Here is a 57,671-nt window from a genome sequence, read left to right on the forward strand (position 1 = left end):
GTAAGGTGATTGACGAACCAGTTATTGGTACGGACTTTTATCCTACATTTTTAGATTTGGCTGGTATAAAGAAAGACAAGCAACTTACCCTCGATGGAGAAAGTCTTTTACCCCTTTTGGAAGCCGGCAAAAGCCTTGAAAGAGAAGCTTTATACTGGCACTTCCCGGCCTACCTAGAGCCCTACGGTGGAATGAAGGAAAAGTGGAGACAAGTTCCGGCTTCGGCCATTCGTATGGGTGATTGGAAGTTGATTGAAAATTTCGAAACGGGAGCACTTGCCTTATACAACCTTAAAACAGACATGAGTGAGTCAATCAATCTGGCCGAAAGAGAACCAGAGAAAAGGGAAGAGCTTTTTAAGGCATTGACCAAATGGAGATTGGAAGTGAATGCGCCAATACCAGTTGAACTGAACCCGGAATACAAAGAATCTAACAAATGAGTCGAAACAATCTAAAAGGTATATTTTTTATCACCTCATTGTTTGTGCTCTTTGGATGTGGTGAACCTAAAGTTGAAAAAGCTGAGAAACCCAACATTGTCATCATATTTTGCGATGATTTGGGCTATGGAGATTTAACCAGCTACGGGCACCCAACTATTAAGACACCCAACTTAGATAGAATGGCCTCTGAGGGAATGAAATTCACTAATTTCTATTCAGGGTCACCAGCCTGTACCGCAAGCAGGTATGCCCTGTTGACAGGGCGTTATCCTGTTCGTTCAGGCTTCGGTTGGGTACTGTCACCTAGATCGCCCAGAGGAATGCATCCTGAAGAGATCACCTTGGCTGAAGGGATGAAAAATGCAAGCTACAGTACCGCGATGTTTGGGAAGTGGCATTTGGGTGTTACGAAGACAGAGTATTTACCCCTCCAAAATGGGTTCGATGAATTTCTTGGATTGCCCTATAGCAATGATATGATTCCACCAAAGTGGAAAGACATTCCGTTGATTGATGGGAATGACACATTAGAGCATAACCCGGATCAAACGAAACTCACTAAAATGTATACAGAAAGGGCTGTAGACTTTATAGAAAGAAAGAGCGATGAGCCCTTCTTTCTCTATGTGCCTTATGCCATGCCCCATGTGCCATTAATGCCGGGGGCTGAATTTAATGATTCAGAAAGAGGAGCCTATGGAGATGTAGTAGAAGAAATTGATTGGGGAGTGGGAGAAATTATGAAGTCACTAAAGGCCCAAGGGATTGCTGAGAACACTTTGGTCTTTTTTACCAGTGATAATGGGCCATGGATTATAAAAGATGAAAAAGGAGGTTCTTCAGGCCTGCTCAGAGATGGAAAAGGGAGTACTTGGGAAGGAGGCATGCGCGTACCAGGAATTGCTTGGTGGCCAGGTACCGTAGAGGCAGGGACCATACAAACCCAGCGAGCCAGTACCCTAGATTTATACCATACGGCTTTCAGTCTTACAGGTCAAGAGGTTCCGAAAGATAGGCCCGTGGATGGGCGAAATATTTCAGATCTACTCCAAAATGCATCAATGCAAAAAGATGAGGCTTATTTCTACTATGGTTTAAACAATAGGCTGATGGCAGTGAGAAAAGGACCTTGGAAACTGCACTCTGTCACTTATAGCCAAACAGGTAAAGACTATTTTGAAGGGAAGCTACCACTGCTTTTCAATTTGAGCATAGATCCTTCTGAGAAGTATGAAGTTTCTGATGATAACCCACAAGTAGTTGCCGAATTGCAACAGCTGATAACGGCTCATCAAAAACAGCTAGAAAGCGAACCAACATTCTTTGATCAGCAATAGCCAGTCACTCTTGACAGCGTAATTTTCTCACAATTAAGACACGTTATTTGCATTCATTCTCTTCCAAATTCAATTAACTGCAATTATAGTGTTGGACTAGGTGAACGAACTGATAGAAATAAGAGTGAATCTGCGATACCTTAGAGGAAGATTAAACCTTAAATAAATGCGTTTGAAAAGGTCGACAGCCTACTTCCTAGTAGTGATGCTTTTGGGCACCCTAATGTCCTGTAGCGTTCAAGATCAAATAGAAAGCACCGTTCAGAGTGAGGACGCTCGAATGGAATGGTGGCGCGAAGCCAGATTTGGGATGTTTATTCATTGGGGCCTATATGCCATTCCTGCCGGAGAGTGGAATGGACAAACAAACCACGCAGAATGGATAAGAACGACTGCTGAAATCCCTCTAGATACTTATGATGAGTTCTTACCAGAATTTAACCCAGTAAAATTTGATGCTGATGCCTGGGTAAGCATGGCTAAGGAGGCCGGCATGAAGTACATCACCATTACCAGTAAACATCATGATGGCTTTGCGCTCTATGACTCCAAAGTGTCGGACTATGACGTCATGTCAACCCCATTTCAACGAGATATTCTGAAAGAGTTGGCAGAAGCCTGCAGAAAAGCGGATATCAAACTGTGCTTTTATCATTCTATAATGGACTGGCATCATCCAGATTATTTACCAAGAAGAAATTGGGAAAAAGAGAGATCTGCGGAAGGTGCGGAATTCCCTCGTTTTGTAGACTATATGAAAAGCCAACTGAAGGAACTTTTAACTGAATATGGAGACATAGGGGTCCTTTGGTTCGATGGAGAATGGGAAGACACTTGGACACATGAAGATGGTGTAGAGTTATACGATTATGTAAGAAGCTTTCAGTCAGATATTATCATAAATAATAGGGTTGATAAAGGACGTCAGGGCATGCAAGGGCTAACGGCTGAAGGAGATTTTAAAGGAGATTTTGGTACACCAGAACAAGAAATTCCAGACATGGGACTACCAGGAATCGATTGGGAAAGCTGTATGACCATGAACGATCATTGGGGGTATAACAAGAATGATGATAATTGGAAGTCTGCGAAAGATCTAATTCAAAAACTATCAGATATAGCCTCTAAAGGAGGTAACTTTTTACTCAACATTGGACCAAAAGCCGATGGTACATTCCCGCAAGAAAGCATAGATCGGCTCAAGGCCATAGGCAGCTGGATGAAAGTAAATAGTGGGTCAATTTATGGTACAAGTGCAAGTCCATTTGAACATCTGTCATGGGGTAGAGTAACGCAGAAAGCATTGCCAAGTGGCACTCGGCTTTATTTGCATGTGTTTGATTGGCCAACGGATGGTAAACTTAGACTAAGCGGCATTAGAAATAATGGCCTCAGGGCTGGACTTCTATCGAGCCCTTCAACCATGCTTGAGATCGAAAGAGATAATGATGCCTTGGTAATTACTGTTCCAGAAACATCTCCCGACCCAATTAATGCAGTAGTTTTTGTAGACATTGAGGGAACACCAGAAGTAGTATTACCACCTCAGATTATATTTGAAGAAGAGCATTTTGTGGATGAAATATCAGTTGAACTTAGACATGACAAGGACTTGACCATCAGATATACACTTGATGGAAGCCTTCCGACCTTGGAATCACCAGCCTATTCAGAAAAGCTTTCAATAGACAGGAGTGTCACTATAAATGCAAGGCTTTTTGAAAATAGCTTAGCACTCAGTGGTGTCTCAGGTCAGCAACTCACTAAAGTTGAAATGCAAAAGAGTAGTAGTCCAAGGAACCTTAAACAAGGCCTTGCTTACAGGTACTATGAAGGTGATTGGAATCAATTACCCAATTTTAAAACCCTAAAGACTAAGAAACAGGGAACCTTACCAGACTTTGATTTCAGTCCAAGAATTGAAGACGAGCATTTTGGTTTTGAATATAATGGATATATAAATATTCCTGAGAATGGGGCATACCGCTTTTATACCTCTTCGGATGACGGAAGCCAACTTTTTATAAACGATCAGTTGGTGGTTGATAATGACGGTTTACACGGAATGGTGGAAGAAAATGGATTAACGGCACTGTCCAAAGGTTATCATAAGATCCGTGTAACTTTCTTTGAAAAAAGCGGAGGAGATGGTTTAATTGTTAGCTGGAAAGGCCCAAATATCCCGAAGAATGAAGTTCCTTCTGAAGTACTTTTTAAACAATAGAATGGCAATGAAGAGAGGGTTGTTTACGACACTTGTAAGCATTGTTTTAGCAATGTTGTTTAGCTTTTCGCTAAGCGCTCAGAAGCAATATGCAGCAGATTGGGACGACTTAAAATCAAGACCCTATCCACAATGGTTCAAGGACGCCAAGCTCGGTGTTTTTATTCATTGGGGTGTTTATTCAGTGCCCGCATATAGCAACAAAGAAGACTATGGTGAATGGTACTTGAGAGGACTTATGCTCGGTGATTCTCTCAGAACATCTTATATGCGTACCCACTACGGAGAAGAATTCACCTACAGAGATTTTGCCCCTTTATTTAAAGCTCGGCTCTTTTACCCTGATGAGTGGGCCGACCTGTTCAAACGCGCAGGCGCGAAATATGTGGTAATGGTATCAAAGCATCACGATGGATATGCACTCTGGTCGAGTAAGTACGCTCCAAAATGGAACAGCATGGAGGTGGGACCCAAGCGCGATTTGGTAGGAGAATTAACAACATCAGTAAAAAAAGCTGGCTTGCATATGGGGCTCTACTATTCATTGCCTGAATGGAATAACCCACTGCACAGGTGGGATACCGACCCAGATAGAAATATTGGTCCGTATGTGGAAAAACACATGATTCCGCAATTCAAAGAACTGATTTCAACTTACAAACCAGACTTGATTTTTGCCGATGGTGAGTGGAATAACACGGCCAAAGAATGGCATTCGGCCGAACTGATATCATGGTATTTCAATCTCATGGGTGACAATGCTGTGGTCAACGATCGCTGGGGTGCTGGTAGCCAAGGAATGGGATTTCTGACACCGGAATACAGTGCAGGAATAAAAGCAACAGATAGACCTTGGGCCGAGGTAAGGGGACTTGGGCGCTCCTTTGGACTCAATCGGTTTGAGAAGCTCGATGCATACATGACGAGCGAAGAATTGATCCACTTCTTTATAAAAGCCGTGGCCAATGGCGGTGGTGTAACTATTAATGTAGGACCTACAGCTGACGGCCAAATACCATTGCTTCAACAAGATAGACTTGTACAACTGGGAAATTGGATCCAGATAAATGATGAAGCCATATATGGCTCTACAGTTTGGAAGAAAACTGGTGAAGAGAAGCGCGTAAACTTATCGCGAGTAGACCCAAACATCGATTTTAACTGGGTTCGTAATGGCCCTGGAAATCCCATCAAAGAAGACGATTTCACGGCAATATGGACAGGGTTCATTGCCCCGGAATTCTCAGAAACTTATCAATTTGAAGTTCAGGCTGACGATGGCATTCGCGTTTGGATTAATGACCAACTAATCATTAATAGTTGGAAGAATGCACCCGAAGGTGCTAATGGTTTTGTCATGGGAAGCAATACGACCTCTTCAGTCACCAACTCCATAGAATTAAAAGCAGGCGAGCGATATCAGATCAGGGTGGAGTATTTCGAGGGAAAACAAAACGCCAGTGCCCGATTATTTTGGTCGAGTGCCAGTCTGGAAAAGCAAATCGTCCGCTCTTCTAGACTTTACACCACTGCCGAAGGAGAGGTTCATGGCTTAAATGCTATTTACAGTTCTATGCAACAGCATATTGCCTATACCCTGAATAATGAAAATGTGTATGCTATCACCATGGAGTGGCCTGATGATGAGCTTGTCTTGAATATTGACCAACCCAATAGAGCGGCAAAAGTGAACCTTTTAGGCTATGAAGGGGAACTGGATTGGAGCTATGCGAATGGAAAAATGAAAATCAATACTGATGACATCAAATTCAGTCAATTGAAGAGTAAGGATGCTTGGGTATTTAAAATCACTAATTTTTAATAGCTGTTTAAAAGAGAAATGCTTCGTGTCGGCAATTATTTAAGGACACTTTTTCATACAATCAATCGATGGGAATAGCCCCTGAACAGGTCAGGGGCCTCCCTTTTCTCTAATGTCATCATGCTTGAAATAACTGACCACCTGAGGAGCGAGGAAGGTCGAGAATATTCTTAAAGAATAGCCCGAAATCATCTAAGAATGAGCAATAGTTAATATCACAAAGCTCAACAATTGTTAACTTGCCCATATGGAATACGAGAAGATCTTGGAGAGTATTGAATTATGGTTTAGTACCCATGTATTGAGTATGCTTATTTCTTTGGGCATTGTTATTCTTTATTTGATAAGTAGAAAGGTAATTAAGAGCCTTGTCAAAAAGCATGGTACAAAACATGACTTTGATAAATCCAGAATGCTTTACATCTCGAAGATTACCGGCTTAGGCAACAGTATCGTCTTTGGTGCGCTACTAGGATTTACTTGGGAGATTTCCCTTTCGGGACTATCGTTCTATTTCGCCAGTATTTTCACTGTGGTTGGTGTGGCTCTATTTGCACATTGGTCAATATTGAGCAATCTAACAGCTTCAGTCATCTTGTTCTTTTTTTTTCCGTACAGAATAGGCTCTCATATCAAAATTCAAGACGGAGATAACTCGATTGAGGGATTAATACTCGATATCAAAATGTTCTATATCGAAATTGAATTAGAAGATGGCCGAATTGCCTCTTACCCAAACAACTTAGCTATCCAAAAGGCCTCCATTCAGAAGAAATAGGTCCTGTTCAGGCAGATTTTATCAATTTTTTTTCATTTACTCAACAAAAGTGAAAATAATTATTACTTTTACTTTCGTTAAGTAAATAAATCACTTATGTCTGATCACTCACTGGGGGAATTTGAAGAGCTCATCTTGCTTATGGTAGCAGCTCATAATCGGCAAGCTTATGGTGTTCTGATCCTGGAGAACCTTGAGGAAAAGCTCAATAAAAAAGTAAACATCAGCGCTGTACATATGGCTTTGAAACGAATCGAGGCCAAAGGCTTTGTCGAATCGAGTTATGGAGGAATCACCAACGAAAGGGGAGGGCGAAGAAAGAAATACTATGCCATAACAGCGCTTGGCAAGAAGGTATTGGATCGGCAATACGAATTGCGAACAAGTATTTATAAGCAGATACCCAACATTTCATTTGGTCAATGAAAATTCAGCCACCAAAGCGCTCACTTAAGTTTCTGCGATGGTTTTGCAGAGAGGATTTCATAGAGGAGATAGAAGGCGATTTAGTCGAGCTCTTTGAAAAAAGGTATGAATGGTCTCCTGCAAAGGCAAAAAGGTCATTTACCTGGAGTGTTCTCAAATATTTCAGGCCAGCGTTTATCAAATCATTTCAAAAAATCAACAACTCAAATACAACAGCCATGTTCAAAAACTATCTCAAGGTTTCTTGGAGAAACCTCAAAAGACAACCCTTTTTTACTGCACTAAATACCTTCGGCCTTGCCATCGGTATGACGGGTGCATTACTCATTTCACTCTTTCTCTATGACGAGCTCACTTATGACAAAATGTTCGCTGATGCTGATCGGATTTACAGGGTTAACATTGATAATAAGATTGCGGGTGAGGCTAATAAATATGCTGCCGTCTCTGGTCCCTTAGCTGAGATAATGAGAAGGGATTATCCTCATTTGGAAAATTTAACCCGTTTTAAGCATACTGGAAGTAGACTTATCAGGCAGTTGGAAGCAGATCAAAATGTGAAAGAAGACAATGTGGTTGGAGCAGACCCGGCCTTCTTCAGCATGTTTGGTTTTGACTTGATCTTAGGAGACAAGAATTCAGCCTTAAGTGAAGCAAAATCACTGGTAATGACCCGATCTGCAGCAGAGAAACACTTTGGTCTGAACGATGCTCTCGGACAGCAAATGTTGCTCGACAATGACGAAGTATTTCTGGTAACGGGCATAATTGAAGATCTGCCTGACAATTCTTTTCTTAAAGATTATAGCCTCTTTCTTTCGATAACGAGTTTTGCAGATCATGATAGTCCGGCATGGAATAACTGGAATTTCCCAACTTTCATCAAGCTGAAAGACGGGGCTAGTGTACCAGACCTTCAAGATTATCTCGCCTCTGTCAAAGACAGGTACCTGTTGCCTTGGGCTATGAAGTCATTTCCAGGGCTTACCATGGAAAGTGTTAAAGAACAGGAGGCTTCAGGAAATTACATGGTATTTGATGCTATTCCACTGACAGATATTCACTTGTATTCGCCAAACCTTTCAGGAGACTTCAATCTCAATGGTGACATACAGGATGTATATATATTGTCGTTCATAGGAATTTTTCTGGTGCTCTTAGCGAGTGTAAATTTCATGAACCTTTCTACTGCCAGGTCTTTAAAAAGGTCTAAGGAAGTGGGTATAAGAAAAACACTGGGTTCAGTACGGTCTGCTATAATTGGGCAATTCTTGACAGAAGGAATTCTGGTCACTTTTCTCTCTTTGGTTTTAGCTATTGGTTTGGCGTCACTAGCAATGCCTTACTTCAATGTGCTCGCAGGAAAGTCAATGACTTTACCATTTGATCGGCCCTCGTTTTGGTTGATTGTATTGGGTGCTTCATTGCTTCTAGGTCTTTTTTCTGGAAGTTACCCGGCTTTTTTGATGTCCAAGTTTTCTCCTTTGAAAGGGCTAAGAGGTGGCGAACAAACCGTAGGTGGAGCAAAAACACGTAGTCTATTGGTCATCATTCAGTTTGCAGTATCGGTTTTTCTCATTGCCAGTACTTTGGTGGTGTTTAGACAGCTGAACTTTATCCAAGGAAAGGACCTTGGGTTCCAGAAAGATCAGATCCTAGTGCTCAATGACGTTAGTGCTGTTGGCGAACAGATTGAGACCTTTAAGCAAGAGATCGATCGGCTGGCCAAAGTGGAGCACACTTCATTAAGTAGTTATCTGCCTACGCCTTCGGACCGTAGTGGGGTTACCTATTTCCCAGAGGGGGAAGTTTTCCAAGCTAGTTCTGCTATTATTATCGATCAGTGGCATGTTGATTTTGATTATGTACCAACACTCAATATTAACCTTGTATCTGGTCGGAATTTCGATAGGGATTTAACAACTGACTCCTTAGGAGTAATACTCAATGAGTCGGCAATCAAAATGCTTGGGAAGACTCCCGAAGAGGTTTTAGGAATGAGGATCACAGATGATTTCAGAAATCCAGACGAGGCTAAAATGAAGTTTTATACCGTGATCGGAGTGGTGAAGAACTTTCATTTTGAAACAATGAGAAATAATATTGATGCCCTGAGTTTGATCATCGGCAGGAGAGAAGCTAATCTCATGATGATCAAATTAAATGCCTCCGATTTCTCTGAGACCATAGATCAAATCGATGCCCTATGGGGTGAATTAGCACCTGGACAACCTTTTGATTACTACTTCATGGACGATTCTTTCAATGAGGTCTATAAAGCCGAACAACGATTGGGCAGTATCTTTATCACATTTACCACGCTCTCCATTTTTATAGCTTGCCTCGGACTCTTTGGTTTAGCTGCCTTCAATGCTGAGAGACGAGCAAAGGAAATAGGTATTCGAAAAGTATTAGGGGCAACGGTTACTCAAATTACCCTAAGGCTTTCTTCGGACTTTCTAAAGTTGGTGGTCATCGGGATCATCATTTCGCTGCCACTCGCATGGTTTGCCATGGACAGATGGTTGCAAGATTTTTCATATAGAATAGAGATAGGTTGGCTGGTCTTCGCGATGGCAGCAGCCGTAGCAGTACTGATATCGATTCTTACAGTGAGCCATCAGAGTATGAAGGCAGCCCTGAGTAACCCAATCAAATCTTTAAGGTCTGAGTAAATTGGATAGTAGGAGCTTCTGATCAAGAAGCTCCCGCTTTCTACTGACAACCTGTTGTTCCTGGAAAGGTATCCAGACTTATGTTTTCATATATCACGCGTAAATCTGCCAGACTTCCTGACTCAGCGGTATATATATTAAAACCTACTTGCAATGTCGGAGGAAGATCAGGTCGGTCATAAGTGGCAGCAAGGTTCCATGCATTAGCACCTATAGCTCTTTGATAGAGTCGGAAGGTAGATCCATCACGACAGATTCTAAGCTCATGGTCTGTAATGCCATCTGAGATGGGTTCGAAAGGAGAAGAGCTATTATTGGTGTTTTTTGTCTCGTATCCCAATCCCTGTGGCGTATTGCCTGAAACAATATGGACATAGTCTTCTCCCGACCTATTGTCAGCACTTCGGGCCATAAGGCCTCCCAAACAAATATTGCAATCAACAGCGGCATTGGCGTCACTGGTCTTTCGAACGGAGACGGTAGCGGTGAAAGTGAAATTGCCTGTCACATTTTGATAAGCGAGTCCTCCCCGATTGCCCTCAAACCACAGAGCATTTTGTGCCATGGTGAGGTTGAGTCTTGTATCAGAGTTTTCTGAAATAGCTATGGATGTAGGGTTGAATAAATCCCAACTGTTGGAAAATGCAGTTGTGGTTTGTGTAGCCGTGCCCGCAAAATCAATGTTATTCTGTGCTGAGCCATTGACATTCACCGTACTACCTACCGGGTTAAAAGAGAAGCCATTCTTAGAAGGGATCACTGTATAGGAACCGTTGTCAACTTCTAAAGTATAGCTACCACTTTGAGAAGTATTGATGGTAGTAGAACCAATATCCACCGTTGCAACGCTTTGGATTCCAGACAAGGTACCTGAAATGACTATTGGGTCTGGATCAGGAGTTGTAGAATCATCGCCACCGCTAGAACAGGCAACAAATAGGACAGCTAGAAATAAATAGGCGCTCTTTTTCATGTCAGATGAAGTTTAAAAGTCAAATGATACATTAAAGTTGGTAAAAATTTCCAACTCCCTTGGATTGCGAAAACACCGGTGACGATTCTGTGAGTTAGAGTGCCTGAAAACGGCACTTAGGCTTTTCCCCATAAGTACAGCATCGTTCGAACTTCAAATCCGTTAAGTCTTCTAATAGCATTTGTGCCAAGAAACAAATTTCAGGATGAGTTTTGGTCGCTTCAGACAGGGGACAACTATACCCCTGAATGAAATATTTATTGTCTTCTTCAGAGATTTCCGCTAATCCTCCCAATTCATTTAACACATCAACACCAGTCTGTATTTGATTGACTTTGTTACCGGTGGCCTTTGGCCAATTTCTTGCTAACCTAAGGGCTGTGGAAGTCAGAAGCTTATGAAAGTCTGAATCGTCTAGAGAAGACCTTATTTCCGTGAGCATGTGAGAAAGCAATACACCATACGCTTTTGGAAAGAAGAGTTCGGCTTCTCCGGTCAATTCAAAAATGTGTGCTGGTTGGCCTCCACTGAGCTTGACACCAACTTGACGCACCAAATTATCTCTTTCCAATGATGCTAGGTGGGGTCTAATACCATTTGGAGTCATTCCCAACTCTGAGGAGAGTTCCTTGACACCCATGGATTTTTTTCTTAGGAGAGAAATAATGTGCCAGCGAGATTGGCCAAATAAATTCTTGTTACGATCAACACTCATTAATCTAGTGGATTTCAAGGTTTTTGAGACGAAATAAAAGTAAGAAGAAAAATTGATTGTTTATTAAACAAAGTAAATACTTGGTTTAATGTTTTTAAATTCTTTACATTTGAAAAAACAGTTTTAAAAGACTCACCATTAAGTAAAAAAAATGAAAACCGTAAAAAATCAAATGAAGAGAGGGGTATTGACCCTAGTTGGGATTGTGTTAGGTGCCAACATAGCAATGACTCAGACTAAGCTATCAGATGCTGAAGTAGCAATGGTGGCAGTAGTAGCGAATCAGATTGACATTAGTTATGCAGAAATCGCTAAGAAAAAGGCGAGAAATCAAGAAGTGAAGAAGTTTGCCGAGACCATGCTTAGCGATCATAATTCTGTGCTGGGTTTGGCTGGCGATCTAGCGAAAAAACTGGGAGTAACTCCTAAGGAAAACTCAGTTAGTAAATCACTACTTGAACAGGCCGAAAAAATCGAGAAGAGTCTGAACTCTAAGAGAGGTAAGGATTTTGATAGTTTCTATATAGATAATGAGGTGGCTTATCATGAGGCAGTTATAGCGGCTGTAGAGGACTTGCTTATACCCGAAACGGAGAACAAGGAATTGAGGGATTTGTTAAAAACTGCAGTGCCAATTTTTAAAACGCACTTAGCTCATGCCAAATCTGTGCAAGCAAAAGTATCCAAGTGATTAGCACAAAAGTGAAACTAAGGTCAGTTTTCCTGGGCTCATTTATTGTATTATTCGGCATACTAGGAACTAATGCTTGCGGGTCTTCGCATAGCCCTGAAACTCATGTCATTGTAATTAAGGGCTTGAAATTTCTTCCGAATGAATTAACTGTTCGTAAAGGAGATACGGTAAAATGGATTAATAAAGACCTTTTAGATCATGATGTTACCGAAGAAGTGGGTAGGGAATGGTCATCAGGAGTTATGAAAAATGAAGCAATTTATAAAATGGCTATTGAAGAGAATACGGATTATTTCTGTAGCCTCCATGTTGTTATGAAAGGAAAGGTTTTTGTGAAGTAGGCTTTTTGAAAAGCCCTAGGACGGAAACCCCCCATAAGTCTAAATTTAAGTGTCCGTTTCAAATTGATGGCATAGTCTGAGTCTAGGCTATGCCATTTTGATACATCTTAAGTTTTTGTACCTTAAAAACACTCGTACCATGAGAGTGATTAATGACAGAGACAAGTAGTGATATTATCAGAAACAGATTAACTGCGCAAAATGCGTTTTTCAAAAAGGGAACTACCAGATCTGTTGATGGCAGAAGAAGTTCTTTAAAGAAGTTACGAGCTACAATTTTAGCGAATCAAGAGAAGATTACGTCAGCTCTCCATACGGATTTGGGCAAGTCACCCGAAGAGGCCTTCATCACTGAAATCGGTCTTGTCATCAAAGAAATCGACCTGCATATAAAAAATGTTGGTCGGTGGTCGAAGACTAAAAGAGTACATACGCCCATTTATCTGTTGCCATCATCTAGTCATTTGAAGTACGAACCTAGGGGTACGGTTCTGATAGTAGCGCCATGGAATTACCCTTTTCAACTGATAATGACACCACTTATTGGTGCTATATCAGCTGGAAACTGTGCCATGCTCAAACCATCTGAATTCTCGCCTCACATAAATGCCGTGATGGATGAGATCATTCAGGATGTCTTTGAACCTGATCATGTAAGTATGGTTCATGGAGGTAAACCAACCAATCAAGCCCTATTCGCGGAAAAATTCGACATGATATTTTTTACGGGGAGTACTATGCTTGGAAAAGTTGTCGCTAAGGCCGCTGCTGAGAGACTGACTCCGACTGTTCTGGAGTTAGGAGGTAAAAGTCCTTGTATTATAGATGAAAGTGCCGATTTGGAAACAACAGCGAGAAAAATCGCTTGGGGAAAAACTGTCAATCTTGGGCAAACTTGCATTGCTCCTGATTACTTACTTGTTCACACAAATATAAAAGAAGAACTACAAGCCAAAATCATAGGTTATTGGAAAACTTTTTACGGAGATGATCCTCAAAAGAGTGAATTTTTACCCCGAATGGTTACTGAGCAAGCATTTGATCGCGTAACGAATTATCTAAGTCAGGGCAGGGTAGTCCATGGAGGACAAATCAATAGAGAGGACAAGTACATTGCTCCGACACTAATGGATGATGTAGACCTAGGTGGATCAATTATGGATGAGGAAATCTTCGGACCGATCTTACCTCTGATCACCTATGAGAACATTGAAGAGGCCATCAAGTTTGTCAACGGTAAAGAGAAACCACTGGCTTATTATTACTTCGGTAAAAGCACCAAAGCCAAAAGACTTCTGGAAGAAAACACTTCAGGAGGTGTCTGTATTAATGATACCCTAATTCATATTTCTAACCATGCCCTTCCTTTTGGTGGAGTTGGGTCCAGTGGAATGGGCAGGTATCATGGCAAGCATAGTTTTGAAGCCTTTTCCAATGCTCGGGCTATCATGAAGTCTCCCACATGGATTGATGTTCCTTTCCGTTATCCTCCATTTAAGTATTTCTCAATTGTGAAAAAGATTCTGTCATAGTAATCCAAACTCACGTATTGAATATTGAATTTTCCCTTTTGTTCTAAGGCTTATCTTTTCAACTCAAGTATATTTGAGCCCCAACACAAAATGACATGAGAAAAAAGATAATCGCAGGTAACTGGAAAATGAATAAGTCTTTGGAAGATGGCTTGGCGCTAGCTTCTGAGGTCACCAATATGGCTTCCGATGAAGTTTCTTCTGAAGTGACCATGATTATGTGCACGCCAGACATTCATCTATCAGCCGTCTCAGGCATAGCTAAGGATGCTACGAATGTCACTGTAGGAGCTCAGAATATGAGTGAGCATGAATCAGGCGCATATACTGGCGATTTATCAGCTGAGATGATAATATCGGCAGGTGCTTCATTTGTGATTATTGGGCATAGTGAGCGGAGAGAGTATCATTTTGAAACTAATCAGCAACTTGCTGATCGTGTAAAACTGGCGATAGCGAAAGGCCTTACACCAATCTTCTGCTGTGGTGAATCTTTGGAAACGCGCGAGGCGAACGAACATGTGGGTTTCGTGAATAACCAGCTGAAGGAAAGTCTTTTTGATCTTTCCGCAGAAGATATGAAGAAAGTTGTGATCGCTTATGAGCCTATTTGGGCGATTGGTACAGGTGTAACCGCAAGTTCTGATCAGGCACAAGAAATGCACTTAAGCATTAGAAACTCCTTGGCAGGGCAGTTTGGTCAGGAAGTGGCCGATGAGATCTCAATTCTTTATGGCGGTAGCATGAAGCCAGCGAATGCTCAAGAATTGTTAGCCCAACCGGATGTAGACGGTGGTCTAATCGGAGGCGCTTCTCTAAAAGCCCGAGACTTTATAGATATCGCAAAATCCTACTAATGGATTTTATTGAGATCAATGTTCATTGCGATCCTCCGTTCAGAGATATTCTAATGGCCGAAATGGGCTATCTGGAATTTGATTCCTTTGTTGAAACCGAGGTGGGCTTTGAGGCCTACATTTCTGAAGAAAAGTTTAGCCATCCTGCTTTACAAACGCTTTTCAATGATTATCGAAAGCAGACCAGGATATGGTATGAGCTCAAGAAGATCCCAAAAGTGAATTGGAATGAGGAATGGGAGAAGAACTATGATCCCATTTTGGTCGATGAAAAAATCTATGTGAGGGCGACTTTTCACGAGGCCAAACCTGAGTACCCATATGAGATTGTCATTGTGCCGAAAATGTCTTTCGGAACGGGCCATCATGAAACTACTCATCAACTATTGGCATTGCAGTCGGAAGTTGATCATAAAGACAAGAAAGTCTTAGATGTTGGCTCAGGCACAGGAATTTTAGCCATCATGGCGTCTAAGTTGGGAGCAGCTTCAGTTGCGGCTACAGATATTGATGACTGGTGTATTGAAAACTCTCTTGAAAACTTTGAATTGAATGCGGTGACACCTGACTTTGTTAAAAAGGGGGTGATCAGAGATTTGGACATCAAGGATGAATATGACATTGTATTGGCCAATATCAACACCAATGTCCTATTGGAAGAAATACCAACCTATGAAACCTTGCTCGTGGCTGGCGGGTATCTATTCTTAAGCGGATTCTACGAAAAGGATTTAGATCAGATATTGGCGGTAACTGCAGGTCATAACCTGAAAGAGGTAAAGCATACTACCCGAAAAAACTGGGTGGGAATGGTCCTTCAGAAAGTATCATAAGTTTTCACTATTCTGACGATTTCTTCGTTCTTTTAATAGGTCAAGACAGACAACAATACTTTATGATCAAGGGTCAAAGAGTAATCATATCAATCCTTTCACTGGTTTTTTTGTGCACAATTTTACGTGCACAGGATAATCCTCTTGATTCTATTCCTGTCTCCCCAGATGTAAAACAAATTGTAGAAACAGACGATCCGTCAAGTTTCCCTCCTCAATACGGTTTCTTTATTCAGAACTATCAAGGCAATGGCTTTTCACTAGAGATGAAGAGAGATTTGCTGATGAGTCTCACGAACCTCGATGGACTCAATATTCGTCTGCGCTATGATTTACGAGAGTATCTGGAGATACTTCAGCTAGCGAAAGAGAAGCACAGTTTCGATGATGACAAGATGAAAAAGCTGACTTATGCCATGCGTAAGGCTACAGAAAATTATGACCGGATAAATCTACAGGCTTATATAAAGACCCTACACACTTTCATGCTAGAAAACGCGATTTATAAAGATCGCTATCAGTCCATAACAATGACCAATGGGTCCTTCGAAATCTTATTTAATGGAGAGGATATTGAAAGGGAAGAGATGATAGTCTACACCCCTGCAAAGTCTATTTCTGTAGAGGAACTTAAGGCTAGAGCCCGTGGTGATTACAAAGAACCTGAACCAGAGCCTACAGATAAGATGGAGGAAGAAATACCGTCAATGTACCCTGAAATGGGTGCCGTGATTCATCTTCAGAAGGGAGACCTGGTTTTTGCCAGTAGCCAAGATACTTTCAAGATTAGCCAGACGGAAGGCTATTTGCTCTTCGATCAGAAACTGTTCAGAGGGCAAGATGGTATCGTGGATTGGTCCAGTCTCGGAATACCTGCTGATCAAATGAAATCGAGATTGAGTAACTACGAGTTTGGCGTTAATCAGCGTGAGTTCAAATTTGAAAATGTACTTTTTAGTCAACCGGAAAAAATTGATCAGCCAGTATCAGGAGAGTTGAAGTTGAATATCCGTCCTTCGCGAACCGAACGAGGAACTTACCCACGGTTTACCTCATACAATGCGGATACCCCGATTAAAGGGCTAGGTTCCGAGAAGTTGACTTTTACTGGAGGGATCACCTATGAGGGAACGAACTTCTATTCTCGATCGGCTTACGAGGAAACCTCTACGGTGACTGGGACGCTTGATGGCAAGATGCGATTTAGGTCTAGAAGTAAAGACTTCGTGTTTGATATAGAAGATTCTATTTTGACCTCCGAAGATGCCGAACTGACAATCTACCACCAAGGGGACTCAATCTTTCACCCAGCTATAGAATTTACATATGATTACAAAGTTGATCAGATGGAAGTTGAGACCAGTGTGCCAGGCTATAAAACCACCCCGTTCCGGTCGTCATTTTACAACGTGGATATTTCAGGAGATATGCTCACCTGGGACTTGAATGCGGACTCTTTAGACCTTACCATTAATTCTGCTCGAGCCGATGTTCCGCTGATGATAGAATCCAAGGATTTCTACAGCAATCAGAAATTTCAGGATATGGCCCAGATATTCAGTTTTCACCCACTTATCATGGCGGTGAATATGGCCAAAACCTATGGCGGCTCATTCTATACCAGTCAAATGGCCAGAGATAAAAACCTAGATGAAGGTCTGGTGAAGAAGACTATGGAACTGTTGATGGCACGGGGTATGGTCAAATATGACAGAACGAGTGGTCTGGTCGAGATTTTAGAAAAAGGGTATCACTATGAAGAGTCTGGAAGCAAAAATCCATACTATGACGATATTCTTATCCCATCCATTATTGGTAATGCTCCCAACGCTACATTAAATTTTGAAGATTCAGTACTGACAGTGCGAGGAGTTCAAAGGTTCCTAGTTAGCGATTCGCTCGATGTGGTGATTGCTCCAAGTGATGGGCAAATAAAGATTTTGAAGAATAGGGATATAGAGTTCAATGGTGCTTTAGATGCGGGTAACTTCCAATTCAATGGTTCAGGCTTCAAATTCAAGTACGATAGCTTCTATGTTGACATGGAAAAAATCGACTTCATCAGATTACAGATTGAAGTGGCTAATGGTAAGCGAGAAGCATTGAGTAACCAACTGGTAAGTACATCAGGAAAAATTCAAATCAATGAGCCGGATAATAAAACGGGACTGAGGTCATTACCGGAGTATCCGATTTTCACCTCATTCGAAAGTGCCAATGTATATTTTGGTGGGGATGATGTATTGAAAGGAGCTTATGACAGTACAGTGTATTTTGATATCCCACCTTTCGAAATCGACAGTGTAGCTGATGAAGACCCTTCGAAATATGAGTTTAAAGGAATATTTGCAACCGGGAACATACTTCCTGATTTTGAAGAGGGCCTAAGACTTATGCCAGACAAGAGTTTTGGTTTTGTTCATGCCATACCCGATAGCGGCTACAACCTTTATAAGACTGGAGGTCGACTCTTTGGAGAGGTGAAACTAGATAAGCAAGGGATTACCTCACCCGGTCAAATGGATTACTTAACGGGTAGTTTTGATGTCGAATTGTCAACCCTTTTTCTTGATTCTTTGGTGGCACCCAAAGGGATAAAGGCGGTGCTGCAAGAGGGTTTTGTAGATACTGTTTCTTATCCATCGATGGAAGTCGAGGCTTATAGTATGAACTGGCTGGCCAAAAGAGATAGCATGGTTTTAACAAACCTGGATATCAACAAACCATTCCAGATTTTCAATAAAAAAGCCCAGTTAAAGGGTGAGATGACTTTGCGGAAGGCTGGCCTTTATGGTGCGGGTGAAATGGATATTGATGGTGCCGTACTAATCAGTGATTCAATGGCTTTCCAGAATCAATCATTTATAGCTTCGCATTCAAGCTTAACACTGAAAGCACCTAACTCTAGAAAACCTATCCTTACGACTACTGATGCTCGGGTAGACTTTGATGTAGCCAACGAACTTGCCAACATTGGTCCTGAGATAGAAGGAGCTGCAGCCCTAGAATTCCCGTTTGCTCAATTCAAGACGTCCATACCTTCGGCTGTTTGGGATGTAAAAGGAAATATGGTCACCATGAGCAAGCCAGAGAATGTACCTATAGAGCAGTCATTCTTTTACTCCACTAACAAGCGTTTAGACTCATTGGCATTTAGTGGAACCGATGGCTTTTATGACATCGCCAAAAAGGAACTCAATGTGAAAGGAATACCCTTCATCAAGGTGGCGGATGCCAAGATTACTCCTGAGGGCAGTGAATTGACCATTTTGGAAAACTCAAGGATTGAGACGCTGAAAAATGCTGTGATCCTCATCGATACTGCCAATGCTTATCATAGACTCTTTAATGCGGAGATAGAGATTCTTTCTAGAACCAGTTTTCGAGGCCGAGGCACTTACGAGTTAGTTACCGTGAAAGACACTTTTGCTATTGAATTTGATCAGTTCCGCTTTGTAGAAAAAGATGAAGTCAATGGCCCTCATACTATGTCAAGCGGTGTTGTGAGCCCGGCTAGTAACATCCGGATTTCTCCGGGATTTATCTACCAGGGCGAGGTTACCATGTATGCTTATAAAAAAGCACTTGAACTTAAGGGAGCAGTTAAGCTGGAATTAGAAAAGATCAAGGAACGTAATATCTGGATCGAGTACGCTTCCAATGATGATATAGAAGAAGTAATCATTCCCTTCGATCAGGCACTGACTAGCGATGGATTACCGCTCAATGCGGGGATTCATTTTGATGCTAAGCAAGAGCCTTACATGTCTTTTATCACAGAGAAGCGCGATCCGGGAGATGATGATTTCTTTGTGCCCCGAGGAGGTAACTTGTTTTATGATGCTGATGAGGAGGCTTATCGAATTGAAAACTCTCAAAAATCTCTTAGTCCTGACGTCTATTTGGCGGGCAGTATGTTCTCTTACAATGAATACACTCAAGATGTCAGTTTTGAAGGCAAACTGAATTTTCTTTCAGGAGAACGCAATAGTAATATTCAGGCTGCTGGTAAGGGTAGGGGAAATCTTGATTCTGCCAACTATGAGCTTGACGCCACTATGACATTCTCATTTGGTTTGCCAGTAGAAGGGCTCGCAGCCATGGGCCAAAACCTGAAAGAAATGGGCGAGCAATTGGGTGTGGCTAGAGCACATCAAGATCGGTCAGATATGATCTATCGTGTGGCTGAGTTTATCGGTAATGATGCGACCATTGCTTGGGATAGAAGCTACGAGACCGTCCCGATTCCTTTGGCTGCAGCCACTGAAACTGGGGAATTGATCAAGGACCTGGTGATTTCCAATGTCCATTTGAAATGGTCGAAGCAGAGCAAAGCTTTCTATAGCGTTGGAAAGATCGGTGTATCCAATGTATCAAACATTGATCTCAATATGGAGTTGGATGGCTTTATAGAAATCCGAAAAACCCCTGAAGGCGATATCATTACGGTGCTTTTAGAGATGACAGATGGTACTTGGTATCACTTCAACTATGATGGTTTTAGCTTCGGTTCATTCTCTTCAAATGAGTTGTATAATGCAACGGTGCTGAATAGCAACAACGGCAAAACCAAAATTGGGTCATTTAAAACTTACATGACCACAATAGAAGAGATTACCAGATGGGCTATAGACTTCAAGAAACTCTATTATGGAGTCGATGAGCCTTACCGTCTAGTTATGGCCTCTGATTCTAACCAATCCCTCAAAAAGAAGACCACCATCGAAGGAGATGGTTTCTAGTCAAGTACCCATGAACAGATTCATTCTTACACTACTAATATTCTGTACTACGCTGTTGGCAAATGCTCAGGAGTATGACTTTTTGGATAAGGATCTCAAACGTGTACCAGCAGCGGCTTTTGGTGGCTCAATTAGATTAACGGCTCCTGCCTTTCTTTATGATGGTACATCCATCAAGCCTAGGGAACTCCAAGAATATATGTTCAATCCTGAATTGAAGATAAGTTTCTTTGGTGTGAATGAAGGCAAGTGGAAGTTGAAAGCGATCGTCTTTGAGAAAGAGTCGCCAGAATTGGTTGAAGAGAAAAGAAAGCGATATAACCGCAGAAATGGAGAAGACCCACTGCTAAATAAAGTGGCTCCCGATTTTCAAGCAACAGACCTTGCCGGAAATAAAGTTGAGCTAAGTGCCTTCCGAGGAAAACTGGTGGTTTTGAACTTCTGGTTTATTGGCTGCAAGCCATGTATTATGGAAATGCCTGACTTGAATGAGTTGGTCAAGGAGTACGAAAAGGAAGATATCGTCTTTCTGGCGATTGGTTTGGATAGACTTTCATCGATCGACACATTTCTGGCGAATGAAAAGTTTGATTATCGCATTATCCCAGAGGGCAGAACGATTGCCCACGACTACGATGTCTATGCCTACCCAACCCATTTTGTCCTTGATAAAGATGGTGTCGTGGTCTTTTCACAAACGGGTTATTCAAGTAATTTGAAGCGCACCCTCAAAAAACAGCTCAAGGAATTACTGAAGTAAGGATACTTTCTGATGAGCAGCCCTTCATTTTGCGCTATTTGAATTAAATTGCTGCAAATAGAAATGAATGAGCCTCATTAACGACTACATCACTAATAATAAAGATCGATTTCTAAATGAACTTCTTGACTTGTTGAGGATTCCCTCAGTAAGTGCTGATAGTAAGTTCAAAGATGACGTTCGCAAGGCTGCGAGTTTTATTAAAGATAAACTTGTCTCGGCTGGTGCTGAGCAAGTTGAAATTTGTGAAACTGGCGGTCATCCTATCGTTTATGGCGAAAAGATGGTAAACCCATCGGCACCCACTGTCTTGGTTTATGGTCACTACGATGTCCAGCCTGCCGACCCTTATGAACTATGGGATTCCCCGCCATTCGAACCAGTTATTAAAGAAACGGAGCTACACCCTGATGGCGCCATTTTCGCCCGAGGGGCTTGTGACGACAAAGGTCAGATGTATATGCACATTAAAGCTTTTGAAGCCATGATGGAAACAAATACGCTAGAATGTAATGTCAAATTCATTATTGAAGGAGAAGAAGAAGTTGGTTCTGACAACCTCGAAGATTTCTTGAGAGACAATAAAGAAAAACTAGAGGCAGACATCGTTCTGGTTTCTGATACAGGAATTATTGCGAATGATGTGCCTTCTATTACAGTTGGTCTTAGAGGACTGAGCTATGTAGAAGTAGAGGTAACGGGTCCAAATAGAGATTTGCACTCAGGCCTTTATGGTGGTGCGGTACCTAACCCGATCAACATCCTTTCAGAAATGATAGCCTCTTTAAAAGACGAAAATCAACGGATCCAGATACTGGGATTCTACAATGACGTAGTTGAATTAACCGCAGTAGAAAGAGCTGCACTGGCTCGTGCACCTTTTAACTTAGAAGAGTTCAAGAGTTCTATAGGGCTAAGTGATATTGAAGGAGAGACAGGGTACAATTCCATGGAGCGCACCGCCATTCGACCGACATTGGATGTTAACGGTATCTGGGGAGGCTACACGGGTGAAGGTGCCAAAACGGTGATTCCATCAAAGGCCTATGCGAAAATATCGATGCGATTGGTACCCAATCAGGATCCAGATAAAATAACCAAGCTGTTTGAAGAGCACTTTAAAAGTATCGCTCCGAAATCAGTAAGTATTAAGGTGACCCCTCACCATGGAGGTCAGCCTGCAGTGACGCCTACAGACTCACCAGCTTACTTGGCAGCTGCCAAGGCCATGGAGACCACTTTCGGTAAAGAGCCAGTTCCATATAGAGGAGGTGGTAGTATACCGATCGTTGCACTTTTTGAGCAAATTTTAGATTCGAAAACAGTACTTATGGGCTTCGGTCTGGATTCAGATGCAATTCATTCGCCAAACGAGCACTATGGCCTTTTCAATTATTACAAAGGGATTGAGACAATTCCGTTATTCTTTCAGAATTATGCAGAAATGAAGTAGGGTGAAATTCGATGAGATGTATTGAATCAAAACATCATTGAATTCGTTCTGTAAAAAGCTTATGAAAAAGTCATTCATCCTATTAGCCATTCTCTTTGTCAGCTTCAATGCTGCAGCACAATTGAGGAAAACCACCGAGTGGACTTTTGATGCTTCTAAAAAAGAGGTGAGAGTTGGTGATGAAATTGATTTAATCTTCAAAGCCAGAATCATTGATGACTGGTACCTCTACTCGAGTGACATTGGAGAAGACGTGGGGCCAATGCCTACTGAAATTGTATTTGAAGATAGTCTTTCGTTTGAGTTAATAGGTGATTTGGTTCCAGTCGATGCGAAGAAGAAGTACGACAAAATTTGGGAAGCTGACGTCACATATTTCGAAGGAATCGGTGAGTTCAGACAACGGATTAGGGTCTTGAAAAAGGACCTTAATTTACAGGGAGAACTATCCTTTCAAACATGTACAGATTTAACAGGCCTTTGTATTCCAGGTTTCCAGGATGTTGATTTCAACTTTATCAAGGTTGTTGAAGGGGGAGGCAATCAAAGGCCGAGACCCGGTAATTCTGGAATTCAGAATCATGCGAAATGGACTTTTGAGACATCTCAAAATGAGGTAAATACTGGCGATGAGATAGAGCTAATTTTGAAAGCCAAAATCGATGCTGACTGGTACCTGTACTCCAGCGACAATGAAGAAGGAGGCCCTATTCCTGCAGAGGTGTTCTTTGAACCCAGCCCTACCTTCGAAGTAGTTGGAAGTTTAATACCCATTAACCCTAAGAAGAAATATGACGAGACCTTTGAAATGGACGTTACCTATTTCAAGGGCTATGCAGAGTTTAGACAGAAGATAAAAGTTCTTCAGTCGAACCTGGATATCAGGGGTGAAGTATCCTATCAGACCTGTTCAGATATTACCTTATTGTGTGTATTAGGCACAGCGGATTTACAATTTAACCTGGCCAAGGTCAGTGGAGAGGATGTAGCATCTTCTGGTGACTACAGCAAACTTCTCGAGGCAGAAGGTGGAGCTTCTTTGTGGGGTTTCTTTATCGCTGCATTCCTTTTTGGATTAGCAGCACTGTTGACGCCCTGTGTGTTTCCGATGATACCTATGACGGTGGCTTTCTTTACAAATAACTCTCAATCAAGATCACAGGCGAAAATTAAAGCCCTCAGCTATGGCATTTCCATCATCGCGATTTACATATTGATCGGGCTTATCTTCACTAGCTTTTTTGGTGTTGGCTTGGCCAACGATTTGGCGACAGGAGCTGTAGCAAACATCATATTCTTTCTCGTATTCGTGATTTTTGCGATATCATTTTTCGGATACTTCGAGATCAATTTGCCTACTGGCTTTATCAATAAAATGGATAAGAAGGCTGAAAAAGGCGGGTTTTTGGGCGTGTTCTTTATGGCCTTTACCCTTGTCTTGGTTTCTTTCTCCTGCACGGGTCCAATTGTCGGTACTGTTCTGATTCAGTCATTTCAGGGGGAGGTGATTAAACCGGTTGTTGGCATGTTGGGATTCTCATCAGCCTTTGCTATTCCATTTACTGTTTTCGCTTTCTTTCCGGGCATGTTGAAGGACTTGCCGAAGTCTGGAGGGTGGTTAAACTCGGTAAAAGTCGTGCTCGGGTTTATTGAAATTGCACTAGGTTTTAAATTCCTAAGTGTAGCCGACCAAGCTTATCACTGGGGACTGTTAGACAGGGAAGTTTACATTGCCATCTGGTTCATTCTAGCCATTCTGTTGGCCCTCTACTTATTTGGAGTTATCAGATTTCCGCATGATAGTAAAGGACAAAGAATCAAACCGATCGCACTTGTGGTGGCGATCAGTAGTATTGCTTTTGCAGTCTACCTTTTCCAAGGATTTGGCAATGCCCCCCTCACTGCTTTGGCGGGCTATTTGCCGCCAGAGAAGACAACAGACTTTTCTTTTCAGCAAGCATTGGGCCTAGTGGAACCAGAAGAAAAACACGATGTTACCCCAGAAGGATTTGATGGTGAAGTGAGGCATGCCGATTTCCTTGAGCTTCCACATGGACTGAAAGGCTTTTTCGACTATGATCAGGCACTTGCTTTCGCCCAAAAGGTAAATAAGCCTTTGTTTATTGATTTTACTGGCCATGGCTGTGTGAATTGTCGCAAAATGGAACAATACGTCTGGTCTGATCCTGGTGTCTTGAAAAGACTGAATGAAGACTTTGTGGTGGTAGCCATTTATGTGGATGATAAAACTGAGCTGCCAGAGTCGGAGTGGTATACATCGACCTTCGATGGTAAAGTGAAGAAGACAATCGGAAAGCAGAATTTTGACTTCCAGATTGTGAAGTTTAATGGCAATGCACAGCCTTATTACGTATTGTTAGACAACAACGAGCAACCTTTAGTAACCCCGAAAGCTTATGACCCTAGCGTGGAAGGTTTCGTCCAGTTTTTAGATGAAGCTAAGGAGGAATTCAATAGACGATGACATTTAGATGAGTGAACAGCGGCAGACATATACATTGCCCGTTAAGGGAATGACTTGTGCTGCTTGTGCCACTAGCATTGAAAAAACCCTGAACAAGCAGTCGGGTGTGGCTTCGGCCGAGGTCAATTACGCCACTAATACGGTTCTAATTTCGCTTTCCGATCAGGTCAAACTGTCTCAATTAAAAAAGGCGGTAAAAAAATCTGGTTATGACCTTCTTTTAGAAGGAAATGATGATCAAAGCAAGGGAACTGAGCTAAAACAGCTGAGGAACCAACTCACCTTAGCGCTGCCAGTAACGGCCATCATTGTGGTCCTTTCTATGTTCATAGGCCCTTTTGCCTATAAGAACTTAGTGCTTTTAATACTTACCCTTCCGGTTCTTTTTTGGTCAGGTTTTCGGTTTTACAGAAGCGCTTTCCATCAACTGGGAAGGTTGAGTGTAAATATGGACACACTCATCGCCACGGGTACTGGATCGGCATTTGTATTCAGTTTAATCGTAACTTTTTTTCCTCATTGGCTTACGGATCAAGGTCAAGCAGCGCATGTCTACTATGAATCAGCAGCGGTTATTATCAGCTTTATTCTTCTGGGTAAGTACTTGGAAGAACGAGCGAAAAGCAAGACATCTTCTGCCATTGAAAAACTCTACAGCCTGAATGTAAAAACGGTCATTAAGCTTGTTGGAGACTCTCAAACGACCATTAGAATTGAGGAGGTTGAGTATGGAGATTTACTCTTGATTAAAGCCGGAGAAAGAATCCCCGTGGATGGTTTGGTGATCGAAGGGAATTCCACGATCGATGAAAGTATGCTTACTGGCGAGTCGGTTCCTGTTGATAAAACTGAGGGTGAATTCGTAAAGGCAGGCACACTCAACCAAACAGGTATACTTACCGTGAAGGCCGAAAAGTTGGGAGCTGAAACTGTTCTTGGTCAGATTATTAAAATGGTGAGTGAAGCCATGGGCTCAAAGGCACCCGCTCAAAAGCTTGCTGACAAAATTGCTAGTGTCTTTGTGCCGATCGTTTTGCTTTTGGCTGTAATCACATTTTGTGTGTGGTACTTTGTTATGCCTGATTCATCACTAACTCTTGCCTTTGTTAACACTTTTAATGTTCTCATTATAGCATGTCCCTGTGCGTTAGGCTTAGCGACTCCGACCGCATTGATGGTGGGTATTGGCAAGGCAGCATCGAAGGGTATTCTGATCAAGAATGCCATTGCTCTCGAAATGGCCAAGCAGATCAAAAAGCTTTTTTTGGATAAGACAGGAACGATTTCGAAGGGTAAACTGGAAGTGGTATCATCCGAACGTTTCTTTCCGGAAGATGAAACACTTGAGTTGATGAGCATTCTGAACGGAATGGAATCTAGCTCTAACCATCCGATTGCGCAGGCCATTGTTGATGACCTAAATCAGAATTACCGATTATTTCCATTTCAGATAGCAAAGGTGGATACTTTACCGGGTGTGGGACTAAGTACAGAGATAGACGGACATCATTTTGAAGTAACTGGCCTCGATAAATCGAGAAGACAGTTGTTATCAGACAACCAATCACAACTGATCAAATCATATCAAGAAGCAGGGCATTCCATTGTTTTGTTTTGGAAGGATGGCCAGTTGAAAGCTGTTTTTGGACTTAAGGACACCCTAAAAGGTGATTCGAGAGTAGTCATATCAAGCCTTCAGAAAAAAGGACTAGAGGTTGAAATTCTCTCTGGCGATCACGAGTCGGCCGTTGCCAGCATTGCCTATGCGGTTGGCATTGATGCATACCAAGCGGGTCTGATGCCTGCCGATAAAGCTTCTATAGTAGAGGCATCACAAAAAGGCAATGTGGTAGGTTTTGCTGGTGATGGAATCAATGATGCTCCGGCTTTGGCCAAAGCTGACTTGAGTATTGCCATGAGTACAGGAACTGACATTGCTATAGAGAGTGCCGATGTTACTTTGATGTCCGGAGATCTGGCCAAAATCGCTGATTTAATTCGAATTTCTGTGCAGACCGTACGCACCATGAATCAAAACCTCTTTTGGGCATTTATTTACAATATAGTGGCTATTCCCGTAGCCGCTGGAGTCTTAATTCCGGTTAATGGGTTCATGCTGAACCCTATGATTGCAGGTGCGGCAATGGCTTTTTCATCACTAAGTGTGGTGTTGAATAGCTTGAGGCTAAAAGCCATGAAATAGGCGCCAGCAAATTTTTTCAACCAATTACACCTAAAATGTGTTATTTTAGCGTTTAAAGGCAAAAATTAGTTCATGAACAAACGCTTATCCGCTCTTGTCGCGGCATGTCTGGTAGCAATCATTGTTACTATCTATTTCATATCTAGGCCTTCGCTTGTCATTGATGAAGGTGAGGTTTTCCCAGAAGAACTGGCCGATGAAGTTTATATGGAAGAACCACTTTTCAAGTTTGGTATTCCGGTTGAGCTGTTTGACATCCAAGAGGGCAGAATAAAGCGTAATCAGACATTTGCAGATATTTTGCTTCCCTACAATGTTAGCCGACAAGACATCTTCACTATGGATAAAATTTCCAAGCAGGTGTTTAGTGTAAGGGGCTTTGTGCCTAAAAGAAAGTATAGCATTTTCTATAATACTGACTCATTGGATAGGAAGAAGGCGGCCTATTTCATCTATGAGCCAAATGATATAGAGTATATCGTTTATCAGTTAACAGACTCTTTGGGAGTTTTCCGCGAAGAACGCAAAGTGGAAATTATTGAACGTACCATGGCTGGTGTAATAACCGAAACCCTCGATCATTCGATTAGATCAGAGGGAGGTTCGGCAGCGTTGGTAAGTGCGATGGCAGATGTCTATGGATGGCAAATCGAAATGAAAATGCTACGCAAAGGAGATTGGTTCAAACTGATTTATGAGGACAGAATGGTTAACGGGCAGTCTGTTGGAATAGGTAATATCATTGGTGCTGAGTTTAACCATTTGAAAAACTCCTACATGACTTATGGTTATGATGAAGGTAATGGAATAGAGTTTTTCGATGAGAATGGAGAAAGCGTTCAGAAGGCATTTTTAAGGTGGCCGGTAGAGTTCTCTAGAATCTCATCTAGGTACAACCCAAGCAGGTACCTTAAGATGTATGGCCGTAGACAGGCACACTTGGGTACCGATTTTGCGGCAGGAATAGGGACGCCTATTAAGGCAGCTAGTGATGGTGTTATTGTAGCAAGAGGCTTCACTAAGCCAAACGGAAACTATGTTAAGATTAAGCATAACGGTACCTATACCACTGGCTATCTCCACATGAGTAAGTTTGGTAAATTCAAGAATGGTCAGCGGGTAAGAAAAGGAGACATCATTGGTTATGTTGGTAATACAGGATATACAACGGGACCTCACCTCTGCTTCAGGTTTTGGAAGAATGGAAGACAAGTTGACTTCCTAAAAGAAAAGTTGCCTGCCGAAAAGCCTTTGAGCGCAGACCAATTGCTTCAATTTGAAGTTGCCATGGAATTGACCAACAAAAGGTTAGATGATATTCCAAATACTTGGGCTGATAAAACCATTTCGGCAAGCAACGAGTAACCTTAAAGAAAACATATTTTGAAGCAGGGTATTCGTCCTGCTTTTTTTTCGTTTATTCAACCGGATGAGATTTCTAACTATCTTTTTCCTAGTCACCTTTAGCCTAAGCTCCTTCGGACAGCGCGTGGGTTTGGTTTTGAGTGGAGGAGGGGCCAAAGGGATAGCACATATCGGTGTACTTAAGGCCCTGGAGGAGAATGACATACCGATTGACTATATAGTTGGGACCTCTATGGGAGCGGTTGTTGGTGCTTTTTATGCTGCAGGCTATAGCCCCGAAGAGATTGAATTACTTGTGCGGAACCCTTCCTTCCAAGATTGGATCAATGGAACATCCACTGAAAAGTATCAATACAATTATACCAAGGCGGAGGACAACGCTTCTTGGCTGTCGCTGGACCTTCTTCTAAATGCCAACAAGGGACCAACAATCAACACACCTCTGGCCAATGATATCATTCTGAACTTTGTACTCAACGAATATTTGACACAAGCTGCTCAAAGTGCCGGTTTTGATTTTGACAAGTTGTTGATTCCATATCGCTCAGTGGCCGCAGACGTATTTACACAAAAAACGATCGCCATAGACTCTGGTTCTATCATGCAGGCAGTGCGATCGTCAATGGCGGTTCCGTTATTCTATCGGCCTGTAAAGTATCAAAACCAGTACCTCTTCGATGGAGGTATTTACGACAATTTTCCGGTGGATATAATGAGAGATGATTTTTCGCCTGACCTTATCATCGGTTCCAATGTGGCCACCAAAAAAAGTCCTTCTTACCCCTTCGAAAAAGATGAAGAACTAATTAGTGACGTCTTACTGTATATGTTTCTCGACAAAACGGACTCAACGACATTAGGCGAAGGTGATATTTATATTGAACCAGAAGTGTTTCAGTTTAATGCAACTGATTTTGATAAGGCTGACATATTTATTGATGCAGGATATAAGGCAGCACAAGAGCAGATTTCAAATCTAAAAACAAGGCTTTCAACAAATACGGGCTCATCTCTTACGGATAAAAGAGCTGCCTTTCGAGAACGTTTTCAAGGCTATACTTTCGGTGCGCTTGACCTGTTTGGTTTTGATTCGCAACAGCAAGGTTTTATGAGGAAGCTGATCGACTTTAATGAGGGGACGAAGTCTTTGGAGGAGATCAAGGGGGCTTATTTTCAACTAGTTTCCGAGCCATATTTTAAAAACATATACCCCAACTTTAACTATGATAAAGAGGCAGGATATTATGTTTTAGAGCTTTACCTAAAGCCGACTGCAAAGAATGCACTTTCCGTGGATTTTGGAGGAAACCTCTCCACAAGGAGAGTTAGTACCTTGCAGTTGGGGATGACGCTCAATTCATTTCGGAAAAAGCTCAACACCTATAAAGCGAGGCTTTCGACAGGTCGTTTTTACGAAGGAGTCAATCTGGCAACCAGATTCAATATCAATCCAAAGAATCGATTTTTTATTGAGCCTGCGTTCACCTTCAACCATTGGGATTATCTCAGTACTGATGACGTGTTCGATCGGTCTGCGGAGCCTGTGATCATTAACCGGATCGACCGAAAGATTGGAGTGACAGCGGGACTTGGCCTAGGTCAGAGAAGTGTTGTGACAGTGAGTGTCAATGGAATTAGAAACTCTGATGAGTTTGCAAATCAGGTAGAGTTGTCTTCGACTGACTTTTTAGATGAGCTAGAGCTAACTGCTTTTAAGGCTGAATTGGCCTACGAAAGGAATAGCTTGAACAAAAAGCAGTTTCCGACTATAGGTACTCGCTTCTACTCTTCTTTCAAATACTTTAGCGGCTCATCAGATTACAAACCCGGGACGACTTCAGTACTTTTTAACCCTATCAACGCACAACTGTTATCAAGCAATAGAAATTGGTTTTCATTCAGACTTGGGTTTGATGAGTATTCACAAGTGTCAGAACGCTACACTTTTGGGTGGATGTTTCAGGGTGAGTATTCGAACATTGATCCATTGGACAATTATAGGAGCACTTTACTTTATCTCCCGTCATTTGGGCCTCTTTTTGATGCGCAAACGTACTTTTTGGAAGACTTTATCGCTCCGGGCTATCTGTCGGTAGGCATGAAGCACATTCTGAATATTAGAAAGAATCTGGATTTCAGATTTGAGCTTTACGCTTATAGCCCCTTTAAGCGTATTAGGACTAACCTGAACCAAGAGGCGATTGTTGAAAATGGGTTTAAATCGCCCACTTTTCAGGGAATGGCGGCTTTGATATATAAGACTCCTCTGGGACCTTTGACCTTCAGATTGAATTATATTGAGAATAACAATGTGCAGTTTGGACTGATGTTGTCATTTGGTTATCTTATATTTAACCCTAAATCGTACGATTAACCCGATTTTGCCTCAATCGTTACTTAGAGATACCTGAAATGCGGATTTTTAATTATTATTGAATTGCGTTTAGCTGAACGCTTCATCTATGAGGCAATATTTTACACTAATTTTCTTATTCTTTTTAACCTTAGGAGCATCAGCGCAGACTACTGTGCAGTGGGCTACAAGGGTTGCAGAGGTCTCTTCTGAGTTTACGGAACTCGGTCATTCCGCCAGACAAGCCTTAGATAAACCTAATATACTACCAAGCGGGGGAGATAATCCGAATGCTTGGAGACCTTACAAACCCAACACAACTGAGTACATAAAAGTAGAATTCGATTTGCCGATGCCAATCGAGCAAATAGCCATTGGGGAAACTTACAATCCAGGGTCCATTTCCAAAGTATATGTTTACGACCCAGACGGGAAAGAGTACTTAGTTTTTGAGCAGCAACCCGGCCCTGTAAGAGAACAGTTTAGGCTATTCAGAATTTTCTTTGAAAAGACCACTTACAATGTCAAATCAGTTAAGCTGGTTATGGAGGGCTCTGCTATCGATGGTTTCTCTGATATTGACTGTATTGGTGTTTCAAATGATAAAGAACCGATAGAAGCTAGAATTAATTTAATGCCTGACATTAACACGAAGCTTCAGGTATACCGACTGAATGACTTAATCAATAGCGATAAACGTGAAATCAAACCACTGTTGACTAAGGATGGGAAGACCCTTTACTACAGCCGAAGAGGGCACCAAGATAATGTAGGTGGACTCGATGACTTGGAAGACATTTGGTACTCAGATTTCGACAATATTACCCAAGATTGGAGTCTTGGGCTGAATATTGGAGAGCCTCTTAATAACCTCGATCCAAACTTCATTAGTGGCTTTCTTCAGGAGGATGAAGAATATATAGTATTGGGAAATGAGTATTTGTCTGGAAGGATGAACTATGGGATTTCCAAAAGTCGAAGGCTTAACAAAACCACCTGGACTTACCCTCAAAACATGAGGATCTATAATGACCTTAACGTTCATGAAAATGTAAACTTCTGGTTGACTACTGACAGTGAGGTGCTGATTATCTCGGAAGAAGGTCGTGGAACGGAAGGCCTTCGAGATCTCTATGTGAGTTTCTTACAGCGCGATGGGCTCTGGACAGAACCCATCCATATGGGCGAGACCTTAAATACGGCAGGTGAAGAAGAAGGACCTTTCTTGATGCCCGATAAAAAGACATTGATTTTCTCATCCAACGGACACAGCGGTTATGGCCGGAAAGACCTTTTTATGACAAGAAGACTTGACAATTCTTGGCAGAGCTGGACCGAACCAGAAAACCTTGGGCCAGTGATCAATTCGGAAGAAGATGATATGTTTCTTTTCTTACCGAAGGACGGTTCTTTCGGATACTTCTGTAGAGAGGTTGAAGGAAATGACCTTGATATTCATTCGCTAACACTACCACTTGTTACCAGACAGCTTAGATTGGTCACCCTTTGTGGTAAGATAGTAGACCCGGAGACAAGAGAGCCATTAGATTCTGAGGTGGTATTCTCACGTTTAAGAGATGGCGTTGAAGTAGGACGTGTACGAACTGATTTAGGAGGTAATTACTGTATAGAATTACCAGCCGATGAGATATACAGCTATAAAGCAGTAATTCCTGGTTTTATCCCTGTAGGATCGACAATTGACCTTCTGGACGTTTCTGACCTTAATATCTATGCCGTGAATCTCGACAGGCTTGATTTGGATAGTACCCAGTTAGAAGCGGGCCAACCTATTGAGGTGCCAGAAGATGTTGTGAGAGCAGTAGCTATTACATTGGCGCTTCCAGAACTTAAGAGAGATACTTTTGAAGTGTTGAATGCGCAACGTAGAGAGCTAGGCTTGCCAGAACTAAGTCCTAATGCCATACTGAGTGATATTCAAGCCCCAACTTTGGATGCACAACCTCAGATTATCAGGGCAGCACCAAAGCAATACTTCATTATTCGAAATGTCTTCTTTGATTTTGACCTGGCGGTGCTGAAGAAAGAATCATGGACTGAGATTCGTACACTTGTCGAATTCATGAATGACTATCCGAATGCTATTGTAGAATTGGTTGGGCATACAGACTCTTATGGTACAGATCAGTATAACATCAATCTTTCTAAAAGGAGGGTAGAGGCGGTCAAAAAAGGCGTAACTACTTTGGGGATCGACCCGAAACGGCTTCGAATAAAATGGGTGGGAGAAAAATCACCGATAGCTTCAAATAGAACTCGGGCAGGCCGAGCATTTAACAGAAGGGTAGAATTTCAGATAATAGAGTTGGAGTAGACTATTTCGTTTGACTGAGTTTTTGACGCTTCACCAACTTCACATATTGGGTTAAGTACTTGTTCTTAACCTCTTCCTTTATCAAATCGTATTTCAATATTTTGTTTATGACTAATTGCATAAGTTTTTCATTTCTTTTGGATGGATAGCGGTCATAGGCCACATTAATCATTTCCATCGCTTCGGTAAATCTTTCTTCTTTGTAAAGCTTGACTGACTCGTTAAAATATTGCAGCCCTGATAGCTCTTTTAAGGTTATCTTATTGAAACCTTGCACTAAATCCCATTCATCACTTCCTCCGCCTACTGTAGTGAGTGCTCTTATATTACGTGGATCAAGCCCTTCTTGTTCCGAGTTAGGCATTATTTCTTTACCTACGTTAATTAACCCTTCCTCTGGAAGAGTCGATTCCATGACCATTAACCTTCCGTCAACCTCCACCTGAACATATACATGGTTTGTTAATTCAATGATCTCATATTCAAAGCCAAAGTGCTCTAGAATAAGCGCATAGAGGGCTGTACCTGTTAGGCAACCGAACTGGCCAGTCTTTAATGTTTCATTCATAGTGGCCATTTGTTTATAGTCTACTAGAATGTTCTTATGGACTCTATAAAAAATGGATCTTATAAACGCTACGTTGCTCTTTTTGCGCGTTTGAATCCGCTCCAACTGCTCAATAATACGGTCAAACTCTTCGGTGAAAATCAAGTTTTCAGCGTCTTCTGGTAAAAGCTTCTCATCAATAATGAATTGACTTATGGGATGCTCAGAAGAACTTAATGTTAAAGAAGATTGCACATTCGATTGTCCCAGACATACACTTGATATGCTGATAAGAAGTAGGAGGGAAATGAACTTTGTGCCTTTCATCAATCTTCTTTAATGAGCGATTAGCGCTCTTTGTGTAAAGTTCAGATAATTCTAAATTAACATTAAGTTAACATAAAGCAAAAAACATGTAGATAGTGCATGTTTATAACTGATGGTTATGAATTTAAAACGATTAGCGTAACATTGAGATAACATATAGTTTATGCTTGCGAGAAAATCCAATTTTACACTTATTGCGCCCTTATAATTCAGAATGAGTACAAGGTCAGTCGCGAAGTCCGTCAGAGGTTACAGAAAGATCCACCGCTATCTTGGGCTCTCTATTTCCATATTATTGATTATTAGTGCCATAACAGGTGTTCTGTTAGGGTGGAAAAAGAATATCGATTTGCTGCAGCCCCCAACACAAAAGGGCGAACAACTCGATTATGCACAATACCAACCAGTTGAGTCCCTGGCTAATGTTGCAGCAACGGCAGTTGACTCATTAGGTCTTAGTGCGAGCAATATTGATCGAATTGAGTATCGACCGACCAAGGGCATTGCCAAAGTGATTTTTGATACAGGGTCGTGGGAAGTTCAGGTTGACGCTACTAACCTAGCTGTACTTTCGGTGGCCAAGAGACATTCCGATTGGATCGAAAGCCTTCATGACGGCTCTATTATTTCCGATTTCTTCAAGTTGATATCTATGAACTTCCTGGGGATTGGTCTTCTATTTTTGATTATTACCGGCATTTGGCTCTGGTGGGGCCCCAAGAAAATCAGGGCCATCAAAAAGGACCTTTAATGTTAATTCTTGTTGAAGAATCCATTCTTTAACTGTCTCACACTTTATTATTGGCTAACTTCGTTTTTGAATTAACGCACGTTTGGCATGAAGAAAGTTGGAAAGATATTGTTGGCATTTCTGGGTGTTTTGATCATCGCAATCCTCTTAATACCTGTTTTATTCAAAGACAAGATCAAAGAATTAGTAATCAGTGAATTTGAGAAAAGTACTGAGGCGGAGCTCTATTTCGGTGACTTCAGTTTAAACCTAATCAAGAACTTTCCGGATTTCACTTTAGGGCTTTCCGATATGGGAATTACTGGGAAAGGTCTATTTGAAGGTGACACACTGATGAGTGTTAAAAACCTCAGTGCATCGGTCGATTTAAACGAGGTTCTTTTCGGTGAGACAATTAGTCTTAAGTCCATAAGTCTGACTCAGCCAAACATCACTATTATCAGTTTGGCCGATGGTTCCGCAAACTATGACATTGCCAAAGCATCTGAGGCAACTCCTGTTGAGTCTACAGAGGAATCTGCCGCTGTAAGTTTTGGTATACAATCATTCAGCATAGAAGACGGAGACTTTGTATACTACGATCAAGGAATTGAATACTTCATGCAAATGGCCAACATCAATATCGATGGCTCTGGCGATTTCGAAGCCGATATTTTCGACCTAATCACCAAAGGACAACTGGATTTGGTCGACATGAATTATGCAGGTACCGACTATGTCACAGATAAAACGGTAGATATGGATGTGATACTTTCTATGGATCTTCCTAATTCGAAATACACATTCAAGGAAAACGAGATTAGCATCAATTCATTTCCATTGAGGGTTGATGGCTTCTTCGCATTGTTAGAAGATGGCTTTGGTATGGACTTGAAATTCAGTGCTCCGCGCTCTGAATTTAAGCAGTTACTCTCTCTGGTTCCTGGGGTTTATACCGAGTCTTTCAATGATTTAAAGTCAGATGGCACGCTGAGTTTTTCGGGTAACGTTACTGGTGAATACAATGAAAACAGTATGCCAGCTTTCGGCTTAAACCTGAAAGTAAACGATGGGATGTTCCAGTACCCCGACCTTCCTGATGCCATCAAGAATGTACAAATGAGCCTTTCCGTTGAAAATGCCACAGGTGTGATTGAGGACACGCGAATAGATCTTAGTCAACTTCACTTAGAAATGGGTTCCAACCCGCTTGATGCCAAATTGGTAGTAGAAAACCTTAAGGACTATCGCATGGATGCGAATGTAAAAGGGAAGTTGATTCTAGAAGAACTCACCAACTATTTCCCAATGGAGGGGTATGAGCTGAATGGAACGCTAAATCTGGATGCTGAGGCGAATGGAGTGTATGATAGTATCAAGAACATCATTCCTCAAATGAATCTAAATGTTGATTTGACGAATGGACGAATCAAAACGCCTGACTTACCCAGTCCAATTGAGGACTTTGTAATAAAAGCCCAAGTGGCCAACCAAAGTGGAAGGCTTAGAGACACGCGAATTGAAGTAAGCAATCTGGCATTGCAGCTAGACGGACAACCATTTAAAGGCACTATGACCTTACTAAACCCTGAGAATTTCGAATGGGATGTTAATGTGGAAGGTAACCTGGATCTGGAGAAGCTAATGAAGCTTTATCCGATGGAAGGAATGAGTCTCAAAGGACAGATTAGCACGGACCTTTCGAGCAAAGGGAAAATGAGTGATTTGGAGGCTCAACGTTACGCTAGAATGCCGACCAAAGGAAACCTGTCACTAACTGGTTTTGACTACAAAGGTGATGTTATTGATCAGCCAATTACCATAAGCAAAATGGTGGCATCATTTACAAATGACAAGATGAGCCTTACGGAGTACGAGGGCACTGCCGGATCGACAACTTACTCCCTCAGTGGAGAGATCACCAATTATTTGGGCTTCGCTCTAAATAACGAAGTGCTGAAAGGGTCGCTTACTGCGCAGGCGGATCAATTGATTATCAGTGAATGGATGACCGAATCGGAGGCTGAAGAAGTAGAAACCGTTTCGGAAGCCATGGAAGTGGTTAGAATTCCCGAGAACGTGCTATTCAACTTGAATGCTGCTGTAGACAAAGTGACTTACAATAGCCTTGAGATGAATGACATGAAGGGCAAAGTGATGGTCAAAGACGGAATTGTTAAGTTAAATGACTCTGGATTTAAGGCCATGAATGGAACTGTAGGCTTAACAGGAGAGTATAATAGCAAGCCAGAGCAACCGACCTTCGACTTTAAGATTGGAGCCAAAGAAATCTCGATTCCCTCTTCATTCCAGTCTATTGATATGGTTCAGAAGCTCGCTCCTGTCACCGAAAAGATGACTGGGCTCTTTTCAACGGACTTCAGCATTAACGGTGCGTTAGGTGCTGATATGATGCCGGACTATTCGACACTGACAGGAGGAGGTCTGATTCAGATTCTGCAAGCTAGTTTAGGCCAGTCGGACCTAATGGCTGGACTTAGTTCAGTGACCAAATTAGCGAAGGTTTCCACCGCCACCTTAGATAAGTTGAAAATGCAGGCTGAGATAAAAAATGGTCGCCTGTTCATTAAACCTTTCGATGTAAACCTTGGTGACTATAAAACTACTATCGCTGGTAGCACGGGTATTGACGGCTCAGTAGACTACCTCTTAAAAATGAATGTGCCTGCTGGGCAAGTTGGCTCGCAATTGAATTCACTAGTCTCTTCTTTAACCGGAAGCAACCAAAGCTTAGCGGGCGATAATCTCATCCTGAACATTGGTATGGGAGGTGTCTTTAGCAAACCAGAATTTGCCTTGAAGTCAGTTTCTTCCGCGGATGGCGGTACCGTTAAGGAAACCGTAACCGCCACTGTTGAAGCTAAGGTGGAGGAGAAGAAAGAGGAAGTCAAGGAAGAAATAGAAAGTAAAGTCTCAGATGCTAAGGATTCTGCGAACAAAGTGGTAGAAGCGCAAAAAGACTCGCTAAAAGCTAAAGTGGATACCTTAGTTCAGGCAAAGAAAGATTCTATCGCTACCCTAGCTGCTGATAAACTTGGTCTCAAGAAAGACAGTGTGAACAAAACTCTTGATAATGTTAAGGGAGCCCTTAAAGGCCTTCTCAAAAAGAAGAAGAAAAAGAATAACTAGGTCTTGTTTTCGCATCATGAATATTCAATCAAAACTAGAAGCATTGGGTCTTACCCTGCCTGAAATTTCAACGCCTGGGGGCAATTATCTCTCGGTCAATGTCAGAGGTAATATTGCCTATGTAGCCATCCAATTTCCAATTCTTAATGAACAATACTTCTACCAAGGTAAACTCGGAGAAGAATTGACTACTGAGGACGGATATAAAGCGATGCAAATGTGTGCGACAAATGTTGTGGCGCAAATCAATCGAAAGCTTGGTTTTGAAAATATCCTTGGGTTGAATCATATAGACGCCTATTATCGAGGAGCAGCCGATTGGGATGATTCACCTAAAGTAGTAAATGGTGCCTCTGACCTTTTTGTAAATGTACTTGGGGAGAAGGGGCTTCATTCTAGGTCAATATTTGGAGTTCAGGACTTACCCAGAGAGTTTTCAGTGGGCCTTAAGAGTAGTTTTACACTTATTTAGTCCAGGCTATTTACTTTTGGTGGAATTGTATTGACCCTTGTGGTTCTCAATCTAGCGCCCACTTGAAGTGAGTGCTGAACTTGATTTTATCCGTCCGACCGCTTCAAGCGGTCAGATGGGGTAGCTTTGTTCTCTAATACTTCGGAATGACTAAGTGATGGAGGCTGTTTAAGCCTTCCAGCCGTTTTCGGCCACTTGATGTATGCTGCTTTCGACTTTTAATCTCATCTCAGCTTTGTACTGTTGAAGGTTTTCAGCGATAGTATCATCAAAACTTCCAATAATCTGTGCTGCTAGAATGCCGGCATTCTTAGCACCATCTAGGGCAACAGTTGCCACTGGTACACCACCCGGCATTTGCAGAATCGATAGAACAGAGTCCCAGCCATCAATAGAGTTGCTCGATTTAACGGGAACACCAATAACAGGTAGTGTCGTGAGTGAGGCCACCATACCCGGAAGGTGGGCTGCTCCGCCAGCGCCAGCAATGATTGCTTTTAGTCCCTTGCTTCGTGCATTCTGAGCGTATTCAAACATGCGCTCTGGGGTGCGATGGGCAGAGACAATTGTCAACTCAAATTCTACACCTAACTCTTCTAAAACGTTGGCTGCTTGACGCATTACAGGTAAGTCAGATTGACTTCCCATGATAATTCCTACAACTGGCTGGCTCATGCTTTTACTTTTAGTTGTGATTTCACGAAGTTAACTTTTTCCTTCAACCGATCCGTATCTGTGTCTGTAATGGTAATATGGCCCATCTTGCGGAAAGGTTTGGTTAATTTCTTGCCATAGAGGTGAACATGTACTCCATCGGTTCTCAAAACCTCGTCCATCCCTTCGTAAATGGCCTCCCCTGTAAAATCGGCCTCTCCCAGTACATTGAGCATAGCTGATGGAAGTACCAAATCGGTATCACCCAGAGGCCAGTTCAAGATGGCTCTTAAATGCTGCTCAAATTGCGATGTTACATTCCCCTCGATGGATTGATGACCACTATTGTGAGTCCGAGGGGCGATCTCGTTGACAAGAAGTTTCCCGTCTTTGGTCAAAAACATTTCAATCGCTAAAAGCCCGACCATATCGAGCTTTTGGATTAAGTCTTTTGCCAATGCTTGAGCTTCTTCTTCCGCCTTAGCATCTATCTCTGCAGGAGAGAAGAGGTACTCCACCAGATTGTGCTCTGGGTGAAAGACCATTTCTACTGTTGGGAATGTAGTGATATCTCCAGTTTCGTTCCTGGCAACGATTACCGAAAGCTCCTTGTCATAGTCAACAAGTTTTTCGATGAAGCCATGCGCTTCGAATGCCCTGTCCATTGCCTCTTCGTCTTTGACCATCTGTACACCACGGCCGTCATAGCCACCTGTGGCAAGTTTATTCACAAATGGAAGGAAGTCCTTGTGGTTTGCAACTTCGGCCTTACCACTCACTTCAATGAATTCAGAAGTCGGAATTCCGTGCTTTTGATAGAATTGCTTCTGATGTAGCTTATTCTGAATCAATTCAATGATATGCGGTTGAGGAAACACCTTTTTTCCTTCTGATGCCAATTGCGCAAGGGCCTTGGTATTGACGTTCTCGATTTCAATAGTAATCAATTCCTTGTCCTTACCGAAGTTATAGACCGCATCATAATCCGTCAGTGCACCTACTTGAAAGCTTGTCGCAATGTTTTTGCAGGGTGCATTGGCATCTGGGTCAATGACATGAATATCTAGGTTAAAATCTATGGCTGACTGGATCATCATGCGGCCAAGCTGACCGCCACCGAGTACACCAATTTTCAGGTTAGGATCGAATGACATAGGGTAAGGCAATGAAAGGCCAAAGTTAATTAAATATGGCAAAGTTATCGCTGGCGATAAGTCTCCTTATTTGACTCAATCAGGAATTTGAATTCCCATCTTTTGCATCAGCTTAGTGGCATTGAAACTCTTGCAAATCCCCGGGGTTAAAGTATAATCAAACTTGATTTCATCACCGATAATCTCACTGTTGAAACTATAGTTCTTAACGCCTTTTAATTCATTGGTGATATTACCTAACTCTATATCATGAGTAGATACGAAGCCAAAAGCATATGCCAGATTCAGTTGCTTGATTAATGCCAATGCCCCTTTGTGACGATCCTCAGAGTTGGTTCCTTTTAGTACCTCATCAATCATAAAGAGCACAGGTGTTTCATCATTGATGGAAGCCAAGAGTTGCTTTAATCTTTTCAATTCAGCGTAGAAGGACGACACATTTTCTTCGAGATCGTCCTGACTTCTCATACTTGTAAATATCCTGAGATCGCTCACGGTCATTGTCTTTGCGCAAACTGGTGCACCCATTAGACCTAATGTACAGTTTACACCGACTGTTCTTAGGAAGGTACTCTTTCCACTCATGTTAGAACCAGTGATAAGGCATATGCCTCCTTGGCCATGAAACTCGAAGTTATTGATTACTCTATTCTGAGCATTGATCAATGGATGGCCAAGACCTTCGGCTTTAATATCGAAATGCTCTTCACTAATTGTCGGGTAAGAAAAATCGGGGTTTGAATAAGCAAAACCAGCAATGCTGATCAGAACGTCAAGTTCTCCAATCGTTTGGAACCACTTTTCAATGTCTGCCTGATTTTCGCGTTTCCAGGCATTGACCCTGATGTACCAATAGACATCCAATAGCAAAAGCACATCGAAAATGATATAGAGTAAGTTAGACCGGTTCTGCAAGTTGTCTAGTACCAGCTGAAGCTCCTTGATGATTTTGGAGGCTTTGACATTACCATGCTCAACGGTTTCTTTCAGTGCTTTCAATTGACGGCTCTTGAAGTCTGCCTTTTCGATCATGTCGATATGAAAGCGCAAGGAATTAAGTGACTTATAACCCTGCTCTGTCTTTTTGCTAATGTCCTGAACTTTATTGAACAGTCCAGCAAGTACACCAAGGTTGATAAAAGCAAGTAATATAGGGACGCCAGACTGCAAGTAGCCCATGCTACTGATAATGATGGTGCCGATTGTGGCTAAGGGCAAAACGGCCAGTGCCACTTTGTAAAAAGCAGTGTTTTTGACTTTTGAGTCTTCTCTGAGCCAATTGAGCAAGGGCTGATGATCGATTTCAGCGCCATAACCCACCATGCCATAAGCCTGGAATTGTTGTCTAAATTCGATGTCTGGGGTAAGTTCTTTGACACTTTCTTGGCGACTTAGAATGTCAATGGTTGACCCTCGGTTGCTCAGCCAATTGGCCAATACCTTTTCACCAATGAAGGTTGAGGTGCGGTTGATGAGCTGAAAAAGAGAATGTTTTCCAAAGACGTCCAGGTCTTCATGATATGGGTGAATGGCTTGATAGTATTTTCTTCCTTCGTCCAGTCCATTAAAGTCGTTATGCAGTCTTTTGACCTCATGAGAGTTAATCTCTTCCAAAGCCTTTGACTGTTTCATCTTAAAGCGTAATACAGAATGCCTTTTCAGTAGTACTAGATAAATAATGAACGCAATTATGAGAACAGCACCTGCAGCCTCACCATTTTTATTGTTCACAAGGGAGACAATACTGACTACTGAGAATACGAACAGAGCTACCCGCACCCACGATAAAGAAGTGTAATTGCTCTTTGCTTCGGAGGCCTCTTTTTGAAAATCAGCTTGTCTTTTTTCGAAAGTACTTTGAATGGAATTTTTCAATAAATATGAGGTTTACTCCATGTGCATACGGATAAATCCACAGATGGATTTTAAGGTGCGCTAAGCTAGTAAAATGATACATGCTTTCTATTTAGAATTTCTTTATATCTTGGGCTTTTACTGAAAATTCTGTCTGTGGCAATAGAAGAGAGTGAGTTGCTAGAAGCCTTCGCCAATGGTGATAATGCGGCTTTCGAGAAACTTTTTAATATGTATTACGAGCCTGCCTGCAGGTATGTCATTCGAATCATTCGAGACAGTGATACTACAGAAGAGATTGTGCAAGCCACATTTGTGAACTTATGGGAGAAACGAGCAATGATTCGTTCTGACATAAGTTTTAAGTCCTATGTCTTTCGAGCGGCCTATAATACAGCCTTGAATTATATCAAGCACCGAAAGGTTGTATCTACTTACGTGTCTAAAAAACAAGACCGTATTGTGGAAATACAGCGAGAGTTTGTAAGTCACCAACCCGATTTCGAGCTTCAAAAAAGGATTAAGGACGCATTGAATGATTTACCTCCGCAGTGTCAGCGGGTTTTCAGGCTTAGCCGTGAGGAAGGACTAAAGTACCATGAGATTGCTGAAGAGCTGGGAATCTCCAAAAAAACCGTTGAAGTACACATGGGGAAGGCATTAAAGTTGTTGAGAGCTAGTTTAAAGGATTATTTAGTCTTTTTTCTGCCGATTATCACATTGATGTAGGGGTGTCTATGGGGTTGGTTGTTAAGTTTGTGAATAGAAAAAAATAGGTGATGGAAGAGCTAATGGCCGGTTATTTGGCCAATGAGTTAAGCGAAGAAGAGAGAGCAGAGTTTGAGAAACAACTCGTTGAAAGCGAGGAGTTAAGAATCGAACTTGAAGATTATCTCAATTTATGGACTGAAGGTTCTCAGTCTGATGATATGTCTTTTGACAAATCACAGGCTTGGAATGCCGTTGCCCAAGAGATAAAGCCACAGACTAGGATAGTTCCAATAGAACGCAGACCAAAATATACATTCTTAAAAATTGCCGCGACTTTGTTGATAGTACTGACAGCAGGATATTTCTTGTCTGAAAGCGGTAGAAATGGAGTCAATGATCTAATCGGTATTTCTTCACTGACTGAAGTAACAACGGGTTCCGAAATGAAGGAAGTTGTATTGCCTGATGGTTCTACGGTAAAATTGAACGCAAACTCTACACTGGCTTATGCCAAAGGTTTTGGCGAATCTCATAGAAATATCACATTGAGTGGAGGTGCTAACTTTGATGTCCAAAGAAATGAATCTCTGCCATTCGTAATCGAGGCCAATAATGGTCAAGTAGAAGTGCTAGGTACTAGCTTTGATGTTAAGGCTTATGATGGAAAAGACATTGAATTAAATGTTACAGAAGGAACCGTTAAGTTCTCTTCCGTAAATGACGAACTTCAGCCTGAAATAGTGAATGCAGGTGAGATGGCAATGCTTTCTGCTGATGGTAGTGATATTAAGCGAGGTACAGTCGCTGACCAGAATTATGCTGCTTGGTGGACTCGTAAACTTGTTTTTGAGAATGCATCTTTTGAGAAAGTGATCAAAAACCTTGAAGAGACATATTGGGTAGAAATTGATTTTAGTGAAGAGCTACGCAATTGCCAATTAACGGCCAATTATGAGAATCAGTCGCTGGATGAGGTGCTAAAGTTAGTACAAGACACATTCGTTAACAGCCAATTAAAAGTCATTCGCAGCAAAGAAAATCAGATAAAATTAGAAGGAAAGGCATGCGCTAATTAAATTGGTGCATGGTCAGGAGCTTTCTAGTTTCTATTCTATTCCTATCATTCTATCAACTTTCGGCACAAGATCCCAGTGAATCTGCGCTGGATGATGTCATTTCTATACAATTCAATAACGTTTCAATAGTATCCTCACTCAGGCAATTAGATAGGCTGTCAGGAGTGAATTTCTCCTATAACAGTAATATCATTCCGAGAGATGTCAAGATAGCTAAGGCCTATAGAGACGCACCAATCAGAACAATTCTTACTGAAATCCTTTCAGAAGCCAATCTGTACTTTCGCGAAGTAGGGTCTACAGTGATCATACTGAAAAGGATTTATAGTGAACGCAAGGTTACCGGACAAGTCGTTGATATTAAGACGAGAGCACCGCTCCACTATGTCAATGTTTTTATTGAAAGAAGTACGTTAGGAGCTGCCACCGATTCTGAGGGAAACTTTGAAATTGATGATATCCCAGACATTGGGTTCAATCTGGTGGTCTCTTATGTAGGCTATAAAACGAAGGTAATCCCCTTTAACTACAAGCATGATGTTGAGAACTCCAAGTACATTATTGAAATGGAGATTGATCCAGTGGTACTCGAGAGTATTCAGGTTTTTGGAAAGGCACCTAAGCGGTTTAAAAGGGCTGATAGGCAACTACTGAAGCGTTTTCGGAGGGAATTCTTGGGTAGATCTAATAATGCAAAGCAATGTCGTATCGTAAATCCTGAAGTCTTGAATTTCGAATACCTCGATGATAATGATAACTATAGGGTTACCGCTGATGATATTCTCTATGTAGAAAACCGAGCTTTGGGTTATCGAATTGGTTATTTGCTCGAAGAGTTTCGTTTTCAGAACGGTTTAAAATTGAATATTGGAAGTGCCAAATTCCAAGAGTTAGAAACTAAATCCAGGAAGAAGTACCAAAAATGGGAGATGGAGCGCGAGAGAGCATATAATGGGTCCGCTCAACACTTTCTGAACGCGATGATTAATAATTCACTAGAAGAGCAGGGCTTCGAGCTCAATTTGGTACAATATGACTCTGTGACATCAGAGTATACCACACCACTTAATCCGCCTCCCGCTAATGAGATACTTACTTTAGAAAAAACCGATAAGGAGTATTTATATACACTACATGCCACCTCGGATGTAGAGGTTACTTATAAAGGAGAATATGAAGCAAGCGCCTATAAAAAGCTCTATCGTAGCACCTCAAAAAGTGGTAACTATAAGTACACCGATAAAAAAGTAAGAACCTCCATTTCACTAACCGATGGACAAAGTTTGTCTAGCTACCAGGTTTTCGGGCTTGATGTCACGGATGTGGACCTTTTTCAGAAATCGATCATTTTCTTTATTAACTACGATACCCCTGTTGGGTACCCAGGTCAATTCAAGAACCCAAGGGATGTGCTTTTTGGTGGATGGTGGCGATGGGGAGCCTTCTCAGATTGGTTGCCGCTTAATTATAAGCCGGACTAAGAGAAAATATTATAGGTAAGCAAGGCAGAAAGGTAAGCTACTGCCGTCATGTATACAACTTGGATCAAAGGCCACTTCCAGCCCTTTGTTTCTCTATATACGACTGCCACAGTACTCATGCATTGCATGGCAAAGGCATAGAACACCATTAGTGAAAACCCAAGCGCCATGGTATACATTGGTTTTCCGGTTTTCGGATTAATCTCTTTGCTCAGCTTCTCTTTGATGGTTAGCTCATCGTCTTCATCTGCCCCTATACTGTAGATGGTAGACATGGTGCCTACAAATACTTCTCGCGCAGCGAAAGAGGTGATGAGGGCAATACCAATCTTCCAATCATAGCCTAAAGGCTCAATGGCTGGTTCTATCACCTTACCAAACGATCCCGCAAGGGAGTGTTCAAGTTTGTATGCATTTAAGGCAATGTTATATTCCTCTTCGGAGGCATTGGTCGGAAGCTCTTGCCTCACATTGGATTCCGCATTTTTAAAATTATCGCTGAAGCCATAGGAAGCCAGTACCCATAGTAAAATGGAAATCGCGATGATTACTTTTCCTGCTTCTACCACAAAGGTTTTGGACTTTTCGAAAATGGTCAAACCTACGTTTTTCCATTGTGGTACTTTATAACCAGGAAGCTCCATTATGAAGTAGCCTTTGTGCTTGGTCTTCAGGATAAACTTCATGGCCCATGCCGATAGGATTGCTGCGAAAAAGCCGAGTAAATAAAGTGCTGTCAACACCAAGCCTTTCAAATTGAATAGACCGAAGACATAATCATCCGGAACCACCAAAGCGATCAGAAGGGTATAAACAGGAAGTCGAGCCGAGCAGCTCATAAATGGTGTAACAAAGATGGTGATCAACCTATCTTTCCAGTTGTCAATATTTCTCGTTGCCATGATGGCAGGAATCGCACAAGCCATCCCTGAAACTAATGGGACGACACTTTTACCATTCAATCCAAAATTTCGCATTACACGGTCCATTAGGAAGACCGCTCTGGACATATAGCCCGATTCTTCGAGCAGTGATATGAAGCCAAAAAGGATTGCAATTTGTGGAATGAAGACAAGCACCCCAGCGAGTCCAGCAATGATGCCATCGGTCACTAAATCGTTGACTACTCCTTCAGGTAGTGCTCCTTTTACCCAATCGCTAAAACCTGCAAGACCAGCTTCAATCAGGTCCATCGGCCCCTCAGCCCATGCAAAAATTGATTGAAAGATGAGCATTAGCAGAGATAGGAAAATGACATAGCCAAATACCTTGTGGGTAGTGATTCTATCTATCCGCTGAGAAAGTGTGGCCTTATTGCCTTCGGTGGATTGCTTGATGTTACGATCTACGATATCAGAGATTAATGCATATCGGCCAAGTGTTTCTTGGGATTGGGTAGGTACATCATAGAAGCCATTCTCTTTTTTAATGGTTTCAATTCTTTCTTTTTCCGACTCTGGAAGAAACTTTAAACGTACATTTTGCTGGGCATATTGGTAGGCTCGGTAGTCCTCATCTAAGCTAAACTCACTTTTGATGTCCTCAATAGTCTTCTCCGCAAGACCTTTGACTTGATAAAACGGCTTTTTGGATTTGACTAACGGCTGGGCGAGTACATTTTTCAAGACCTCTACTCCAGCACCAGTATGGGAGTTGGTTGGTATAATTTTTACTCCCAGGTCGATCGAGAGTCCCCTCAAGTCAATCTTTAGTTGCCTTCTTTCTGCCACGTCCATCATATTGAGTACCAGCACCATCGGCATGTTGAGGTCTCGAATTTGCGTGAATAGGAGCAAGTTTCTTTTTAAGTTGGAGGCATCTGCAACCACAATGACCATGTCAGGGTGTTGATCATGGTCTGCATCTAATAAAACCTCTTGGACGATTTGCTCATCGAGCGTCTTTGGGTAGATGCTATAGGTACCCGGAAGGTCAATCAGTTCAGCTTGTTTGCCATCTGGCAGCTTCATCCTACCCGACTTTTTATCAACCGTTACTCCAGGGAAATTCCCAGTCTTTTGTTTCAGGCCAGTGAGTAGATTGAATAGCGTAGATTTTCCGGAATTTGGATTGCCTACAAGCGCTATTTTCAAATCGTTCTTGATAGACATCTTAAACTTCTTCAAGCAGAATACTCGAAGCTTCTATTTTTCGAAGTGAGAGTTGGTAGCCGGCAACTTCAATGGCTATTGGGTCACCAAAAGGAGCAATAAGTTCAAGAGAAACCTCAGTCCCAGGGAGGCAACCCATTTCCATCAATTTTACTGAGAGTACTTCGTCAGTAAAACCTTTAATAATCCCTTTTTCGTGGATTCTGAGGTGGGTTAGATTTCTCAATCTTTATTTAGATTAATTATAAAGAGCGCAATTTAGCAGCCAAGTTTGGCTTTACAAAGTGATAGTTATTTTTTGTCTGGACTCAATATCCAATCGGAATGTTTTAATGACTGCCATTTTACTTGTGTCAGATCAGTCTGGCTATCAATTAGCCTTACCGTTGGTTGATTGTTCAAGCGAGTAAAGGCATCTACTCTCACTTCGACATCGCCTAAACCTTCATTTTTATAGTGTCGATTAAGGTACTGAGCAAACTGCCAGATCATATCGGGTTTTCCCACTATAGCACTGGATTGCTTTCTGGTGAGAAACTCGCTAGGCCTTACTGTCCAGGTAGAATCGAGCGTGGTGGATTTAATGTTAAAAGTTGAATTTCCTGACTTGTAACGAAGCATCATTCGCCATGCCAGCCTATGGCCTTCTTCTGTATAGAAGACATCTCCTTTGTACAAGTGATGTCTTAATGGCAAGTAGAGCTGTAAGATGAAGTAGCATAGAAAAGCGAATGCGATTGAAAGTCTCCTAACAGTAATATGTGGTATGGCGAGTGTTTGATAATTGATAATCGGCTTCTTCTTGAAGAAAATCCTTCGAACCAACTCTGGTTCAAAGAAAAAGACTGTGAGCCCAATCATCAAATAAGGAAAGATGCCAATTTGGAAAACAATGGAATTGAAAAGATGAAAGAAGATAGAGCTTATGAAAGCTGGAATTCGTGTTTTTCTATAGAGTAGGAAGTAGACAATCAATCCATCGAAGGCTATGCCCCCTATAACGACAGCCTTCTGTAGCCAAGGTTCTTGCAGCAGACTGCCGATCAGCCAATAGTCACTTTTGCCCAAAAAATTCATGGCGATGAATTCTCCTTCCAGCCAACCAGGATAAAGTTTGTGTATGGCCGCAAAGGAGTAAACGATCCACATCTGCAGTATGAAAATGTTGAGGCACCAACGAGGGCAGGTTGTAGAAACCACTGCATTTTTCCTCTTCGCATCAAATGATGCATAGGCATGTGCGGGCAGAATGAGCATGAAAATGCAAAGGAGTATTAAGAAGTAGTAGTGGTTATTGTATGCCGATTTTTGCATCCAATAAACGAGTGTCCATAAAATAGTAAAACCGGCAATTCCTATCCGATAATAGAAGCCAAGCATAACCATTAATCCACAAATGGCCATTGCAGCAAAGTGAATGTACATGCCATAGCCGTCTGGTGCTTGAAGCCATTCAAAGCCGATTATGGTAAAATTAAATTCGGGTTCTATGAGAACTGTTCTCACCCATCCGGTTAAAATGGCACCGAAGCTTTCCGCGAAGAGAAGGAAGCCAAAAATGATTCTGAAAAGAATCAATGGTGCGTTATCTACAGGCTGAAACTGTTTTCTTATCCAGATCAAATCGCTCAATTTGAATCAATTCATCTAATTTACAGTTATAAAACCATGCCCGAAAAGAAAAAGAAACCAATTGGAAGTCCCAAAGCTGAGAAGGCTGTGAAAGCTGAAAAAACTAAGGATTCAGATTTTAGTGATCAAGATGATTTTGACTTTGGAGGCTTTCCCAAAGATGTTTCTTTGAAGAAAAACATTGGTTGTGGGGGCTAACTATTCCGAGTAGAAAACTCTTTTAACTCGATTGCTGACGTTGGTCAGAACCTCATAAGGGATGGTGTCACCCCATTTAGCAAGTTGACTTACGGTAGGATCGCTACCAAAAATAACTACTTCATCTCCTACTTCCACAGACAAACCAGTGACGTCAATCATAGTCATGTCCATACAGATGTTTCCGATAGTCTTTGCCTTTTGACCATTTACGCTAACATAAGCTGCCCCATTGCCGAAATACCTTAGATAGCCATCCGCATAACCAATAGCTATGGTGGCAATAGCCATATCGTTGATCGCTTTTCCTCTTCGTCCATAGCCAATGGTCTCTCCAGCTTTTACGGTTCTAAGTTGTGAGATCACAGTCTTGAGCGTTGACGTGTTTTGGAGCTTGTCGGCATGAAGATCACTTACCTCTATACCGTGTAGGCCAATGCCCAGTCTCACCATATTTTCCTGATCGGCATTATGACGAATGATCCCCCCGGAGTTTAGTATATGCCTTATAGGTTGATAATCAAGAGCACTCTCAATCTGGTCTGCATATTGACGGAACTGTGTAATCTGCTCTTTTGTAAAACTCTCATGGGCTTTTTCCTCCGATGCAGCAAGATGTGAAAAAACGCTCTCTATCCGGATGTGTGGATTATTGTGAATTCTTTCAATCAAGGGATTAAGATCGGTTTCGTTGAAGCCCAAGCGATTCATTCCTGTATTGAGAATCAGATGGGCCGGCAAAATCTTATTGGCAAATTGGTATGCTTGGAGAAATGCCTCCAATTGTTCGAGGCTATATATTTCGGGTTCCAGGTTATATTGAATCAACTTGTATGGATCGTCCATCGAGGCATTCATTACCATGATGGGCAGTTTAATCCCATCTTGCCTAAGCATAACTCCTTCATCGGCATATGCAACAGCCAGATAATCCACTTTGTGAAACTCTAGGAGTTTGCTGATTTCGGAACTACCAGCCCCATAAGCCAAGGCTTTAACGACCACCATCACTTTGGTCTCTGGTTTGAGAAGAGACTTATAGTAGTTCAAATTATGCGTTACCGCATCGAGATTGATTTCAAGGACCGTTTTATGACCCTTGTCGGCTAACAGCTTAGAAATTCTCTCAAAAGCGAACTGACGAGCTCCCTTTATTAGGATCAACTCATTCTGAAAAGATTGTTTAGAAAGAGAAGCAAGGAAGCTCTCGGTGTTGTCATAGAATTTACTCTCAAGACTAAAATGTTTCTTGTGTGCTGACAACTCCGGTCCAATGGCAATTAGCTTATCTATGCCCTTTTGTAAGAGCAGTTGATTCAGTTCTGCGTAGAATTCGTTGGTAGACTTATTTTGAACGAAATCCGATAGAATAACTGACCTTTTAGCCAATTGCTGTTGTTGATCCATAAAGTCAAGGGCCTTAGTTAGGCCTGCCAGATCATTATTATAAGTATCGTCAATCAGATACGTATTGTTAACACCCCGCTTTAACTCAAGTCTCATTTTGATCGGACTGATCATGGCGATGCCTACTTGGATTTGAGCGGGTGTCAGTCCTAAATGAAGAGCACATACTATGCTATGTATCAAGTTCTCCAACGAAGCTTCATCTGTGAACTCTGATTGGAAAGTGTAGTGATCGCCCTTGAATAAAACTTTGATGTTTTTAGGACTACTTGCCTCTACCTTCACAAGGGAGTCGATGTCTGGCTCGGTTGACCAGCTTATCTTACTTCCTTTATAATCCTTATTAATTACTTCAGAGAGTTCGCTATGATCTGCTCGAAAGACCAAGGACTCACTCTTCTCAAATAGCTTTAGCTTTTCTTCGATCTTTTCCTTTTGTGAGCCAAAGTGCTCATCATGAGCCGTACCAATATTGGTGAATATGCCTGTGCTTGGCTCAATCACTTTGGCCAAGTTTTCCATTTCACCGGGCATAGATATGCCGGCTTCAAAAACAGCTAGATCATGGTGTGTCGATAAAGGCCATACCGATAAGGGAACTCCTACTTGCGAGTTATAACTCTTCGGGCTTTTTAGGACATCAAGGTTATTTGATAAGATGGTAGACAGCCATTCTTTCACTATCGTCTTACCATTGCTACCGGTTATCCCAATGACCTCCTTTTTAAACTGAATTCTTTTCGCATGTGCAATTTTTTGAAGAGCTGCGATGGATGAGTTTACCTTGAGAATGTTACAATCAGGAATTGGTCTTACACCCTCTTCAACTATGAAGTTTCGAGTGCCTTTTTTTGCCAGCTCATTAATAAATTGATGACCATCATGATTAGGACCTTTAATGGCTATGAATAGTTCATTCGATGAGCCTTTAGCTGATCTACTGTCAACCGACAGATCAAAAATGTCTGAGTTGGACCCTTCGCTCCATGTGGAAGCTTCAACAATTTTTGCTATCTCTCCAATCTTCAAATCAAAAAAGTTAAAAGAGTTTGGCTCCATTGGGAACAGGAGCATCAACTGTTGAAAGAACTACATCTCCATTCTTATCAGGAAAGCCTGTAATGAGGATTTCAGACATTAGTTTTCCGATCTGCTTGGGTGGAAAATTAGTGACACAAATCACCTGTTTTCCTACCAATTCATCGATTTGATAGTGTTTGGTTACTTGGGCACTCGATTTTTTAATTCCTATTGATGGACCTAAATCCACATGTATAATATAAGCAGGATGGCGTGCTTCGGGGTATTCTTCAGCTTTGATTATGGTGCCAATATTCAGTGAAACCTGTTCAAAATCTTGCCATGTGATTGTGCTCATAAATGCCTTTGGAAAGAAGTTTATCGATAATTACCAAACAAAATTATTGGCTTGGCGTTAAGCTAGTTACAAAATTTTGTTATTTTTATGGCCCTTTAAAGAGTAAACTATGCTGAAAAAGGTCACAGTATTGGTAGTAACTTGTTTTATTGGATTGTGTTTCACCAACGTTGCAGCTTATGCACAGGAAGGTGGAGAAGAAGATCCAGAGGAAGAAGTAGTAGTAAGGTCAGACTCTTCAAACACAGAGGTTTTGTTGGAAGAAGGTAAGCCTGAACCCACAACTAATGATGTATTCAAGATACCATCAGAGGATTCTCCGAGTGCATCTAAGCCAATAGTGATTGAAGGTATAGCGCCAAAAACAATTCCCGCACCTGTTAATTCCGAAAAGAAAGTAAAAGATGGTAAATCGGATGTTTCCTTTAATATCTTCTATTACCTTTTCTACAAGTTTAAGCAAGTAGACGGTTAATTCTCTTTCCTAACTTCCCGTTCGTAATTATTACTTGCAATGCTGTTGCAAAAAGATATACTTTTGCTCCATGATTAGGGGTTACCTCTTGAGTTTTCTTGTTTTTGTTCTTATCACCGACTTCGCTGTTGCCCAGACAGGCTGTGCGTATGATATTAAGGGAAAGGTGATTTCTGCAGAGGATGGGAAAGCGATATCCTTTGCCACCATCGAGGTTGTTACAGAAAACAATAGACAGGCTTTAGCTAGTAAATCAGACGGTACTTTCGAGATGCTTGGCATTTGCCAAAAAGAAGTTTCGATACTTGTCAGGTTTATTGGTTTTCAGGATTTCGAACAGAAGTATGTCCTTAATAGTGGTCTTAATACCATTGAGATCCGACTGCTTGTAGATGTGAAAAACCTTGGTGAGGTTACAATTGAAGATGAAAAAGTGGCTGAAATTGTCACCATTCAACGGAGCGAGATTAATGCCGAAGCATTGAACCGATCTGCCGGAGCTTCTCTTGGTGAAGCACTAACGGAAATCACAGGTGTGAATATGTTGCAGACTGGGCCCACAATTGCAAAACCAGTAATTCATGGCTTGCATAGCAATCGTATACTCATATTGAACAATGGTATTCGTCAGGAGGGACAGCAATGGGGGCAAGAGCATGCTCCTGAAATTGATCCCTTTGTCGCTAACAATTTAAGACTTATCAAGGGGGCCGCAGCCGTTAAATATGGTTCGGATGCCATTGGTGGGGTTATCCTTGTCAACCCTGCTGAACTACCTAATAGCCCGTCATTTTCAGGAAAAGTAAATTTATTAGGAGCCTCAAATAGCAGACTCTATGCCTCTTCGGCTCTTTTTGAAGGAGGTATTAATGGATTGGATGGCTTCGGCTGGCGTGTACAAGGAACATTCAAAAAAGGGGGAGATGCACAAGCAGCAGATTACAGACTCACCAACACTGGGACTGAGGAGCAAAACTTTTCACTAGGTTTCGGCTATCACAAAGACAACTTGGGTCTTGAGGTATTTTATAGCAGTTTCAATGCTGAGCTTGGAGTACTTAGAAGTGCTCATATCGGGAACCTTACGGATTTAGCGATTGCCATAGATAGTGATCGACCGCTATTTATTGAAGACTTCAGTTACGACATTAATAACCCATTTCAGGATGTTAAGCATCAGTTGTTAAAGGCCAATGGTCATATTGAATTGAAAGACCTGGGTGATTTTTCTATCCAGTATGGTCTTCAGAATAATGTGCGAAAGGAGTTTGACATTAGAAGAGCTGGCAGATCAACTATCCCTGCCCTTTCATTGGATTTAGTGACTCATACACTTGACGTTGATCTTGATATGAGCGCTAAGGGTAATTGGAAATGGGACGTTGGGGCAAGCTTCTTGTTTCAGGTTAACCAGAACGACCCGGAAACTGGAATCAGACCATTGATTCCTGATTTTGAGAACTGGACGGCCGGTGCTCACCTTATTGGACGGTTCATCAAAACGAAATACGAACTTGAGTTTGGTGTCAGGTATGATCATAGGCACTACCTAGTCAAACGATTCGATCAAAACAACGTGCTTCAAAAGCCAGAGTTTGATTTTGACAATGTCACAGGCTCCGTAGGGGCAGTCTTCTTTTTATCAGATGACTGGACCTTCAGATCCAATTTAGGAACTGCATGGAGGGCACCACACGTCAATGAGTTATATAGTGAAGGCCTTCATCATGGTGCGGCAGCGATTGAAGAAGGGAACGCTGACCTGAAATCGGAAAGGTCACTTAAATGGATTAACAGCTTAGAAAAGTATACAGATCGCTTCAGTGTGAGTGTTTCGGCCTACTATAACCTGATTACGGACTACATATATCTAAGGCCTGAGAGTGTTGAATTAACCATCCGTGGAGCCTTCCCAGTATTTAGATATCAACAAACAGATGCCCTAATTTATGGTGTGGATACTGATCTGGAGTATAGGTTTTCGGACCAATTAGAGGCTACTGCCAAACTATCTTTGATTAGGGCAAAAGATAGAGATTTAAATAGTCCACTCATCAATATCCCATCTAGTCAATTAGAAGGGGCATTAGTTTACAATTTTATAGAGGGTAGGCTTGCAAAGCCATTTGTTTCTGCTGGCTTCAGAGCTGTGAGTCGTCAGGGTAACGCCCCAAGAGTGGTTTCAATTTCGGAGGTACTGGATGCCAATAATAACGATCTAGACTTGTTCGCCAATGACCCCTCAATTTTTGACTTTGTCGCTCCACCGGAAGGATATGTCAACTTTAATCTAAGTGGAGGCTTCGACTTGAAGTTTCGAAATGAAAACAGTTTGAACGTCTTTATGTCGGTAGACAATTTGTTCAATAATAGTTATCGAGACTATCTAAACCGATTTAGATACTATGCAGATGATTTGGGAAGAAATGTAAGTATTAAATTAAGCTATACTTTCTAATCAACTACTTCACAAGGGCTTCAATGTCCTTGAGCGTGAGATTGCCTTCATAGTAAGCACGACCAAAGATTACGCCTTTCACACCAATATCTTCAAGCCTTTTGATGTCGTCAACGGATCTTACACCGCCACTGGCTAGGAAGAATATGTGAGGGAATTTTTCAACAAGTCTTTCGTACAGTTCGAAATTCGGGCCTTCTTGAATACCATCTTTGTCGACATCCGAGCATTTCACGTACTTGATGCCACGCATGTAGAAATAGTCTATATGATCATCAAGCTCGGTTCTCGTATTTTTTTGCCATCCTCTAATGGCAATTTTACCCTTCTTAGAGTCAGCGCCTAATGTAATTTTCTCGCGACCATAAGAGAGCATCCAGGAAGAGAATAGTTCTTTCCTATCTACTGCAATAGAAGCAGCTGTAATTGAAGTAGCCCCATACTCATAGGCTTTGCTAATGTCTCCATCAGTGGAGATACCCCCACTAAAATCAATTTTCAAATTCGTATATCCGGCAATGGACTCAAGAATGTGGTAGTTGATTGGGCTTCCTTTGAGGGCACCATCAAGGTCAACGATATGAATCTTTTCAATCCCATACTCTTCAAACTGTCTGGCAATATCCACAGGACTGTTTTTATAGACTTTCTCACTCTTATAGTCTCCTTGCTTGAGCCTAGTAAGCTTGCCATCAATAATAGATATAGAGGGTATTATTTGAATCATAAGTATTGCCAGAAAAATGAAAGGGGTTAAACTAGTAAAATTTAAGATTCCGAGCTGAGTGTCGGGTTTAAATTTTTGTTATAACCGAAGCTTATGAAAATACAAAAACTTAATGAGCTTCCCAAAAAAGCCCTCGATGTTATTCTGGCTGAGCGTTGGTGATTAGCTTAAAGCCCGAACCATGTAAGGTCATGATTTGAACAGTAGGATCCACTTTAAGGTGCTTGCGCAATTTGGCAATATAGACGTCCATACTTCTGGCATTGAAATAACTGTCATCTCTCCAGATCATTTTCAGAGCTGTTGAGCGATCCAAAGGCTGATTGACATGTAAACACAGTAACCTTAACAGTTCAGACTCCTTCGAAGTCAATTTTGTCTGATTGCCGTTTTCAAGAAGTAATTGCTTGTCATAGTCAAAATGGAAGGACCCAAAATCAAAATCTTTTTGATCGGAAAACTGTGGATTCTTCTCCCCAGTTCTCCTGAGAATGGCTTGAATCCTGAGTAAAAGTTCTTCCATGCTGAAGGGCTTCGTGATATAGTCGTCCGCACCTATTTTGAAACCTTCGATGGTATCTTCCTTCATAGATTTTGCCGTCAGAAACATGATGGGTGTAACCGAATCGTTCCGTCTAATTTCCTTGGCCATGGAGAAACCATCTTTTTTTGGCAGCATAATATCGAAAAGACATAAGTCAAAAGGCTCGCTTTTAAAAGCATTTAGCCCCTCTTCTCCATCGCGACAGAGTCGCGTTTCGTACCCTTTCAATGATAAGTATTCGTTCAAAATCTGACCCAAGTTCGGATCATCTTCTACCAGTAATAATTTGAAACTAGCCATAGTTAAAGGGTAAGTAGATTTTAAATGTGCTTCCTTGTCCAACTTCACTTTTCACATTGATGGTGCCCTGGTGCATTTCCACAATGTCTTTTACGTATGATAAGCCCAATCCAAAACCCTTCACGTCATGGACGTTGCCAGTGGAAACTCGGTAAAACTTATCGAATATTTTTTCAATTGACTCCTTGGACATGCCAATTCCTTTGTCAGAAATCTTGAGGATTATTCCTGTGGATATATTGTCTGTCCGGATGTGAATTTCAGGAGCATCTGGAGAGTATTTGTTGGCATTGTCGAGAAGGTTGTAGATAATGTTAGTAAGGTGTACCTTATCTGCTTCAAGCATGGCGTCAGAAGCAGATAATTGACTTGTAATTTGCCCTCCTTTCTTTTCTACTTGGATATTGATGTTAACCAATGCCTTTTCAATGATTTCATGGAGATTTGTTGACTCGAACTTCAACTTGAAATCCTTCTTATCGAGACTAGCAATCTGGAGTACTTTCTCCACTTGCATGCCCAGTCTCTTGTTTTCATCTCTGATCACCTGAACGTAACGGTCTACAATCGCCTTGTTACTCTTGATATCATCATCTTGCAAAGCCTCGGTGGCAAGAGAAACGGTAGCAATGGGGGTTTTGAATTCATGCGTCATATTATTGACGAAGTCATTCTTTATTTCTGATAACTTCTTTTGTCTTAATATGACCATGATGGCATAGGCAAAACAGGCTATGACAATGATTAATAGAAGACCTGAGGCTGAAAGAGGAACCAATGCCTGACGCATCAAAAACTTTTTCTGACCTGGGAAGTCAATGGCCAAGTAAAATTCTTTCTGGTTTAGATCCGTAGGGAAAAGGTTTACCATTAGCTCAGATTTCTTCAAGGCTTCTTTATCACTCTTGTTCTCGATAATTGAAAGCTTAATATCAT

The 57,671-nt window shown here is 41.7% G+C and carries 43 protein-coding genes (2 of these 43 only partly in view); 29 read left to right on the forward strand and 14 right to left on the reverse strand.

Going from position 1 to position 57,671, the window contains the following annotated elements; translation table 11 throughout:
- The 7 genes from J4E76_RS15730 to J4E76_RS15760 form a co-directional block, all read left to right on the forward strand.
- Nucleotides 1-443: the 3' end of a sulfatase gene (locus J4E76_RS15730; protein WP_208505745.1), read on the forward strand. 967 nt of this gene lie to the left of the window's left edge; the window shows 443 of its 1,410 coding nt (coding positions 968-1,410); the start codon falls outside the window, past its left edge; the stop codon is at nucleotides 441-443.
- The gene (locus J4E76_RS15735) at nucleotides 440-1,783 is read left to right on the forward strand and encodes a sulfatase (protein ID WP_236017499.1); all 1,344 of its coding nucleotides are present in this window, start codon (nucleotides 440-442) and stop codon (nucleotides 1,781-1,783) included. Before J4E76_RS15730 ends, J4E76_RS15735 begins: the two co-directional genes overlap by 4 nt.
- Before the next feature lie 172 nt (nucleotides 1,784-1,955).
- Complete coding sequence (locus tag J4E76_RS15740) at nucleotides 1,956-4,007, forward strand: alpha-L-fucosidase (RefSeq protein ID WP_208505746.1); 2,052 nt, start codon at nucleotides 1,956-1,958, stop codon at nucleotides 4,005-4,007.
- Between the two features lies 1 nt (nucleotide 4,008).
- Nucleotides 4,009-5,829, forward strand: a complete 1,821-nt coding sequence (locus tag J4E76_RS15745; protein WP_208505747.1) for an alpha-L-fucosidase — start codon at nucleotides 4,009-4,011, stop codon at nucleotides 5,827-5,829.
- Nucleotides 5,830-6,076: 247 nt separating this feature from the next.
- Nucleotides 6,077-6,607: a mechanosensitive ion channel domain-containing protein gene (locus tag J4E76_RS15750; protein WP_208505748.1), complete on the forward strand. Its 531-nt coding sequence runs from the start codon at nucleotides 6,077-6,079 to the stop codon at nucleotides 6,605-6,607.
- Nucleotides 6,608-6,703: 96 nt separating this feature from the next.
- Nucleotides 6,704-7,033 (forward strand): PadR family transcriptional regulator, encoded by a 330-nt coding sequence (locus tag J4E76_RS15755; protein WP_208505749.1) that lies wholly within the window; start codon nucleotides 6,704-6,706, stop codon nucleotides 7,031-7,033.
- On the forward strand, nucleotides 7,030-9,708 hold the full coding sequence (locus tag J4E76_RS15760; RefSeq protein WP_236017500.1) for an ABC transporter permease: 2,679 nt from the start codon (nucleotides 7,030-7,032) through the stop codon (nucleotides 9,706-9,708). The genes J4E76_RS15755 and J4E76_RS15760 overlap by 4 nt, the downstream gene beginning before the upstream one ends.
- A gap of 40 nt (nucleotides 9,709-9,748) precedes the next feature.
- On the opposite strand, the gene J4E76_RS15765 is transcribed toward J4E76_RS15760, so the two are convergent.
- Nucleotides 9,749-10,681, reverse strand: coding sequence for a hypothetical protein (locus J4E76_RS15765; RefSeq protein WP_208505750.1), 933 nt, complete (start codon nucleotides 10,679-10,681; stop codon nucleotides 9,749-9,751).
- Between the two features lie 94 nt (nucleotides 10,682-10,775).
- A complete protein-coding gene (locus tag J4E76_RS15770; protein WP_255552103.1) occupies nucleotides 10,776-11,396 on the reverse strand; it encodes a metalloregulator ArsR/SmtB family transcription factor in 621 nt (206 codons plus the stop codon).
- A 151-nt stretch (nucleotides 11,397-11,547) separates the two neighbouring features.
- Between J4E76_RS15770 and J4E76_RS15775 the strand changes: the two genes are divergently transcribed.
- From J4E76_RS15775 to J4E76_RS15835, 13 genes are all read left to right on the forward strand, one after another.
- On the forward strand, nucleotides 11,548-12,087 hold the full coding sequence (locus J4E76_RS15775; protein WP_236017501.1) for a DUF4142 domain-containing protein: 540 nt from the start codon (nucleotides 11,548-11,550) through the stop codon (nucleotides 12,085-12,087).
- Nucleotides 12,084-12,431, forward strand: a complete 348-nt coding sequence (locus tag J4E76_RS21215; RefSeq protein ID WP_208505752.1) for a plastocyanin/azurin family copper-binding protein — start codon at nucleotides 12,084-12,086, stop codon at nucleotides 12,429-12,431. Before J4E76_RS15775 ends, J4E76_RS21215 begins: the two co-directional genes overlap by 4 nt.
- 152 nt (nucleotides 12,432-12,583) lie before the next feature.
- Entirely contained in the window at nucleotides 12,584-13,963 is a 1,380-nt protein-coding gene (locus tag J4E76_RS15785) for an aldehyde dehydrogenase family protein (protein WP_208505753.1), read from the forward strand.
- A gap of 95 nt (nucleotides 13,964-14,058) precedes the next feature.
- Nucleotides 14,059-14,820 carry a triose-phosphate isomerase gene (tpiA, locus tag J4E76_RS15790; protein WP_208505754.1) on the forward strand — a complete coding sequence of 254 codons (762 nt, stop codon included), beginning with the start codon at nucleotides 14,059-14,061 and terminating at the stop codon, nucleotides 14,818-14,820.
- Nucleotides 14,820-15,653, forward strand: coding sequence for a 50S ribosomal protein L11 methyltransferase (gene prmA / locus J4E76_RS15795; protein ID WP_208505755.1), 834 nt, complete (start codon nucleotides 14,820-14,822; stop codon nucleotides 15,651-15,653). The genes tpiA and prmA overlap by 1 nt, the downstream gene beginning before the upstream one ends.
- A 62-nt stretch (nucleotides 15,654-15,715) precedes the next feature.
- A complete protein-coding gene (locus J4E76_RS15800; protein WP_208505756.1) occupies nucleotides 15,716-20,395 on the forward strand; it encodes a hypothetical protein in 4,680 nt (1,559 codons plus the stop codon).
- A gap of 10 nt (nucleotides 20,396-20,405) precedes the next feature.
- Nucleotides 20,406-21,155: a peroxiredoxin gene (locus J4E76_RS15805; RefSeq protein ID WP_208505757.1), complete on the forward strand. Its 750-nt coding sequence runs from the start codon at nucleotides 20,406-20,408 to the stop codon at nucleotides 21,153-21,155.
- Between the two features lie 76 nt (nucleotides 21,156-21,231).
- Nucleotides 21,232-22,608 (forward strand): dipeptidase, encoded by a 1,377-nt coding sequence (locus J4E76_RS15810; protein WP_208505820.1) that lies wholly within the window; start codon nucleotides 21,232-21,234, stop codon nucleotides 22,606-22,608.
- Nucleotides 22,609-22,669: 61 nt separating this feature from the next.
- Entirely contained in the window at nucleotides 22,670-25,093 is a 2,424-nt protein-coding gene (locus J4E76_RS15815; protein WP_208505758.1) for a thioredoxin family protein, read from the forward strand.
- Nucleotides 25,094-25,100: 7 nt separating this feature from the next.
- A complete protein-coding gene (locus J4E76_RS15820) occupies nucleotides 25,101-27,296 on the forward strand; it encodes a cation-translocating P-type ATPase (protein WP_208505759.1) in 2,196 nt (731 codons plus the stop codon).
- 72 nt (nucleotides 27,297-27,368) lie between these two features.
- Nucleotides 27,369-28,661, forward strand: coding sequence for a peptidoglycan DD-metalloendopeptidase family protein (locus J4E76_RS15825; RefSeq protein WP_208505760.1), 1,293 nt, complete (start codon nucleotides 27,369-27,371; stop codon nucleotides 28,659-28,661).
- A 64-nt stretch (nucleotides 28,662-28,725) separates the two neighbouring features.
- Nucleotides 28,726-31,035, forward strand: a complete 2,310-nt coding sequence (locus J4E76_RS15830; RefSeq protein WP_208505761.1) for a patatin-like phospholipase family protein — start codon at nucleotides 28,726-28,728, stop codon at nucleotides 31,033-31,035.
- Nucleotides 31,036-31,123: 88 nt separating this feature from the next.
- Nucleotides 31,124-33,349 carry an OmpA family protein gene (locus tag J4E76_RS15835; protein ID WP_208505762.1) on the forward strand — a complete coding sequence of 742 codons (2,226 nt, stop codon included), beginning with the start codon at nucleotides 31,124-31,126 and terminating at the stop codon, nucleotides 33,347-33,349.
- Nucleotide 33,350: 1 nt separating this feature from the next.
- Here the strand turns inward: J4E76_RS15835 and J4E76_RS15840 are convergent, their stop codons facing one another.
- The gene (locus J4E76_RS15840; protein WP_208505763.1) at nucleotides 33,351-34,223 is read right to left on the reverse strand and encodes a hypothetical protein; all 873 of its coding nucleotides are present in this window, start codon (nucleotides 34,221-34,223) and stop codon (nucleotides 33,351-33,353) included.
- 214 nt (nucleotides 34,224-34,437) lie between these two features.
- Here J4E76_RS15840 and J4E76_RS15845 point away from each other — a divergent pair, with 214 nt between their 5' ends.
- The 3 genes from J4E76_RS15845 (at nucleotide 34,438) to J4E76_RS15855 (ending at nucleotide 38,575) form a co-directional block, all read left to right on the forward strand.
- Nucleotides 34,438-34,974, forward strand: coding sequence for a PepSY-associated TM helix domain-containing protein (locus J4E76_RS15845; RefSeq protein ID WP_208505764.1), 537 nt, complete (start codon nucleotides 34,438-34,440; stop codon nucleotides 34,972-34,974).
- Between the two features lie 87 nt (nucleotides 34,975-35,061).
- The gene (locus J4E76_RS15850) at nucleotides 35,062-38,103 is read left to right on the forward strand and encodes an AsmA-like C-terminal region-containing protein (RefSeq protein ID WP_208505765.1); all 3,042 of its coding nucleotides are present in this window, start codon (nucleotides 35,062-35,064) and stop codon (nucleotides 38,101-38,103) included.
- A gap of 16 nt (nucleotides 38,104-38,119) precedes the next feature.
- Complete coding sequence (locus J4E76_RS15855) at nucleotides 38,120-38,575, forward strand: RidA family protein (protein WP_208505766.1); 456 nt, start codon at nucleotides 38,120-38,122, stop codon at nucleotides 38,573-38,575.
- Between the two features lie 168 nt (nucleotides 38,576-38,743).
- Here J4E76_RS15855 and purE read toward each other — a convergent pair whose 3' ends face one another.
- From purE to J4E76_RS15870, 3 genes are all read right to left on the reverse strand, one after another.
- A complete protein-coding gene (gene purE / locus J4E76_RS15860; RefSeq protein WP_208505767.1) occupies nucleotides 38,744-39,250 on the reverse strand; it encodes a 5-(carboxyamino)imidazole ribonucleotide mutase in 507 nt (168 codons plus the stop codon).
- Nucleotides 39,247-40,383 (reverse strand): 5-(carboxyamino)imidazole ribonucleotide synthase, encoded by a 1,137-nt coding sequence (locus J4E76_RS15865; protein WP_208505821.1) that lies wholly within the window; start codon nucleotides 40,381-40,383, stop codon nucleotides 39,247-39,249. Before J4E76_RS15865 ends, purE begins: the two co-directional genes overlap by 4 nt.
- 75 nt (nucleotides 40,384-40,458) lie before the next feature.
- Nucleotides 40,459-42,258, reverse strand: coding sequence for a DNA mismatch repair protein MutS (locus tag J4E76_RS15870; RefSeq protein ID WP_208505768.1), 1,800 nt, complete (start codon nucleotides 42,256-42,258; stop codon nucleotides 40,459-40,461).
- Nucleotides 42,259-42,393: 135 nt separating this feature from the next.
- Between J4E76_RS15870 and J4E76_RS15875 the strand changes: the two genes are divergently transcribed.
- The 3 genes from J4E76_RS15875 to J4E76_RS15885 are packed head-to-tail and all read left to right on the forward strand — an operon-like array spanning nucleotide 42,394 to nucleotide 45,505.
- Nucleotides 42,394-42,966, forward strand: a complete 573-nt coding sequence (locus tag J4E76_RS15875; RefSeq protein WP_208505769.1) for an RNA polymerase sigma-70 factor — start codon at nucleotides 42,394-42,396, stop codon at nucleotides 42,964-42,966.
- Nucleotides 42,967-43,016: 50 nt separating this feature from the next.
- Nucleotides 43,017-44,024 carry a FecR family protein gene (locus tag J4E76_RS15880; RefSeq protein ID WP_208505770.1) on the forward strand — a complete coding sequence of 336 codons (1,008 nt, stop codon included), beginning with the start codon at nucleotides 43,017-43,019 and terminating at the stop codon, nucleotides 44,022-44,024.
- Between the two features lie 8 nt (nucleotides 44,025-44,032).
- Nucleotides 44,033-45,505 carry a carboxypeptidase-like regulatory domain-containing protein gene (locus tag J4E76_RS15885; RefSeq protein WP_208505771.1) on the forward strand — a complete coding sequence of 491 codons (1,473 nt, stop codon included), beginning with the start codon at nucleotides 44,033-44,035 and terminating at the stop codon, nucleotides 45,503-45,505.
- On the opposite strand, the gene feoB is transcribed toward J4E76_RS15885, so the two are convergent.
- From feoB to J4E76_RS15900, 3 genes are all read right to left on the reverse strand, one after another.
- Nucleotides 45,502-47,631, reverse strand: a complete 2,130-nt coding sequence (gene feoB, locus J4E76_RS15890; protein ID WP_370592815.1) for a ferrous iron transport protein B — start codon at nucleotides 47,629-47,631, stop codon at nucleotides 45,502-45,504. The genes J4E76_RS15885 and feoB overlap by 4 nt on opposite strands.
- The gene (locus tag J4E76_RS15895) at nucleotides 47,618-47,842 is read right to left on the reverse strand and encodes a FeoA family protein (RefSeq protein ID WP_208505772.1); all 225 of its coding nucleotides are present in this window, start codon (nucleotides 47,840-47,842) and stop codon (nucleotides 47,618-47,620) included. Before J4E76_RS15895 ends, feoB begins: the two co-directional genes overlap by 14 nt.
- 65 nt (nucleotides 47,843-47,907) lie before the next feature.
- A complete protein-coding gene (locus tag J4E76_RS15900) occupies nucleotides 47,908-49,239 on the reverse strand; it encodes an HTTM domain-containing protein (protein ID WP_236017503.1) in 1,332 nt (443 codons plus the stop codon).
- A gap of 45 nt (nucleotides 49,240-49,284) precedes the next feature.
- Here J4E76_RS15900 and J4E76_RS15905 point away from each other — a divergent pair, with 45 nt between their 5' ends.
- Nucleotides 49,285-49,446, forward strand: a complete 162-nt coding sequence (locus J4E76_RS15905; RefSeq protein WP_208505773.1) for a hypothetical protein — start codon at nucleotides 49,285-49,287, stop codon at nucleotides 49,444-49,446.
- Here the strand turns inward: J4E76_RS15905 and J4E76_RS15910 are convergent, their stop codons facing one another.
- Nucleotides 49,447-51,882 (reverse strand): bifunctional UDP-N-acetylmuramoyl-tripeptide:D-alanyl-D-alanine ligase/alanine racemase, encoded by a 2,436-nt coding sequence (locus J4E76_RS15910; protein ID WP_236017504.1) that lies wholly within the window; start codon nucleotides 51,880-51,882, stop codon nucleotides 49,447-49,449.
- A 10-nt stretch (nucleotides 51,883-51,892) separates the two neighbouring features.
- Entirely contained in the window at nucleotides 51,893-52,231 is a 339-nt protein-coding gene (locus tag J4E76_RS15915) for a tRNA-binding protein (protein ID WP_208505775.1), read from the reverse strand.
- Between the two features lie 109 nt (nucleotides 52,232-52,340).
- On the opposite strand from J4E76_RS15915, the gene J4E76_RS15920 reads away from it, so the two are divergent.
- Both J4E76_RS15920 and J4E76_RS15925 read left to right on the forward strand, forming a co-directional pair.
- Nucleotides 52,341-52,706, forward strand: coding sequence for a hypothetical protein (locus J4E76_RS15920; protein ID WP_208505776.1), 366 nt, complete (start codon nucleotides 52,341-52,343; stop codon nucleotides 52,704-52,706).
- Between the two features lie 70 nt (nucleotides 52,707-52,776).
- On the forward strand, nucleotides 52,777-55,164 hold the full coding sequence (locus tag J4E76_RS15925) for a TonB-dependent receptor domain-containing protein (protein WP_208505777.1): 2,388 nt from the start codon (nucleotides 52,777-52,779) through the stop codon (nucleotides 55,162-55,164).
- A 4-nt stretch (nucleotides 55,165-55,168) separates the two neighbouring features.
- Here J4E76_RS15925 and J4E76_RS15930 read toward each other — a convergent pair whose 3' ends face one another.
- The 3 genes from J4E76_RS15930 to J4E76_RS15940 all read right to left on the reverse strand — a co-directional run.
- Complete coding sequence (locus tag J4E76_RS15930; RefSeq protein ID WP_208505778.1) at nucleotides 55,169-55,891, reverse strand: HisA/HisF-related TIM barrel protein; 723 nt, start codon at nucleotides 55,889-55,891, stop codon at nucleotides 55,169-55,171.
- Nucleotides 55,892-56,030: 139 nt separating this feature from the next.
- Nucleotides 56,031-56,735: a response regulator transcription factor gene (locus J4E76_RS15935; RefSeq protein ID WP_208505779.1), complete on the reverse strand. Its 705-nt coding sequence runs from the start codon at nucleotides 56,733-56,735 to the stop codon at nucleotides 56,031-56,033.
- Nucleotides 56,728-57,671, reverse strand: partial view of a cell wall metabolism sensor histidine kinase WalK gene (locus tag J4E76_RS15940; protein ID WP_208505780.1) — the 3' portion only. Its footprint extends 628 nt past the window's final position; 944 of the gene's 1,572 nt are visible here — the last part of the coding sequence; the start codon falls outside the window, past its right edge — the gene reads right to left on this strand; the stop codon is at nucleotides 56,728-56,730. The genes J4E76_RS15935 and J4E76_RS15940 overlap by 8 nt, the downstream gene beginning before the upstream one ends.

It is taken from the genome of Roseivirga sp. E12, assembly GCF_017592825.1.
Classification (GTDB): domain Bacteria; phylum Bacteroidota; class Bacteroidia; order Cytophagales; family Cyclobacteriaceae; genus Roseivirga.

Coding starts and splice junctions, on each gene's coding strand:
- J4E76_RS15735 (WP_236017499.1), top strand. CDS start 440: ATGAGTCGAAACAATCTAAAAGGTATATTTTTTATCACCTCATTGTTT.
- J4E76_RS15745 (WP_208505747.1), top strand. CDS start 4,009: ATGGCAATGAAGAGAGGGTTGTTTACGACACTTGTAAGCATTGTTTTA.
- J4E76_RS15750 (WP_208505748.1), top strand. CDS start 6,077: ATGGAATACGAGAAGATCTTGGAGAGTATTGAATTATGGTTTAGTACC.
- J4E76_RS15755 (WP_208505749.1), top strand. CDS start 6,704: ATGTCTGATCACTCACTGGGGGAATTTGAAGAGCTCATCTTGCTTATG.
- J4E76_RS15760 (WP_236017500.1), top strand. CDS start 7,030: ATGAAAATTCAGCCACCAAAGCGCTCACTTAAGTTTCTGCGATGGTTT.
- J4E76_RS15765 (WP_208505750.1), bottom strand. CDS start 10,681: ATGAAAAAGAGCGCCTATTTATTTCTAGCTGTCCTATTTGTTGCCTGT.
- J4E76_RS15770 (WP_255552103.1), bottom strand. CDS start 11,396: ATGAGTGTTGATCGTAACAAGAATTTATTTGGCCAATCTCGCTGGCAC.
- J4E76_RS15775 (WP_236017501.1), top strand. CDS start 11,548: ATGAAAACCGTAAAAAATCAAATGAAGAGAGGGGTATTGACCCTAGTT.
- J4E76_RS15785 (WP_208505753.1), top strand. CDS start 12,584: ATGACAGAGACAAGTAGTGATATTATCAGAAACAGATTAACTGCGCAA.
- tpiA (WP_208505754.1), top strand. CDS start 14,059: ATGAGAAAAAAGATAATCGCAGGTAACTGGAAAATGAATAAGTCTTTG.
- prmA (WP_208505755.1), top strand. CDS start 14,820: ATGGATTTTATTGAGATCAATGTTCATTGCGATCCTCCGTTCAGAGAT.
- J4E76_RS15800 (WP_208505756.1), top strand. CDS start 15,716: ATGATCAAGGGTCAAAGAGTAATCATATCAATCCTTTCACTGGTTTTT.
- J4E76_RS15805 (WP_208505757.1), top strand. CDS start 20,406: ATGAACAGATTCATTCTTACACTACTAATATTCTGTACTACGCTGTTG.
- J4E76_RS15815 (WP_208505758.1), top strand. CDS start 22,670: ATGAAAAAGTCATTCATCCTATTAGCCATTCTCTTTGTCAGCTTCAAT.
- J4E76_RS15820 (WP_208505759.1), top strand. CDS start 25,101: ATGAGTGAACAGCGGCAGACATATACATTGCCCGTTAAGGGAATGACT.
- J4E76_RS15825 (WP_208505760.1), top strand. CDS start 27,369: ATGAACAAACGCTTATCCGCTCTTGTCGCGGCATGTCTGGTAGCAATC.
- J4E76_RS15830 (WP_208505761.1), top strand. CDS start 28,726: ATGAGATTTCTAACTATCTTTTTCCTAGTCACCTTTAGCCTAAGCTCC.
- J4E76_RS15835 (WP_208505762.1), top strand. CDS start 31,124: ATGAGGCAATATTTTACACTAATTTTCTTATTCTTTTTAACCTTAGGA.
- J4E76_RS15840 (WP_208505763.1), bottom strand. CDS start 34,223: ATGAAAGGCACAAAGTTCATTTCCCTCCTACTTCTTATCAGCATATCA.
- J4E76_RS15845 (WP_208505764.1), top strand. CDS start 34,438: ATGAGTACAAGGTCAGTCGCGAAGTCCGTCAGAGGTTACAGAAAGATC.
- J4E76_RS15850 (WP_208505765.1), top strand. CDS start 35,062: ATGAAGAAAGTTGGAAAGATATTGTTGGCATTTCTGGGTGTTTTGATC.
- J4E76_RS15855 (WP_208505766.1), top strand. CDS start 38,120: ATGAATATTCAATCAAAACTAGAAGCATTGGGTCTTACCCTGCCTGAA.
- purE (WP_208505767.1), bottom strand. CDS start 39,250: ATGAGCCAGCCAGTTGTAGGAATTATCATGGGAAGTCAATCTGACTTA.
- J4E76_RS15865 (WP_208505821.1), bottom strand. CDS start 40,383: ATGTCATTCGATCCTAACCTGAAAATTGGTGTACTCGGTGGCGGTCAG.
- J4E76_RS15880 (WP_208505770.1), top strand. CDS start 43,017: ATGGAAGAGCTAATGGCCGGTTATTTGGCCAATGAGTTAAGCGAAGAA.
- J4E76_RS15885 (WP_208505771.1), top strand. CDS start 44,033: ATGGTCAGGAGCTTTCTAGTTTCTATTCTATTCCTATCATTCTATCAA.
- J4E76_RS15905 (WP_208505773.1), top strand. CDS start 49,285: ATGCCCGAAAAGAAAAAGAAACCAATTGGAAGTCCCAAAGCTGAGAAG.
- J4E76_RS15915 (WP_208505775.1), bottom strand. CDS start 52,231: ATGAGCACAATCACATGGCAAGATTTTGAACAGGTTTCACTGAATATT.
- J4E76_RS15920 (WP_208505776.1), top strand. CDS start 52,341: ATGCTGAAAAAGGTCACAGTATTGGTAGTAACTTGTTTTATTGGATTG.
- J4E76_RS15925 (WP_208505777.1), top strand. CDS start 52,777: ATGATTAGGGGTTACCTCTTGAGTTTTCTTGTTTTTGTTCTTATCACC.
- J4E76_RS15930 (WP_208505778.1), bottom strand. CDS start 55,891: ATGATTCAAATAATACCCTCTATATCTATTATTGATGGCAAGCTTACT.
- J4E76_RS15935 (WP_208505779.1), bottom strand. CDS start 56,735: ATGGCTAGTTTCAAATTATTACTGGTAGAAGATGATCCGAACTTGGGT.